A 55,761-nucleotide genomic window follows, 5' to 3' on the forward strand; every position below is an offset into this window, starting at 1 on the left:
GGCCTCGTCAGTCGCTCAGGCGACTAGTTGGTGCGGGTGTACTTGTTGTCGTCACCGTACTGGTAGATACCGATGGTCGCCTCGGTCGGGTCACCGTTCTCGTCGAAGGTGATCGGACCGGAGTTTCCGTCGTAGTCGATCTTCTTGCCTTCAGCGATGGCCTTCGCACCCTCTTCGAAGGTGGACACCTTCTCGCCGTCGTCCTTACCACCGGACACGGACTGGAGCTCGCCGGCCATGTCGGCACCCTCGGTCGAGCCCGCCTGCAGCGCCGCGAGGGCGAGCAGGATGACCGCGTCGTAGGATTCGGCCGCGTAGCTGTAGTCCTTCAGCGGCTCGCCACCCTCGTCCTTCACGAACGCCTGGAGGCGGTCGGTGAAGTCACCGAGCTTGGCGGTGTCGAGACCGGGCAGCGTTCCCTTGGCGCCCGTGAGGGTGCCGGGAGCGAAGTCCGCGCTGTAGTCGGCGAGGTTGCCGTCGACGAAGTAGAGCTTGTCCGACGGGAACCCGGCGAGACCTGGGACGATCGTCTTGGTCTCCTCGAACGCGATGATCGCGATCGCGTCGGGGTTCTCCGCCTTGACCGCGCTGATCTGCGCGTCGAAGGAGGTGTCGCCCGTGTTGTACGACTGCTCGGCGACCACTTCACCGCCGGCGCTCTCGAACGCCTCCTTGGTGAACTTCGCCAGGCCGGTGCCGTACGAGTCGTTCAGGTAGATGATGCCGAGGGTGGCGTTGCCGTCCTCCGCGATCAGGTTCCCGAGGACCTCGCCCTGCAGCACGTCGGACGGCGCCGTCCGCCAGTAGAGACCGTTGTCGTCCCACGTCGTGAAGTCGGCGGAGGTGTTCGCCGGGGAGAACTGGATGACGCCTGCGCCGGTGACTTCGTCGATGAAGAGCTTCGACACACCCGACGACGCCGCACCGATGATGGCGGTGACGCCCTCGGAGAGCAGACGGGGGACCTCGGTCGCGTACGCCTTGTTGTCGGAGTCACCCGAGTCGCCGAGCGTCAGGTCGATCTTGATGCCCAGGTTGGCGTCGTTGACCTCCTTGACCGCGAGACCGACACCGGCTTCCTCGGGCGGGCCGAGGAACGCCAGGTTGCCCGTCTGGGGCAACGCGGTGCCGAGCTTCAGGGTGAGGTCGCCAGCAGGCTTGCTGCTGCCGCTGCCACTGTCGTCACTGCCACCTGAGGCGCATCCGCTCAGGACCAGCGCGCTGGCTCCGATCAGTGCGATGCCACCGAGAACGATGGCACGAGGGCGGGAGCGAGCGGCCGTGGCCTTCGAAAAGACGCTCATGGTACTCCTTGCTTGTCAGAAGAGTGGCAGCTCCAGGGGCTGCCGTTGTGTCAAGTTATCCGCTGAGAGTGCGCTGGACAATGTCGTTGACGTTACAAGCGTGTAACACGACCAAATCGTTACCTCAGAGGTACCGGTTTCGCGTCTTTCCTGCAGTGGTCGCGCGATCAGCGCCGGAATCCGCTGTTCAGACCCTCGCGGCGCGGCGTCGATCGGCGGCCGCGGATCGTCGGCTGCGCGCGGACGCCACGAGCATGTCGACCGTGAGGATGGCGAGTGCCAACCAGACGAGTCCGAAGCCCAGCCACCGCTCCGGCGGCATCGCCTCGTGGAGGACCGCCACGCCGACGACGAACTGGATGATCGGCGCGAAGTACTGGATGAACCCCATCCAGGTGAGCGGCAACCGCCGAGCCGCCGCGGCGAACAGCAGGAGCGGGACGGCGGTGATGACACCGGCACCGACCAGCAGGAGCGTGTGCCCCACTCCGGCGGTGCCGATCGTGAGCCCGCCGGAGACACCGACGGCGATGAGCTGCGCGATCGCGACAGGCGTCAGCCAAGCCGTCTCGAGCGTCAGACCCGACACCGCGTCGACCACACCACCGACCTGCTTCTTGATGTAGCCGTACAGGCCGAAGGAGAAGGCGAGGATGAGGGCGATCCACGGGACGCTGCCGTGCCCGATCGCGAGGACGAGCACCGCGATCACGCTGACGACCACTGCGGCCCACTGCGCGGGACGAAGCCGCTCGCGGAGGAAGAAGACGCCGAGGAAGACGGTGACGATCGGGTTGATGAAGTACCCGAGCGAGGCCTCGACCACCTGCCCGTTGAGGGCTCCGTAGACGTAGGTCTGCCAGTTGACGTAGATGAGCGCGCCGGCCAACCCCATCGTGAGCACGATGCGCCGCTGCCGCAGGATCCCGAGCAGGCGACGCCAGGAGCGCGTCACGAGGATGAGCACGGCGCAGAACACGAGGGAGAACACGATCCGCCAGGCGACCACCTCGAAGGCTCCGGCCGGCGCGAGCGCGATGAAGTAGAGCGGCAGTGCTCCCCAGAGGCAGTACGCGGCGACGGCCGAGATCAGGCCCGACCGGCTCCCCTGCTGTGGGACCTCGACCCCTGAACGCCCGCGCGCCGCTCCGGCGGCGAGCTCGACATCGACTTCGACTTCCGCTGGATCGCTCGGGTTCTGCACTGGTCCAGGCTAGACCCGCGGCGGGCTGGCCGACCTCGTGAAACGGACACAGCCCGAACGGCTGATGCCATTCGGGCTGTGGAGCGGCCTGAGCCGCTCGGTTCGTTCGTCGGTGTCTAGCGGACGACGACGGCGAGGACGTCGCGCGCGGACAGGACCAGGTAGTCCTCACCGGCGTACTTGACCTCGGTGCCGCCGTACTTGGAGTAGATCACCTTGTCGCCGACGGCGACGTCGAGGGGGACGCGGTTGCCGTTGTCGTCGATGCGACCGGGTCCGACCGCCACGACCTCGCCCTCCTGGGGCTTCTCCTTGGCGGTGTCGGGGATGACCAGACCGGAAGCGGTGGTCTGCTCTGCCTCGACCTGCTTGATGACGATGCGATCCTCGAGCGGCTTGATGGAGACCGACACGGTTGACCTCTTTCTTGAAACGAAGACGTTGTTAGCACTCACACTGCGAGAGTGCTGATTCCAGTCTAGGCATCTTCTGGCACTCACGCAATGCGAGTGCCAATCACCGGCTGCTAGCGTTGCCGGATGCACCCAGCTCCGCGAGAAGTCCGCTGACCATGGAACGATCGGAACTCGTGGAGCTCCTGACGGCCGAGGGGCTCAGACTCCTCGACTCGCTCCCGCCCTACCCGTCCAAGGACGAGGCCGTCCGACTCGTCGGTCGGCTCCGGAACGAGGGTCACTCCCCCGCGCTCGTCGCGGCCGTGCTCACGCAGTCGCGCCTCCGGCAGAAGGCGGTCGGCAAGTTCGGCCCCTTCGCCGACCGCATGCTGTTCACGGAGGCAGGCCTCGAACAGGCCACCCGCCTGCCCGTCGCCGCTCTGCACGCCGGGCGCTTCGCCCGGGCCGGCCTGACGCGCATCGCCGATCTCGGGAGCGGCATCGGCGCCGATTCGATGGCGATGGCCTCCCTCGACCTGGAGGTGACGGCGGTCGACATCGACGAGGTCACCGCCGCCATCGCGAGCTACAACCTGGCACCGTTCCCCTCGGCGACCGTCCGGAACGAAGCGGCCGAGGACGTCGCCCTCGAGGGGTTCGACGCCGTCTGGTTCGACCCGGCCCGGCGGACGGCAGGACACGCCGACACGGCGAGGCTCGCCAGCGCCGCCGACTACACCCCCTCCCTCGACACCGTCTTCGCCACGGCGGGCAGCCTCCCGGTCGGCGTCAAACTCGGGCCCGGCTTCGACCGCTCCCTCATCCCGGACGAAGCCGAGGCGCAGTGGGTCTCGGTCGACGGCCAACTCGTCGAGATGACCCTCTGGTTCGGCCCGCTCGCCCGACCGGGTGTCCGGCGTGCCGCGCTCCTGCTCGCTGACGGCGTCCACCACGAGCTCACGGCGGACGGCGACGCGGACGACGCCCCGGTCCGCGACCTCGGTGAGTACGTGCACGAACCCGACGGCTCCGTCATCCGCGCCCGTCTCATCGGCGACCTCGCCGTCCGCTTGGAGGCGGGCATGCTCGGTCAGGGCATCGCGTACCTCACCTCCGACAGCGCGACGACCTCGCCGTTCGCGTCGACGTTCCGTGTGCTCGAACGGCTCCCCATGGATGAGAAGACCCTCAAGCGGACGATGCGCGAGCGCGGGATCGGCGTCCTCGAGATCAAGAAGCGCGGCGTGGACATCGACCCGGCGACGTTCCGCAAACGGCTCGCGTTGCGCGGCGACCACTCGGCCACGATCATCCTCACGAGGATCGCGGGGAAGCACAGCGCCCTGCTGGTGGAGCGCGTCGCTCACTGACGTGCCGCCCCGTGCCTCGTGGGAGCGCTCGGTCACCGAGGCGACGCGCGTCCGCCGCGCCGACTAGGTCGAGACGTATCCGATGATGACGACGACGCTGTAGGCCAGCCAGCCGATCGAACAGGCGAGGCCGACGAAGCCGGTCACGAGCCCGGTCAGCGCGCGACCGCGAGCCCCCGGTTCGCGGCGGCGTGCTCCGAACCCGAGGACGATCGCGACGATCGACAGCGGGAAGCCCCAACCGACGAAGACCGACACGACGAGCCCGACGATCCCGCTGATGAGCGACCAGGTGCTGCGGGTCGTGGACGTGGTGGCGTCCGATGCGCCCGCCGATGCGGGCGGCTGCTGGTACGCGGCATATCCACCCTGGCTCGGAGCCTGGTACACGGCCGTCGGCACGGTCTGGAGGTACGTCGACTGCTCGCCCTGCCAAGCGGACGGAGCCGACTGCTGAGCCGGTCGGCCCGATGGAGCGGCGGGTGCGCCGGCGCGCCAGTCGGTGGCCGGCGGCGCGCCGTACCCCTGCTGGTCGGTCTGAGGCCACTGCTGCTGCGGTGAGGCCTGGTGGTAGGGCGGCTGCGGCTGCGAGGGCTGTTGTGCGGGCTGCTGGTAGGGCTGCTGCTGCTGAGCCGGCGGGTACTGATACCCCTGCGCCGGCTGACCGCCGTGCTCCGGCAGACCGGACTGCTGCTGCGGCTGCTGCGGTCCCGGCCCGCCGTCCTGGTGCGCGGGCCGTCCCTCGGGGTGCTGTTGCTCGTCCATCGCCGCTCCTTCGCTCCGTGACCGGGTACCGGCCCCATCCTATGCGTCGCGAGGTGGACGGGCTCGTCGAGGACGGCCGCGGCGACAGGGCCCCGCTCGAGCCTCGAGGACGTCTATTGGACCTGGATCTCCGTGACCGGCAGGGTCGAGTCGGCGCCGAAGTCGAGCGAGGAGGGCTCGCGTCCGGCGGAGATGAGCTGCGACGCGAGCGCCGCGATCATCGCCCCGTTGTCGGTGCACAACTGGAGCGGCGGGATGCGGAGTTCGATGCCCGCTGCCGCCGTGCGTTCGGCGGCGACCTCGCGGAGGCGGGCGTTCGCGATCACGCCACCGCCGAGCAGGAGGCGTGGCACACCGAGCTCGGTGCACGCCTTGACCGCCTTCGAGACGAGCACGTCGACGACGGCCTCGCGGAAGCTCGCCGCGACGTCGGCGACCGGCACCGGCTCTCCGGCGTCCTGCTTGGCCTCGACCCATCTGGCGACCGCGGTCTTCAGCCCGGAGAAGGAGAAGTCGTAGCGGTGACGCTCCATGTCCTTCGGCAGGCTGAGCCCTCGGGGGAAGCGGATCGCCTTCGGGTCGCCGCCGACCGCCGCCCGGTCGATCTGGGGGCCGCCCGGGTAGGGCAGACCGAGGATGCGCGCGACCTTGTCGAACGCTTCGCCCGCCGCGTCGTCGATGGTCTCGCCGAGGAGTTCGACGTCCGAGACGAGGTCCCGGACGAGGAGGAGCGAGGTGTGTCCACCCGACACGAGCAGCGCGATGGTCGGGTATTCGATCAGGCCGTCCTCGGAATCGAGCACGTCGGCGCCGACATGTCCGACGAGATGGTTGACCGCATACAGCGGCTTGCCGAGGGAGACGGCGAGCGCCTTCGCCGCTCCGACACCGACCATCAGTGCGCCGGACAGCCCCGGACCGCTCGTCACGGCGACGGCGTCGAGATCCGCCAGCGTGACGCCGGCTTCGGCGAGCGCCGTCATGAGGGTGGGCTGGAGCGCCTCGAGGTGTGCTCGCGCAGCCACCTCGGGGACGACTCCGCCGTATCTGGCGTGCTCGTCCATGCTGGAGGCGATGGTGTTGGCGAGGAGGCGGTGTCCGCGGACGATACCGATACCGGTCTCGTCGCAACTCGTCTCGATGCCGAGGACGAGCGGTTCGTCGCGGTTCATGCGATGCTCCCGGGGTGGTGGTCGGCCTGCTCGAGCGGAGGCTGCCCGTGCGTGGGCATCGGTGGCCGCGCCTGGACGGTGAGGCGCATGACGATGGCGTCGACGTCGTCCGGTTGGTAGTAGCCGGGTCGCACCCCGAGCTCCTCGAAGCCGAGGCTCCGGTACAGCGCGATCGCGACGGGGTTGTCGGCCCTGACCTCCAGGAACACCTGCGACACGTCCTGCTGTCTCGCCTGCTCGATGAGCGCCTGCATGAGCAGACGCCCGAGCCCACCGCCTCTGGCGTGGCCGGCGACGGCGATGGTCTGGATGTCGGCGTCGTCGGAGCGCGAGGGTGCGAAGAGCCCGGCGTAGCCGGCCAGTGGGGCGTCCTCGGCGTCGACCTCGGTCGCGACGAGGTAGTGGCCGTGCGGCGAGGCGAGTTCGGCGCGCATCATCTCCGTCGACCACGCGTCGTTGAGGAACACGGTGCTCTCGAGCTCCATGATCGCGTCGAGGTCCGCGACGCCGGCCCGGCGCAGGAACCAGGTCATGCCGTCACCCGCTTGGCACCGGTGGACATCGTGACGTCGGGCGAGCGCAGGTAGAGGGGCTCCTCCCCCGCGAACGCTCCGTCGGAGGCGAGGAGCAGTGCCGCGATCCGGCCCAGGGCACCGGCAGGGACGACGACCGCGTCGAAACGGACGGCCTCCGTGCTCGGCAGATCCTCCGGTTTCGCGAGGGCGGGACCCTGGGCTCGGACGGGGAGACCGTTCGCGTCGAGCCCCGCGTAGGCCGTCCAGTAGCGCTCGCGCCGCCGGGCGTCGGTGACGACCAGGAGCCCGGCGTCCGGCGCGGCCCGGCCGGTGCCGTACGCGTCGAGCGCGATGCCGTCGTGGCTCACGACGGGGTGGACCGGGAGGCCGGCACCGACACCGAAGCTGCGTGCGGCCGCGATCCCGATCCGGAGTCCGGTGAAGGGCCCGGGGCCCATGCCGGCGACGACCCCGGTGAGGTCGGCGACGGCGACCCCCGCCTCGTCGAGCGAGCCGGCGATGAGCGTGCCGATCACCTCGGCGTGGCGCATCGGGTCGTCGGACGACCGTTCGGCGAGGATCACGCCGTCCAGGGAGACGACGGCGACGCTCGAGCCCGCGGATGTATCGATCGCCAACAGCACGTCGTCCAGCCTACCCGGGGTCGGTGGCGGGGTGCCGCGAGAGGGTGAGCGTCCGCCGCTCGATCGGTTCCTCACCGGCGTCGCTCGTGGTCGGCGCATCGCCGGCACCCGTCGGCCGCTCGATCACGAGCTCGAACCATTCGGGCACGACGCCGTCGAGGAGTCCGGCGCCCCACTCGACCACGACGACGGATCGGGCGAAGTCGATGTCGAGGTCGTCGAGCTCGAGCGCCGAGCCGAGCCGGTACGCGTCCACGTGCACGAGGGGCGGACCGCCGATGAGACTCGGGTGGGTGCGCGCCAGGACGAAGGTCGGGCTGGTGACCGGACCACGCACCCCGAGCCCCTCCCCGATCCCGCGTGTGAGGGTCGTCTTGCCAGCCCCGAGCGGCCCCGTCAGCACGAGCAGCTGGCCGGCGCGCAGTCCGGCGCCGAGCCGGACGCCGTACGCGTGCATCTCCTCCGGCGTCGCCACGTCGACCGTGCCCGGGGTGAGGACCTGATCCGTCATGACCGCTCCCTCGGCGTCCGCACCACTCGTGGCCCGATCCGGGTGACGAGTTCGTAGTTGATCGTCCCGGCGGCCTCAGCCCACTCCTCGACGCGGGGCGCGCCGGTGGCCGGGTCGCCGAAGAGGACGGCGTCGTCACCCACCGCGACCGGATCGTCTCCCACGTCGACGACGAACTGGTCCATGGCGATCCGGCCGGAGACCCGGTAGCGGCGGCCGTTGATCACGACGGGGCCGGCGTTCGAAGCGCTGCGGGGCACCCCGTCGGCGTAGCCCAGCGGGACGAGGGCGAGCGTCGTCGAGGAGTCCGCCCGGTAGCTGTAGTCGTAGGACACGCCGGTACCCGGCTCGACCCGGCGCACGGCGGCGACGGACGCCCGGAGCGTCATGACGGGGCGGAGACCGAAGGCGCCCGCCGAGCGCGCGGTGTCCTCGGTGGGTTCGAAGGGCGACAGCCCGTAGGCGGCGATCCCGAGACGCACGGCGTCGTACCGGAGCGACGGTTCGCCGAGGGCGGCCGCGGAGGCGGCCAGATGGAGACTCCGTGGCGTGAGCCCTGCGGCGGTGGCGAGGGCGACACCGCGCTCGAACCGCACGGCGGCGGCGGCGTCGTCCGCACTCGAGGTGTTCGACACATGCGAGAACAGACCGTCGATCCGGACGACACCGGAGCGCTCGGCTGCCGCGGCGGCCTGGAACAGCTCCGGCCAGTCGGCCTCGGCCGCCCCGTTCCGGCTGAGGCCGGTCTCGAGCTTGAACTGGACGACGGGCACCCCGGATCCGTGTTCCTTGGCCGCGTCGATCACGCGGTCGAGCTGCGCCACCGACGACAGACCGAGCTCGATCCCGGCGTCGAGCGCTGCACCGAAATCGGCGTCCGGTCCGTGCAACCAGGCCAGGACGGGTGCGGTGACCCCTGCCGCGCGGAGCGCGACCCCCTCGCGGATGTCGGCGACGCCGAGCCGGTCGGCACCGGCCTCGACGGCCGCCCGGGCGATCGCCGCGGCTCCGTGCCCGTAGGCGTCCGCCTTGACGACGACGATGAGTTCGGAGACGCCGGTGATCTCGCGCAGACGACGGACGTTGTGCTGGAGCGCCTCGAGGTCGATGATCGCCTCGCGCGTCGGACGCGTGTCGGAACCGCTCGGCATCAGCCCTCCCGCTCGGCGACGACGAAGGCGACGGCCACCCCGGCGTCGTGGGTCATGCTGAGGTGCAGGTTGGTGATGCCGCGCTCGGCGACGACCCCTGCCGTGACCCCGGACAGCTCGAAGTCGGGCTTCCCCTCCGGACCGTTCACGATCGCCATCTCCTGCCAACGGATCCCGTCGGAGGAGCCCAGCGCCTTGATGAGCGCCTCCTTCGCGGCGAAGCGGCCCGCGAGCGATCGCAACGGCAACTCCCGCTCGGCGGGCACGAAGAGTCGGGCGAGGAGGTTCGGGGTCCGGGTCACGGCCCGCTCGAACCTCGCGAGGTCCACGAGGTCCACCCCGATACCGATGATCATCCTTCTACTCTACGGCTGACGCATCATGCGGAGCGGACCGGCCGACGGGCCACCTCGGACCCCGCGGACCGACGTCTACTCGACGGTGACGGACTTCGCCAGGTTGCGGGGCTGGTCGACGTCCAGACCCTTCGCCGTCGCGAGCTCCATCGCGAAGATGTGGAGCGGGATGACCGCGAGGAGCGGCTCGAAGAGCGGACCGGCGAGCGGGATCGGGATGACCTCGTCCGCCGAGGGCAGGACCGCTGCGTCACCCTGTTCGGCGATCGCGATCACTCGGGCACCGCGCGCGCGGATCTCCTCGATGGTCGAGACGACCTTCGGGTGCAGGATCGCGGAACCCCGCGGGCTCGGCACGACCACGAAGACGGGCTGGCCCGGCTCGATGAGGGCGATCGGTCCGTGCTTGAGCTCGCCACCGGCGAACCCTTCGGCATGGATGTAGGCGAGTTCCTTGAGCTTCAACGCACCCTCGAGGGCGATCGGGTATCCGACGTGCCGGCCGAGGAAGAGCACCGCTCGGGAATCGGCCATCCAGTGCGCGAGCTGAGCGATCTTCTCGGATGCGCCGAGGATGCTGGCGATCTTGTCCGGGACGGCCTGCAGCTCCTCGACCTGCGCCGCCAGGAACTCCGGCGTCTGCGTGCCGCGGACGCGGGACAGGTGCAGGCCGAACAGGTAGAGCGCCGTGATCTGCGCGGTGAACGCCTTCGTCGACGCGACCGCGACCTCCGGCCCGGCGTGCGTGTACACGACGGCGTCGGACTCGCGGGCGATCGTCGCGCCCTGGGTGTTGCAGATCGACAGGGTCTTCGCGCCGGACTCGCTCGCGAAACGGACCGCCATGAGCGTGTCCATCGTCTCGCCCGACTGGCTCACCGAGATGACGAGGGTGCGGGCGTCGATCACCGGGTCGCGGTAGCGGAACTCGTGGCTGAGCTCCACCGTGACCGGGATGCCCGCCCACCGCTCGATCGCGTAGCTGCCGACGGTTCCGGCGTACGCGGCCGTGCCACAGGCGATGATCACGATGCGGTTGATGTCGAGGAAGAGCTCGTCGAGGCCGGCGAGTTCCGGGATGACGACCTGTCCGCCCTCGACCCGTCCGCGGATCGTGTTGGCGACGGCGTCGGGCTCCTCGCTGATCTCCTTCGCCATGAAGCTCGACCAGCCCCCCTTGTCGGCCGCGGACGCGTCCCACTGGATCTCGAACGGCTCGGTCACGACGTGGTTGCCGGAGAAGTCGGTGACCGTGACGTCGTCCGGGGTGATGACGACCATCTGGTCCTGGCCGATCGCGACCGCGCGCTGCGTGTACTGCACGAAGGCGGCCACGTCGGATCCGAGGAAGTTCTCGCCGTCGCCGAGGCCGATGACGAGCGGCGAGTTCCGGCGCGCTCCGATCACGACGCCGGGCAGCTCCTGGTGCATCGCGAGCAGGGTGAAGGCCCCGTCGAGCCGGGCGACGACGCGGCGGAAGGCCTCGGTGAGGTCGCCCGTCGACCGGTACTCACGGCCGATGAGGACCGCGGCGATCTCCGTGTCGGTGTCGCTCTCGAAGGTGAACCCGTCGGCGAGGAGTTCGGCACGCAACTCGGCGAAGTTCTCGATGATGCCGTTGTGGATGAGCGCGAGGCGCCCCTCGTCGCCGAGGTGCGGGTGCGCGTTGCGGTCGGTCGGTCCGCCGTGCGTGGCCCAGCGGGTGTGGCCGATGCCGGTCGTCCCGGGGGCGATCGGGTTCGCGGCGAGGTCCTCGGTGAGGACGGCGAGCTTCCCGGCACGCTTGCGCGTGTTCATCGAACCCGTCGCGTCGAGGACGGCGATCCCGGCGGAGTCGTACCCCCGGTACTCGAGCCGCTTCAATCCGCCCATCAGGACGTCGACCGTCTTGTCGTTCCCGACGTACCCCACGATTCCACACATGTAGAGCAGCATAATCGCGCGATTTTGCGAGGATGCTGCACCAACTCGCGCAGCTCGACGGTCAGGTGCCGGACGGGGCGCTCAGAGCTTGCGGAGCAGCACCGAGGACACGGTGTGGTCCGAGTCCTTCCGCAGGACGAGCTTCGCCCGGGAGCGGGTCGGGCGGATGTTGTCGACGAGGTTCGGCTCGTTGATCGACCGCCAGAATCCGCGCGCCTGATCGGCGGCCTCCTCATCGGAGAGCTCGGCGAAGACGTTGAAGAAGGAGTTCGGGTTGGAGAACGCGCCGCGCTTCAACGCCATGAACCGGTCGACGTACCAGGACTCGATGTCGCGCGTCCTGGCGTCGACGTAGATGCTGAAGTCGAAGAGGTCGCTGATCGCGAGGCCACTCGCGGTCGCGGCCGGTTGCAGGACGTTCAGCCCCTCGACGATCAGGACGTCGGGACGCCGCACGACCACCTGCGCCGTGGGGATGATGTCGTAACGGAGATGCGAGTAGAACGGCGCGCGCACCTCGGCGGCCCCACTCTTCACGGCCGTGATGAACCGCAGGAGGGCCCGGCGGTCGTAGGACTCCGGGAAGCCCTTGCGATCCATGATGCCGCGTCGCTGCAGCTCCTCGTTCGGGTACAGGAACCCGTCGGTCGTCACGAGTTCGACGTGCGGGGTGTCCGGCCAGCGCGAGAGCAGCTCCCGCAGCAGTCGGGCGATCGTCGACTTGCCGACGGCCACCGAGCCCGCGACCCCGATCACGAAGGGGGTGCGGAGCGCCTGATCACCGAGGAACCGACTCGTCGCCCGACCGAGGTCCTGCGTCCCCTTCGCGTACAGGCTGAGCAGCCGGCTGAGCGGTACGTAGACCTCCTCGACCTCCCGCATGTCGAGGCGGTCGCCGAGGCCGCGGATCTGCACGACCTCGGTCTCGCTGAGCGGTGTGGACGTCTCCGGAGCGAGTCGCGCCCACTCGGCGCGGTCGATCTCCACGTAGGGCGTCGGCTGCCCGGAGCCCCCACTCGTCGTCGAAGTCATGCGATCACTCTTCCACAGCTGGACCCACCGGCCCGCCGCCGGACGACTCAGATGGCGAGTCGTTCGCGGACGACGTCGGCGAGACGATGGGCCAGACGGTCCGCCGTCGGCTGGTCGGCCGCCTCGACCATGACCCGGACGAGCGGTTCCGTGCCCGACGGACGCAGGAGCACCCGGCCCTCGTCGCCGAGCTCGGCCTCCGCGTCGCGCACCGCCGCATCGACGACCTCGTCTCCGACGAGTCGGTTGCGGTCGACGCCCGTGACGTTGACGAGGATCTGCGGGTACACCTGCATGACCTCGGCGAGTTGGGCGAGCGTCTTGCCGGTGCGAGCCATCTCGGCCACGATGTGCAGGCCCGTGAGGATGCCGTCGCCGGTCGTCGCGTAGTCGGCCATGATGACGTGGCCCGACTGCTCACCGCCCAGCGAGTAGGCGTGCTCGTTCATCGCCTCGAGGACGTAGCGGTCGCCGACACCGGTCTGCACGACCGTGATGCCGTGCTCCCGCATGGCCACGTGCAATCCGAGGTTGCTCATGACGGTCGCGACGAGCGTGTCGTCCTTGAGCTTGCCCCGCTCCTGCATGGAGACCGCGAGGATCGCCATGATCTGGTCGCCGTCGACGATCTTGCCGTCGGCGTCGACCGCCAGGCACCGGTCCGCGTCGCCGTCGTGCGCGATCCCCAGATCGGCGCCGTGCTCGAGGACCGCCTGCGACAGGAGGTCGAGGTGCGTCGAGCCGACCCCGTCGTTGATGTTCATGCCGTCAGGGTCGTTGCCGATGATCGTGACCCGCGCGCCGGCGTCACGGAAGGTCTCCGGTGACACGCCGGCGGCAGCGCCGTGCGCGCAGTCCAGGACGACGTGGATGCCGTCCAGGCGGTTGGGGAGGCTGCCGAGCAAATGGACGACGTAGCGGTCCTCGGCGTCGGCGAACCGGACGATGCGACCGACGTCGGCACCGGTCGGGCTGAGCTTGGGGCGGTCGAGGTACTCCTCGATCCGGCGCTCCACCGCGTCGGGGAGCTTGGTGCCACCACGGGCGAAGATCTTGATGCCGTTGTCGGGCGCGGGGTTGTGCGAGGCGGAGATCATCACGCCGAAGTCGGCGTCGATGTCGGCGATGAGGAACGCCGTCGCGGGCGTGGGCAGGACGCCTGCCTCGAGCACGTCGACGCCCGAGGACGCCAGGCCCGCCGCGACCGCGGCGGACAGGAACTCGCCGGAGATGCGGGGGTCGCGTGCGAGCACGGCGACCGGGCGCTTCCCGGCGGCACGGCGGGCCTCAGCACTACGGCCTTGCCCAAGCACCACTGCGGTGGCTTGGGCAAGGCCGAGAGCGAGGTCTGCCGTCAGGTCGGCGTTCGCGAGACCGCGAACACCGTCGGTACCAAACAGCTGAGGCATTGAGCTTCGCTTGTCCTGAGCGCGATTAGCGCTTCGAGAACTGCGGAGCCTTACGGGCCTTCTTGAGTCCGGCCTTCTTGCGCTCCTTGACGCGAGCGTCGCGGGAGAGGAAGCCGGCCTTCTTCAGCGTGGCGCGGTTGTTCTCCTCGTCGATCTGGTTGAGCGAGCGCGCGATGCCGAGACGCAGCGCACCGGCCTGGCCCGAGGGGCCACCACCGGAGATGCGTGCGATGACGTCGTAGCCGCCGACCAGGTCGAGGACGGTGAACGGGTCGTTGATGAGCTGCTGGTGCAGCTTGTTCGGGAAGTAGTCCTCGAGCGTGCGGCCGTTGACCGTGATGGTGCCGCTGCCGGGGACGAGGCGCACGCGGGCGATGGCCTGCTTGCGGCGACCGACGGCTGCGCCGGGGACGCTCAGCACGGCGCGAGGCGCGGTGACAGCTGCTTCAGGAGCCGACTCGGTGGAGTAGCTCTGCGGGGTCTCTTCGATGGAATCTGCGATGTTCGCCACTGTAAAATCCTTTTTTCTTGTCCGGTGCTTACTGGGCGACCTGGTCGAGCGTGAACGGCTTGGGCTGCTGAGCGGCGTGAGGGTGCTCGCTGCCGGTGTAGACCTTGAGCTTCTTCAGCTGGTCGCGGCCGAGGGAGTTCTTCGGCAGCATGCCGCGGATCGCCTTCTCGACGGCGCGGATCGGGTTCTTCTCGAGGAGCTCGGCGTAGGTGACGGCCGAGAGCCCGCCCGGGTAACCGGAGTGGCGGTAGGCCTTCTTCTGCAGGAGCTTGGCGCCGGTGAGGGCGACCTTGTCTGCGTTGACGATGATGACGAAGTCGCCACCGTCCATGTGCGGGGAGAAGGTCGCCTTGTGCTTGCCGCGCAGGAGCGCTGCGGCGTGGCTGGCCAGGCGGCCGAGGACCACGTCGGTGGCGTCGATGACGACCCAGTCGTGCGTGATCTCACTGGCCTTCGGGGAATACGTGCGCGTCACAATAGTGCTGCTTTCTGGTCGGAGTTGGTCGTTCGTGAATCCCGCTCCTGTTGGGAGTTCCGATCGGAACGCCCGAGGTGGAGGGCTCAACTTCGGGTACCGCACCGCAGAAGGCGCAGGCACCAACGGGAGAGTCTACGTGATCACCCCTCGTCGGTCAATTCACACCCGCGATCAGTCGGCGCCCGCCGCGACGTGTTCGTGGCTCCGCCGCTGCCGGGTCGTCGCCGCGCGGGACTGCAAGAGACCGGGCTCCGGATACCCGACCTCGACGAGGGTGAGTCCCCGCGCCGGCATGACCCGGAAGTCGATCTCCCGGTGCCCGCCGTCCCGGAGCCGGACGACCTCCTCGAGCGACAGACGCCCCTCCCCCACGGCGACGCAGGCACCGACGAGCGAACGGACCATGCTGTGGCAGAACGCGTCGGCGGTGAGTCGGGCGACGAGCACTCCCGTGTCGTCGCGTTCCCAGCTGAAGGCCTGCAGGGTCCGGATCGTCGTGGCCCGAGGTCGCGGTTTGCAGTACGCCTGGAAGTCGTGGAGTCCGACGAGGGACGCCGCCGCCCGCTGGAGCAGCTCGAGGTCGAGTGAGGAGGTCGTCCAGCTCGTGGTGCGGCGGACGATCGGATCCTTGCGCACGCCGGCGTCGGCGAGCCGGTACCGGTAATGACGCCAGACGGCGGAGAACCGCGCGTCGAAGCCCTCCGGAGCCGGCTCGGCCGCGTGGATGACCACGTCGCGATCCATCCCGAGGACGCCGTTCAGTCGCCGGGCCAGCAGGGTGCTCGCGCTCTCGAAACGCGGAGAGCCGTCGGGGAACTCCGCGTGGCGGCCCTGCAGGCGGGTGATTTTCGCCAACTGGGGCTCGGTCAGGTCGAGGTGCGCCACCTGGCCCGACGCGTGGACACCGGCGTCGGTGCGGCCGGCGACCACGAACCGCGGCACTGGTGGAACGGTCTTCCCGAGCACCCGGTAGAGGGCCTCCTCGAGGACTCCTTCGACCGTCCGGAGGCCGGGTTGCTTCGCCCACCCGGCGAAGTCCGTCCCGTCGTAGGCGATCGCGAGTTTGAACCGCTGCGCCGGAAGGACACCCTCCGCCTCGGACGCGTCACCGCTCACGGACGTACGCCAGATCACGCGTCGTCGCGACGAACCCCTGCCGTTCGTAGAGCCCGAGCGCTCCCGTCGGGCTGGCCGTGTCGACCTCGAGCGTCGCCCGCTCCAGACCGGCGGCCTGGATCCGTCGGAGTGCCGCGGCGAGGAGGGCCGGAGCCAGGCGCCGCCCGCGCCAGTCGCGGACGGTACCCACCAGGGCGATGTAGGCGCTCGTGAAGCCCTGAGCAGACCAGCTGTCCTCGTCGACCTCCGCCAGGGTGAACCCGACGACCCGTCCGTCGTCGGCGACCGCCACCACCGAGAGGTCGTCTCGGAAGTGTGCGCCGCCCACGAACTGCGCCCACATCGCCGGAACCGTCTCGAGGCTCCCCCAGTGGTCGCGGAAGGAGTCGTTCCGTGCGTCGCGCGTTCGATCGGCGAACTCGGGCCGGTACTCCTCGAGCGTGACGCCGGCGGGGACGTCGATCTCCTCGACCGGCCGGGAGAGGTCGCGCTCCATGATGGTGAAGTAGCGTGCCACGCCGAACCCGAACCGCTCCAACAACCGCGCCGCCGCGGTGTTGCGTTCGTCGACGTAGGCCCGCGAGGAGGCCGGAGCCCCCGTCTCCACCGAGGCCAGCTGCTGCTCGGACCGCTCGAGGGACCAGGCGAGCAGGACACGACCGATCCCGCGCTCGCGCCACGCCGGGTGCACGCCGCCGAACACGTAGGAGTACACGGAGACGTCCCTCGACGGCGACAGGATCACCATCGCGTAGGCGACGAGCGTCCCGTCCTCGGCGAACGCGAGCAGACTGTCGGTCGCCATGTCGATCCACTCGTGATCGAACTCGTCGGCGATCTCGTCACGGCTCGTCACCCGGTGGGGGTTGTCGAAGGGGTCCATGGCGCGGCACAGCGCGACGATGTCGTCGATGTCCGCGCGCTCCGCCGGACGCCACTGCGTGATCTCGGGGTGCTGCGGCCGTGCCGGGCGGCCGTCCGGAACGGCAGGAGTGGTACTCATGCCTCCAGCCTAGGACACCGTCGAAACGTGCCCGGGAACGACGGAACCCCGCCCTCCGTGCGGAGAGCGGGGTTCCGTTCGTGTGGTGCCGAACCTACTTGGCGTCCTTCGCGGGAGCCTCGTCGGTGGTCTCGCCGGCGTCGACCGACTCGCCGTCGGTCTCCGTGGCCTCGACTGCCTCAGCAGCCTCGACCTCGGCCTCGGCGGCAGCGGGCGTCTCCTCGGCAGGAGCCTCGTCGACCGGCGCTGCGGCGTGCTTCGCCGACTGCTTGGCCGGCTTCGCCTTCGGCGTGACGGGCTCGAGGACGAGCTCGATCACGGCCATCGGAGCGTTGTCGCCCTTGCGGTAGCCGGTCTTGATGATGCGCGTGTAGCCGCCCTGACGGTCGGCGACGAGCGGAGCGATCTCCGTGAAGAGCTCGTGGACGACGCTCTTGTCGGTGATGGTCGCGAGCACCCGACGGCGGGCGTGCAGGTCGCCACGCTTCGCGAAGGTGATCAGGCGCTCAGCGAGGGGACGAAGACGCTTCGCCTTGGTCTCGGTGGTCTGGATGCGCTTGTGGGTGAACAGCGCAGCAGCGAGGTTGGCGAGCAGCAGACGCTCGTGAGCGGGGCCGCCTCCGAGGCGGGGTCCCTTGGTGGGAGTAGGCATTCTTGTCTCTCTTCAGGTTGGAAAGTCGTCAGGTGGATCGCGAGCTAGGAGACGGTCTCGTCGTCGTAGCCGCTGTAGAAGTGGGCGCCGTCGAACCCGGGGACCGAGTCCTTCAGCGAGAGGCCCATTTCGGTGAGCTTGTCGCGAACCTCATCCACCGACTTCTGACCGAAGTTGCGGATGTTCATGAGCTGCGTCTCCGACAGCGCGACGAGCTCGCTGACGTTGTTGATGCCCTCACGCTTGAGGCAGTTGTACGAGCGCACGGAGAGGTCGAGGTCCTCGATCGGGATCGAGAGCTCGCCGGGCAGCACGGCGTCGACCGGCGCGGGGCCGATCTCGATGCCTTCTGCGGCGGTGTTGAGCTCGCGGGCCAGACCGAACAGCTCGGTCAGCGTGCGACCGGCCGACGCGATGGCGTCGCGCGGCGTGATCGCCGGCTTTGACTCGACGTCGACGACCAGGCGGTCGAAGTCGGTGCGCTCACCGGCACGAGTCGCCTCGACGCGGTAGGTCACCTTGAGGACGGGCGAGTAGATCGAGTCGACGGGGATCTGACCGGCTTCGCTGAACTCGTTGCGGTTCTGCGTCGCCGAGACGTAGCCACGGCCACGCTCGATCGTGAGCTCGAGCTCGAACTTCGCCTTGTCGTTGAGCGTCGCGATGACCAGGTCCGGGTTGTGGACCTCGACACCGGCCGGAGCCGAGATGTCGGCCGCGGTGACCTGGCCTGCGCCGGTCTTGCGGAGGTACGCCGTGATCGGCTCGTCGTGCTCGCTGGAGACGACGAGACCCTTGATGTTCAGGATGATCTCGGTGACGTCTTCCTTGACACCGGGGATGGTGCTGAACTCGTGCAGCACACCGTCGATGCGGATGCTCGTGACTGCGGCGCCCGGGATGGACGACAGCAGGGTGCGACGGAGCGAGTTCCCGAGGGTGTACCCGAAGCCTGGCTCGAGCGGCTCGATGATGAACCGGCTGCGGAACTCCGAGATGGATTCTTCGGTGAGCGTAGGGCGCTGTGCGATGAGCACTATGGATTCCTTTCGGCTAAGTGTCCGCTATATGACACTTGCGTTGGCGAGGTATTGAATTGTGTTCGCTGGCCCTGGTCACCAGGACCATGCCGCGATCCGTCCGCGGCGATCAGATGATCGCCACGGACGGATCACGGCCGGTGAACCGAAGGAATTAGACGCGGCGACGCTTCGGGGGGCGGCAACCGTTGTGTGCCTGAGGCGTGACGTCGTTGATCGAACCGACCTCGAGGCCTGCGGCCTGGAGCGAACGGATCGCGGTCTCGCGGCCGGAGCCCGGTCCCTTGACGAAGACGTCGACCTTCTTCATGCCGTGCTCCTGCGCCTGACGCGCAGCCGACTCGGCGGCGAGCTGTGCGGCGAACGGGGTCGACTTGCGCGAACCCTTGAAGCCGACGCCACCGGACGAAGCCCAGCTGATGACCGCGCCCGAGGGGTCGGTGATCGAGACGATCGTGTTGTTGAACGTCGACTTGATGTGGGCCTGGCCCACGGCGATGTTCTTCTTTTCCTTCTTACGCGGCTTCCGAACGGCCGACTTTGGTGCTGCCATGAATATCTCCTGAGTCCTATGACGAGGCGACTAGGCGGGGCCTAGCGGGCCTTCTTCTTGCCGGCGACGGTGCGCTTCGGGCCCTTGCGGGTGCGCGCATTGGTCTTGGTGCGCTGGCCGTGGACCGGAAGGCCACGACGGTGACGGATGCCCTGGTAGGACCCGATCTCCACCTTGCGGCGGATGTCGGCGGCGACCTCACGGCGGAGGTCACCCTCGACCTTGAAGGTGCCCTCGATGTAATCGCGCAGGGCGATCAGCTGGTCATCGGTGAGATCCTTCACGCGGATGTCTCCGCTGATGCCGGTGTCGGCGAGGGTCTTGAGTGACCGCGTGCGGCCAACACCGTAGATGTACGTCAGTGCAACTTCCACGCGCTTGTCGCGTGGGATGTCTACGCCGGCGAGACGTGCCATGGTGGCTTCTCCTAGGAGTTGTGGAGGTGTGGAGCAGTTCCGGTGCTCGGGCCTCCGACCCGAGGTGTCCCCCGCCGCGCTTGCGCGTTGCAGGATGTGGAACTGCCGTTAGAGGGGTGCTGCTGTGGTGCTCAGGGCTGCGTGCTGCAGGTCCTCTGAGATCAACCCTGGCGCTGCTTGTGGCGCGGGTTCTCGCAGATGACCATGACGCGGCCGTTGCGACGGATGACCTTGCACTTGTCGCAGATCTTCTTGACGCTGGGCTTGACCTTCATAGTTCTCTCTTTTCGCTGTCGTCGTGCCGGGCCCGACACCGGTTGGTGGCGGCGCGTCCGGCCGTTACTTACAGCGCGACCTACTTGTAGCGGTAGACGATCCGACCACGGGTCAGGTCGTAGGGGGTCAGTTCCACGATCACGCGGTCCTCTGGGAGGATGCGGATGTAGTGCTGACGCATTTTGCCCGAAATGTGGGCAAGTACCTTGTGTCCGTTGGTCAGCTCAACGCGGAACATCGCGTTGGGCAGAGCCTCGACCACTTGGCCCTCGATCTCGATGACGCCGTCTTTTTTGGCCATAGCCTCACTGTCGCTCAGGTTGAGTCGCACTGGTCGTGCGGATGGATTGCGGTGCGGATGTCGGCTCGCCGAAGGCATGCAGAAAGCACCAAAGATCGATTCTATGCTATGTTTCGGCGTTTCACCAACTCAACGTCGAGAGGCGCCCGTCGTCACTCGGTCCGCGCGAGGAGGGCGGCGTTCAGCTCCGCCGTGAGTCCTCGGTCGATGCCGACCGGCCGGCCGTCGACGGCTGCGACGGGGGCGGCCAGCCGCACGCTCGACAGCAACCACACCGCATCGGCCTGCATCACATCGTCCGGGGTCAGCATGCGGTGTTCACACGGGTGTCCCTCGGCTTCGAGGTGCTCCCAGAGCGCCAGTTGCGTGGTGCCTGGAAGGATCCCGCTCGACGCGGGCGGCGTGACGAAGGTGCCCCCGATCCGGGCGACCACGGTCGAGGTCGGCCCCTCGAGCACGAACCCGTCGCTGCTCACGAAGAGCACGTCGTCCGCGCCACGACGGTGCGCCTCCCGGAGGGCGGCCATGTTGACCGCGTACGAGAGCGTCTTCGCGCCCGCGAGCAGCCAGGGCGACCGCTCCTGGACGTCACTCGACAGGCCACGATCCAGGAGCACGACCTCGATCCCGTCCGCTCGTTCCGGGAATCCGCTCGCCGGTGTCGCCGAGACCCAGGCCGTCGGACGCTCACCGCTCCCCCGGGTGAGGACGAGACGCACCGCGCTCTGCTCGGCGTCCGGGAGCGCTGCGACCGCGCGATCGACGGCCGTCCGCCACTGCGCGTGGTTCGGCGCAGGCAGGTCGAGGATGGCCGCCGATTCGGTCAGGCGGGCGAGGTGCGCGTCGACCGACTGCGCGTGGCGCCCGACCACACCGATCGTCTCGAAGATCCCGTCGCCGCGTGCCGGCCCCAGGTCGAAGACGCTCAGGACACCGGAGCCGTCACCGCCGGAGGTGATCGACGCTTCGAGCGTCGCCTCGTCGGCCATGGCGTCTGCTGGCAGGACGTCGAGCAGGAACACGATCGGAGCACTCATGACGAGCAACTCTACCGGTGGCGCAGCCGACGCCGGCAGCGCGGTGATCAGGCGGGGCGGACCGGTGTGACACCGAACGCGGCCAGGGCCGCAGCGCCGCCATCTGACGCCGTCAGCACCCAGATGCCGTCGCGGTGCACGGCCACGCTGTGCTCCCAGTGCGCTGCAGCCGCACCGTCGAGCGTGGCGACCGTCCATTCGTCGTCGCGGACGAAGGTGTCGGGGCTCCCCGCCACCACCATCGGCTCGATGGCCACCACGAGCCCGGGCTTCACCTCGGGGCCGCGCTGGCGGACGCGGTAGTTGAAGACCGGCGGCGCCTCGTGCATCGTGCGACCGATGCCGTGACCGACGTAGTCGGTGAGGATGCCGTACGGACGGCCCTCAGGGGAATGGTCCTCGACGTACTCCTCGATCGCCGCACCGACCTGATTGAGGTGACGCGCCGTCGCGAGTTCGGCGATGCCGGCCCACAGCGACCCTTCGGTCACGGCCGACAACCGCTCGCGCTCGGCGACGAGTTCCGGACGGCTCGGGTCCGGCAGGACGATGGTCATCGCCGAATCGCCGTTCCAGCCGTCGATCTCCGCCCCGCTGTCGACCGAGACGATGTCACCGGGAGCGAGGACCCGGCCGCCGGGGATCCCGTGCACGACGTCATCGTTCACCGAGGTGCAGACCGTGTGCCGATATCCCGGGACGAGCTTGAAGTTGGAGTGGCCACCGGCAGCGATGATCGCCGCCTCCGCCACCGCGTCGAGCTGCAGGGTCGTGACTCCGGGAGCGATCCGTTCGCGGACGGCGTCGAGCGACGCCGCCGTGGCGAGCCCGGGCGCGATCATCGCGCGCATCTGCTCGGGGGTCTTGTAGATCGACTTCCGGAACACCGTACTGGAGGCGTTCTGCGTCAGACGGCGGGCACGATGATGCCGCGAGCTGCCAACGCGGCATCGATGCGGGCGGTCACCTCGGACACCTCACCGAGTCCGTCCACGGCGACGACGAGTCCGCGCGCGGTGAAGACCTCGATCAGCGGAGCGGTCTCCTTCGAGTACAGCTCGAGCCGGTGACGGATGACCTCTTCGGTGTCGTCGGGGCGACCTTCCGCTTCAGCACGCTTCAGCAACCGGACGACGACCTCCTCCGTCTCGGCCTGCAACTGCACGACCGCGTCGAGACTCGTGCCGTTCTCCGCGAGGAGCGCGTCGAGCGCGACGACCTGGTCGGTCGTGCGCGGGTACCCGTCGAGCAGGAACCCGTCGAGGGCGTCCGGCTGGTGCAGGCGGTCGCGCACGATCTCGTTGGTCAACGAGTCCGGGACGTAGCCGCCCCCGCGGACGAGCTCCTGGACCTGCTTGCCGAGCGGCGTGCCGCCCTTGATGTTCGCGCGGAAGATGTCTCCGGTCGAGATCGCCGGGATGCCGAAGCGCTCCGACAGGAAGGCTGCCTGCGTGCCCTTGCCGGACCCGGGAGGACCGACGATGAGCAGACGGGGCTTTCCGGACGCGCTCAACGCAGGAGTCCTTCGTAGTGGCGCTGCTGGAGCTGCGAGTCGATCTGCTTCACCGTCTCGAGGCCGACGCCGACGATGATGAGGATCGATGCGCCGCCGAAGGGGAAGTTCGCATTCGCGCCGACGAGCGCCAGAGCGATGAGTGGCAGGAGCGCGATCAACCCCAGATAAATCGAGCCGGGGAGCGTGACCCGTGTCAGCACGTAGTCGAGGTACTCGGCCGTCGGGCGACCCGCGCGGATGCCGGGGATGAAGCCGCCGTACTTCTTCATGTTGTCGGCGACCTCTTCTGGGTTGAAGGTGATCGCGACGTAGAAGTAGGTGAACCCGACGATGAGCAGGAAGTACATGAGCATGTACAGCGGGTGGTCGCCCTTGGTGAGGTACTGCTGGATCCAGAGGACCCACGGCGCCGGCGTACCGGTCGTCGGCTGGTTGAACTGCGCGATGAGGGCCGGCAGGTACAGGATCGACGACGCGAAGATGACGGGCACCACACCGGCCATGTTGACCTTGATGGGGATGTAGGTGTTGTTGCCGCCGTAGGTGCGGCGTCCGACCATGCGCTTGGCGTACTGCACGGGGATGCGGCGCTGCGACTGTTCGACGAACACGACGAGCCCGACGATGACCAGCCCGACGGCGAGGACGAGGAGGAAGACCTCCGGTCCCTTCGCAGTCCAGATGGCGGCGAGCGAACCGGGGAAGGTCGCGGCGATCGAGGTGAAGATGAGGAGGGACATGCCGTTGCCGACACCACGCTCGGTGACGAGCTCGGCCATCCACATGACGAGGCCGGTGCCGGCCGTCATGGTGACGACCATGAGGAGCATGCCGTACCAGGTGCCGCCCTGGGCGGTGATGAGGTCGGCGCAGACGCCGCCCTGGTTCCCGAAGAGCGCACCGCTCTTCGCGACCGTGATCAGCGTCGTCGACTGGAGGATGCCGAGGAAGATCGTCAGGTAGCGGGTGTACTGCGTCAGCTTGCCCTGGCCGGACTGGCCTTCCTTGTGCAGCGTCTCGAAGTGCGGGATGACCACGCGGAGCAGCTGGACGATGATCGACGCGGTGATGTAGGGCATGATGCCCAGCGCGAAGATGGAGAGTTGGAGGAGAGCGCCACCGCTGAAGAGGTTGACGAGCTCGTAGAGGCCCGAAGCTCCGGCTGCCTGCTGGTTCGCGAGGCACTGCTGCACGTTCGGGAAGTTCACGAACGGAGCTGGGATGAAGGACCCGAGCCGGTAGATGGCGATGATTCCGAGTGTGAACCCGATCTTCCGACGAAGATCCGGGGTCCGGAAGATCCGGCCGATGGCGGTGAACAAAAGGGGCCTCCTGTGGGATGGTGCGGGGTCGGCCCGGGTGACCGGCATGATGCCGGCCACCCGAGTGAGCTCCTGTGCGGAGCCGGCCGAGGGCTACTTGACGCTGCCCCCGGCTGCCACGATCTTCTGCTCAGCTGAGCCGGAGACCTTGTCGACCGCGACATTCAGCTTAACCGAGATGTCACCGTTTCCGAGAACCTTGACCTTCTCGTTCTTCCGGACGGCACCCTTGGCGACGAGGTCGACCGTGGTGACGTCGCCACCCTTGGGGTACAGCTCGGCGAGCTTCTCCAGGTTCACGACCTGGTACTCGACGCGGAAGGGGTTCTTGAAGCCACGGAGCTTCGGGGTGCGCATGTGCAGCGGCATCTGCCCACCCTCGAAGCCGACCTTGACGTTGTAGCGGGCCTTCGTACCCTTGGTACCGCGACCAGCGGTCTTACCCTTGGACGCCTCACCGCGACCGACGCGCATCCGGGCCTTCTTGGCACCGGCGGCGGGACGGAGGTGGTGGACCTTCAGGACCTGCTCGCGCTTCTCGGCGGGCTCGTCCGTCGCGGGCTTCTTGGCAGCAGCAGCCTTGGGGGCCGCCTTCGCCTTCGGCTCGGACTTCGCAGCGGCCGTCTTCGGAGCTGCCTTCGCAGCGGCCTTGGGGGCCTTCTCCTCAGTGGTTTCGTTCTTCTCAGCCATTAGTCGATCTCCTCAACCTGTACGAGGTGAGCAACAGTGTTCACGTAGCCGCGGTTCTGTGCGTTGTCCGGACGGACGACGACAGCACCGATGCGACGGAGACCCAGGCTGCGAAGCGTGTCGCGCTGGTTCTGCTTCTCACTAATTCTGCCCTTGATCTGGGTGATCCTCAGCTGGGCCATCAGGCACCTACCTTCGCAGCAGCGGCCGCCTGAACGGCCTCTGCCTCTGCACGGAGCAGACGGGCCGGAGCGACCTGGTCGAACTCGAGACCACGACGGGCTGCAACGGCACGAGGTTCCTCGAGCTGCTTCAGCGCCGTGACGGTCGCGTGAACGATGTTGATCGTGTTGGACGAGCCGAGCGACTTGCTCAGGACGTCGTGGATACCGGCGCACTCGAGGACGGCGCGGACCGGACCACCGGCGATGACACCGGTACCGGCGGCGGCCGGGCGCAGGAGCACCACACCGGCTGCCGCCTCACCCTGGGTGGGGTGCGGGATGGTCGAACCGACGCGCGGGACGCGGAAGAAGTTCTTCTTCGCCTCCTCGACACCCTTCGCGATCGCGAGGGGCACTTCGCGGGCCTTGCCGTAGCCGACGCCGACCATGCCGTTGCCGTCACCGACGACCACGAGGGCGGTGAAGCTGAAGCGACGACCACCCTTCACGACCTTCGAGACACGGTTGATGGTCACGACGCGCTCCAGGAACTGGCTCTTGTCGCTGTCGCGGCTTCCGCGGTCGCGGTTCGGGTTGCGCTCACGGCCTCCGCGACGCGCCTCGCGCGGCTCGCGGTCACCGGTCGGTGCCGTCGACGCCGCGGTCTCGACCGGGGCCTCGGCCACGGTTGCGACAGGCTCTTGCAGCTGCTTGTTGTCTTCGCTCACAGGTTCAATCCGCCCTCTCGAGCACCATCGGCAATTGCTGCCACGCGACCTGCGTAGCGGTTGCCTCCACGGTCAAATACGACATCTTCGATGCCGGCTGCCTTCGCACGCTCGGCGATGAGTTCGCCGACCTTGCGCGACTTGGCGGTCTTGTCGCCGTCGAACGTCCGGAGGGTGTCCTCCATGGTCGAGGCGGAGACGAGGGTGTGACCCTTCGTGTCATCGACAACCTGCACGAACACGTGACGGGCTGAACGGTTGACGACGAGGCGCGGACGGACCGCGGTGCCCTCGACCTTCTTGCGCAGACGCGCGTGGCGACGGCCACGTGCGGCAGTCTTCGTTGGACGAGCCATGGTTACTTACCAGCCTTTCCGGCCTTGCGACGCACGATCTCGCCGGCGTAGCGCACGCCCTTGCCCTTGTACGGCTCGGGCTTGCGGATCTTACGGATGTTGGCGGCGACCTCGCCGACGGCCTGCTTGTCGATACCGGCGACCGTGAGCTTGTTGTTGCCCTCGACGGTCAGCGTGATGCCGACCGGCGGCTCGACGGTGACGGGGTGCGAGAAGCCGAGCGCGAACTCGACGGCGCTGCCCTTCTGTGCGACGCGGTAACCGGTACCGACGACCTCGAGGCCCTTGGAGTAGCCCTGGGTGACGCCGATGATCTGGTTCGCGATGAGCGTGCGGGTCAGGCCGTGGAGCGAACGCGAGTTGCGCTCGTCGTCGGGACGCGTGACCAGCAGCTGTGCGTCTTCGAGCTTGACCTCGATGGGGCTGGCGACGACGAGCGAGAGCTCACCCTTCGGGCCCTTGACGGTGACGTTCTGGCCGGCGACGTCGATGGTGACGCCTGCCGGGATGTCGATGGGGAGTCTTCCAATACGAGACATGACTGGCTACCACACGTAGGCGAGGATTTCCCCACCCACGCCCTTCTTCTCGGCCTGGCGGTCCGTGAGGAGTCCGCTGGAGGTGGACAGGATGACGACGCCGAGGCCGCCGAGGACCTTGGGGATCTCGTTCGACTTCGCGTAGACGCGGAGGCCGGGCTTCGAGACGCGCTTGATGCCGGCGATGGAGCGCTCGCGGTTCGGGCCGAACTTGAGGCTCAGCGAGAGCGTCTGTCCGACGGCCGCGTCAGCGACCTCCCAGCCGGAGATGTAGCCCTCGGACTTGAGGATCTCGGCGATGTTCACCTTGAGCTTGGAGTGCGGCATCGACACGGTGTCGTGGTGCGCCGAGTTCGCATTGCGCAGTCTGGTCAGCATGTCTGCGACCGGATCTGTCATGGTCATATCGAGTGTTTCCTTTGTTCACCAGGTTTCGACATCCTGTGCAAGGGTGCCGACCTGTGGTGGTTGAACCGTTCTGGGCAGGAGTGCCCCGAACGGGCGGAAGCCCGGTCCTCGACATACACCGAGGACCGGGCAGAAGCTCAGCCTACTTGGACTCAGCTGCCTTGAACGGGAAGCCGAGCGCCTTGAGCAGCGCGCGACCCTCGTCGTCGTTCTTGGCCGTGGTCACGACGGTGATGTCGAAGCCGCGGACGCGATCGATCTTGTCCTGGTCGATCTCGTGGAACATGGACTGCTCCTGGAGACCGAAGGTGTAGTTGCCGTTGCCGTCGAACTGCTTGTCCGAGAGGCCGCGGAAGTCGCGGATACGCGGAAGAGCGAGGCTCAGCAGGCGGTCCAGGAACTCCCAGGCGCGGTCGCCACGAAGCGTGACGTGAGCGCCGATGGGCTGACCCTCGCGCAGCTTGAACTGCGCGATGGACTTGCGAGCCTTGGTGACCTGCGGCTTCTGGCCGGTGATCTTGGTGAGGTCCGAAACAGCGCCGTCGATGACCTTGCTGTCGCGGGCTGCCTCGCCCACACCGGTGTTGACAACGACCTTCACGAGACCGGGCACCTGGTGCACGTTCGTGAAGCCGAAGTCCTTCTGCAGCTGCGGAAGGATCTCAGCGCGGTACTTCTGCTTGAGACGGGGCTGGATTTTGCCAGTCGCCACTTCTGTGTCGGTCATTAGAGGTCCTTACCTGACTTCTTGGCGTAACGAACGCGGACCGTCTTGGTGACGCCGTCCTTCGTGACTTCCTCGTTGCGGTGGCCGACCTTGGTCGGGCCCTTGGTCTCCGGGTCGACGAGCGCGACGTTGGAGATGTGGATCGAAGCCTCGACGGTCTCGATGCCGCCGGTCTTCGTCCCACGCTGGGTCTGGCCGACACGGGAGTGCTTCGTGACGTAGTTGACGCCCTCCACGATCACCCGGTTCTTGTCCGCCAGGACCTCGATGACGCGACCCTGCTTGCCGCGGTAACCACCGCGGTCCTGCTTCGGGCCGGAGACGACCTGAACCAGGTCGCCCTTCTTGATCTTTGCCATGACTTAGATAACCTCCGGCGCCAACGAGACGATCTTCATGAACTTCTTGTCACGAAGCTCGCGACCGACCGGTCCGAAGATGCGGGTACCACGGGGGTCCCCGTCAGCCTTCAGGATGACAGCGGCGTTCTCGTCGAACTTGATGTAGGAACCGTCGGGACGACGGGTCTGCTTGCGGGTGCGGACGATGACCGCCTTGACGACGTCGCCCTTCTTGACGTTGCCACCGGGGATCGCGTCCTTGACGGTCGCGACGATGGTGTCACCGAGACCCGCGTAGCGGCGGCCGGAGCCACCGAGCACACGAATGGTCAGGAGCTCCTTGGCACCGGTGTTGTCGGCGACCTTGACTCGTGATTCTTGCTGAAGCATTGTTCGCTTTCCTCTCAGTAAGCCGCGAGGCCTACTTGGCCTTCTCGAGAATCTCGACCAGGCGCCAGCGCTTGGTGGCGCTGGTCGGGCGGGTCTCGCTGATCAGGACGAGGTCGCCGATGCCGGCGGAGTTCGCCTCGTCGTGAGCCTTGACCTTGGAGGTGCGGCGGATGACCTTGCCGTAGAGCGGGTGCTTCACGCGGTCCTCGACCTCGACGACGATGGTCTTCTCCATCTTGTCGCTGGTCACCAGACCACGACGGGTCTTGCGGTAGCCACGAGCAGCGGCGTCCTTGACGTCGTGCTCGGCCGACTCGTGACCCTCGGGGGCCTTGTCAGTAGCGGTAGCCATGTCTAGGCCTCCTTCGTGGTCTCGGCGTCGGCTGCAGCGGTGTCCTCGGACTTCGGTGCGGCCTTGGCCTTCTTGGTCTTCTTCTCGGCCTTGGCCTCGACGACCTCGACGGTCGGCGTGGCCCGGATGCCGAGCTCGCGCTCACGGATGACCGTGTAGATGCGAGCGATGTCGCGCTTCACGGCGCGCAGGCGGCCGTGGTTCTCGAGCTGCCCCGTGGCCGACTGGAAGCGCAGGTTGAACAGCTCTTCCTTGGCCTTGCGGAGCTCCTCGACGAGGCGCTGGTCTTCAAAGGTGTCGAGCTCGACGGGGGTGAGCTCCTTGGATCCGATCGCCATTATGCGTCGCCCTCCTCGCGCTTGATGATGCGTGCCTTGAGGGGCAGCTTGTGGATTGCACGGGTGAGCGCCTCGCGGGCCAGGGTCTCATCGACTCCGGCGACCTCGAACAGCACACGACCCGGCTTGACGTTCGCGACCCACCACTCGGGCGAACCCTTACCGGAACCCATGCGGGTTTCGGCGGGCTTCTTGGTCAGCGGACGGTCGGGGTAGATGTTGATCCACACCTTGCCGCCGCGCTTGATGTGACGCGTCATGGCGATACGAGCGGACTCGATCTGACGGTTGGTCACGTAAGCGGGCGTCAGGGCCTGGATGCCGTACTCACCGAACGACACCTTGGTGCCACCGGTTGCCTGGCCGGAACGGCCGGGGTGGTGCTGCTTCCGGTGCTTGACTTTGCGTGGGATCAACATGGTTATGCCTCAACTCCTGCGGCGGCGGGCGCCTCGACAGCTGCCTTGGGGGCGCTGCTCGGACCGGCGTTGCGACGGGGGCGGTCGCCACCGTCACGGCGCTCGGGACGCGTCGACTTCTGGTTGGCCTGCTCGCGAGCAAGCTCCTTGTTGGTGATGTCGCCCTTGTAGATCCAGACCTTCACGCCGATGCGGCCGAACGTGGTCTTCGCCTCGTAGAAGCCGTAGTCGATGTTCGCGCGGAGCGTGTGCAGCGGCACACGGCCTTCGCGGTAGAACTCGGAACGGCTCATCTCAGCGCCGCCGAGACGGCCGGACACCTGGATACGGACACCCTTGACGGTGGACGTGCGCTGGGCGCCCTGCAGGCCCTTACGCATCGCGCGGCGGAAGGCCACACGTGCGGAGAGCTGCTCGGCGATGCCCTGTGCGACGAGCTGAGCGTCGGCCTCGGGGTTCTTGACCTCGAGGATGTTCAGCTGGATCTGCTTCTTCGTGAGCTTCTCGAGGTCGGCACGGATGCGCTCGGCCTCGGCGCCACGACGACCGATCACGATGCCCGGACGGGCGGTGTGAATGTCGACGCGGACGCGGTCACGGGTTCGCTCGATCTCGATGCGGCTGACTCCAGCGCGGTCGAGCGAGGTCGCCAGCAGACGGCGGATCTTGACGTCTTCCGCGACGAAGTCGCTGTAACGCTGACCCTTCTTCGTGCTGTCGGAGAACCAACGCGACACGTGGTCGGTCGTGATTCCCAGACGGAAGCCGTATGGATTGACTTTCTGACCCATTACTTGCTCACCTTCTTGGCCTTGGCAGCGCCGGCAGTCTCATCAGGCGTCGAGAGCTCGACGGTGATGTGGCTGGTGCGCTTGAGGATGCGGAACGCGCGGCCCTGTGCGCGGGGACGGAAACGCTTGAGGGTTGCACCCTCATCGACGTACGCCTTCGCGATGTACAGGTCCTGCTCGTCCAGGAACACGTTGTCCTTGTCGGCCGTGACGCGAGCGTTCGCGATGGCCGAGGCAACGAGCTTGTAGATGGGCTCGCTGGCACTCTGCGGTGCGAACTTCAGGATGGCCAAGGCCTCCTGAGCCTGCTTGCCACGGATGAGCGCGACGACACGACGGGCCTTCTGGGGGGTGACGCGGATGTGTCGCACGCGGGCGATCGACTCCACCATTTCTCTTCCTCCTTCACGTCACCGCGTTAGCGGCGACGGCCCTTCTTGTCGTCCTTCACGTGTCCACGGAAGGTGCGGGTGGGCGCGAACTCGCCGAGCTTGTGCCCGACCATCGTCTCGGTGACGAACACCGGGATGTGCTTGCGACCGTCGTGGACGGCGATGGTGTGACCCAGCATGGCCGGGATGATCATCGATCGACGCGACCAGGTCTTGATCACGTTCTTGTTGCTGGCCTCGTTCGCCGTGACGACCTTGCGGAGCAGGTGGTCGTCGACGAAGGGGCCCTTCTTGAGACTGCGTGGCATCTTCTCTTACTCCTACTTACGCTTCTTGCCGGCGGTACGACGACGAACGATGAGCTTGTCGCTTTCCTTGTTGGGGTGGCGCGTGCGGCCTTCTTTCTGGCCCCACGGGCTGACCGGGTGACGTCCACCGGAGGTCTTGCCCTCACCACCACCGTGCGGGTGGTCGATCGGGTTCATCGCGACACCACGGACGGTCGGGCGGACGCCCAGCCAGCGCTTACGGCCGGCCTTACCCCAGTTGATGTTCGACTGCTCGGCGTTGCCGACCTCACCGATGGTGGCGCGGCAGCGCAGGTCGACGTTGCGGATCTCGCCGGACGGCAGACGGAGCTGCGCGTACGGGCCGTCCTTCGCGACGAGACGCACCGATGCACCCGCGGAGCGGGCCATCTTCGCGCCGCCACCGGGACGGAGCTCGATCGCGTGGATGACGGTACCGGTCGGGATGTTCTTCAAGGGCAGGTTGTTACCCGGCTTGATGTCCGCGCCGGCGCCCGACTCGACGATGTCGCCCTGGCTCAGCTTGTTCGGAGCGAGGATGTAGCGCTTGGTGCCGTCCACGAAGTGGAGCAGCGCGATACGAGCCGTGCGGTTGGGGTCGTACTCGATGTGAGCGACCTTGGCGTTGACGCCGTCCTTGTCGTTGCGACGGAAGTCGATCAGACGGTACTGGCGCTTGTGGCCACCACCGATGTGACGCGTCGTGATGCGGCCCTGGTTGTTGCGACCACCGGTCTTCGACAACGGACGAAGCAGCGACTTCTCCGGCGTCGTACGGGTGATCTCCGCGAAGTCCGCGACAGACGAACCGCGACGACCAGGAGTCGTGGGCTTGTACTTACGAATAGCCATTTCTTATTCCTCTTCGTTCCCGGCCGTCTTAGCCAACAGCCGTGAAGATGTCGATGGAACCCGACTTGAGCGACACGATGGCGCGCTTGGTGTCCTTGCGCTTTCCGGTGCCGAACTTGGTGCGACGGGTCTTGCCCTGACGGGTGAGGGTGTTGATCGAAGCGACCTCGACACCGAAGATCTTCTCGATGGCGAGCTTGATCTCGGTCTTGTTCGAGCGCGGGTCGACGAGGAAGGTGTACTTGCCCTCGTCGATCAGGCTGTAGCTCTTCTCGGAGACGACCGGCGCGAAGATGACGTCGCGGGGGTCCTTGTTGATCGCGGTCATGCCGAGACCTCCTCGGTTGCGGCCTTGGCGCCGGTCTTGCTGGCGACGAATGCCTCGAAGGCGGCCTTGGTGAAGACGATGTCGTCGGAGACGAGCACGTCGTATGCGTTCAGCTGGTCGTACGACAGCACGTGCACGTTCTGCAGGTTGCGGACGCTGCGGTGGCTGAGCTCGTCGTCGCGCTGGAGGACGATCAGGACGTGCTTCGAGGAAGCGACGTTCGTCAGGTACTCGGAGACGACCTTCGTCGACGGCTTCTCGCCGAACGAGAGGGAGTCGACGACGTGGAGGCGGCTGCCACGAGCGCGGTCGGAGATGGCACCGAGCAGAGCTGCGGCGATCATCTTCTTGGGGGTGCGCTGCGAGTAGCTGCGGGGCACTGGACCGTGGACGATGCCACCGCCGGTCATCTGAGGTGCGCGGATGGAGCCCTGACGAGCGTTACCCGTGCCCTTCTGCTTGAACGGCTTGCGGCCTGCACCGGACACTTCGCCGCGGCGCTTGGTCTTGTGCGTGCCCTGGCGTGCGGCAGCGAGCTGCGCGACGACCACCTGGTGGATGAGCGGGATGTTGGTCTGAACGTCGAACACCTCGGCAGGAAGGTCGACGGTGCCGGCCTTCTTGAGCTTGGTGTCGAGCACGTCGAGAGTAGCGATAGCCATGGAACTACGCTCCCTTCACTGCGGTGCGGACGAATACGATGCGGCCACGAGCGCCGGGAACGGCACCCTTGACGAGCAGCAGGCCCTTCTCGGCGTCGATCGCGTGAACCCGGAGGTTCAGCACGGTGACGCGCTCGCCACCCATACGACCGGCCATGCGCATGCCCTTGAAGACACGGCTGGGGGTCGAGGAGGCGCCGATGGAACCCGGCTTGCGGTGGTTGCGGTGAGCACCGTGAGATGCGCCCGTTCCCTTGAAGTTGTGACGCTTCATGACACCGGCGAAACCCTTACCCTTCGAAGTGCCGACGACGTCGACCTTCTGGCCGGCCTCGAAGACACCGTCGACGGTGAGCTCCTGGCCGAGCGAGTACTCGGATGCGTCAGCGGTGCGGACCTCGGTGAGGTGACGACGCGGCGTCACGCCGGCCTTGTCGAAGTGACCCGCGTCAGGCTTGCTGACCTTGCGGGGATCGATCTGGCCGTACGCGATCTGCACGGCGTCGTAGCCGTCGACCTCGGGGGTGCGGACCTGGGTGACCACGTTGGGCGTGATCTCGATGACGGTGACGGGAACGAGCTTGTTGTTCTCGTCCCATACCTGGGTCATGCCGAGCTTGGTGCCGAGCAGACCCTTGCTGGTCTTGGTGTTAGACATGTCTTCCTTCCGTCTCTACCGAGCTCAGAGCTTGATCTCGATGTTGACGTCCGCCGGCAGGTCGAGACGCATGAGCGAGTCGACGGCCTTCGGGGTCGGGTCGATGATGTCGATCAGACGCTTGTGGGTGCGCATTTCGAAGTGCTCCCGGCTGTCCTTGTACTTGTGCGGCGAACGGATCACGCAGACCACGTTCTTCTCCGTCGGAAGCGGCACGGGGCCGACGACGGTTGCGCCTGCACGGGTGACCGTGTCGACGATCTTGCGCGCCGAAGTATCGATGACCTCATGGTCATACGACTTCAGTCGGATGCGGATCTTCTGTCCCGCCATGTGTGACTCACTCTCTGTCTCGCGTCGTGCGGATCTCTCCGTATTGGACGCATATCGTGCGCTTTGCAACGTTCGGTTGCTCCACGCCATTGGCACTACTGGTGTCGCACCACTGTTCTGCTGTCAACGACCACTCGCGTCTTGCGACCCTCGTGGTCATCCACCGGCTTCCACTCCGACTCGTGGTCGGGGCTGGGCGCAGCGCTGCTACGACCTGGATTGCGATGAAGTGATTGGTGTCCTGCTACCCGCGGCCTAGGCTCGATCCCTGTCGCGTTGCCGCGTCTGGGAGCTCCTATGCACTACCTGGCAGTGATCCGCCGGAGCGCACACAGGCACGCTCGTCCGAAATACTGAACTGGACTAGTTTGCCACGGATCCACCATGCGTGCAACCCGGGCGTGTCGCGATCTCAGGATGGTCAGGATCCGCCCAGTCTCGGGAGTTCGAGCAGTCTCCGGGCCGCTCCTCAGCAGGGGTCCACGGCCTTCTCGACCTCGACCGGATGCACCCCCGGGGTGCCGTCGAAGACCACCTCGTCCACGACTGAACCCTCGATCGACGCCTCCACCTCGACCGTGACCGTCGCGCCGGGCGGGATGCTCACGATCGCGTACGCGACCGGCCGTCCGTCGTCGCTCCCCGACACGTACGGGACGTCCACACCACCGACTCGGACCGCGCGGATCGCGGAGTCGTCGGGGGCGTAGGCCATGATGCGGAGGCGGATCGTGCCTCGCTCGAGCCCCTCCCGTTCGTAGAAGCCCGCGATGTAGTCGAACTCCTCCGACCCGAGTGACGCCTCGGTGTCGATCGTGTTGGTGAACGCGGACGAGACCGTCACCGGACGCGTGCCATCGGCAGCACAGGAGCCTGCAGCGACCCGCACCCGCTGCTGCAGGTAGTACTCGAGCTTGGAACCGACGGCGTCGGCGAGGTAGAGACCGAAGGAGGCAGCTCGATCCGAGCGCTCCGGGCCCGCTCCCCCGACCCCCGCGAGCACCAGCGCCCGCTCCTCGACCCGGTCAGGGCTCCAAGCGAGCAGACGATGTTCGTCCACCGCCTGCGCCCAGGCCTCGACCGCCTGCGGGACGTCGACCGCACCACCCTGCAGCTGGGCGACGAGCGCCTGCACGATGGAGGTGAAGGTCGCGTCCTGGGCGCGGTTCGCCTCGTCCGTCAGGCCGGGGTGCTCCCGGTAGACGCCGTTCAGGAGCCGCGCGACCAGGGTGTCGCTCGTGATCGCCGAGCCGTCGTCGAGGGCGACCGGGCCGGTCGCCCTGAGGAGGTAGGAGAGGGCAGCGGGGTCGACCGCGAGGATGAGGTCGGGTTCGACCCCCTGGCTCTCCTGCCACAGCTGGGACGCGACCTGCGCGCCATAGGGGAAGTCCGGGCGAGCGGTCACCTCGTGGATGGAGGTGCCGGCGAGCGCATAGCCGTCGCTTCGGTAGAGCTCGTCGGTGTCTGCCGGGAGCGGCAGGACCGGATCGGCATGGGCCACGAAGTCCGCGGCCGAGAGCGTCCGGGTCACGTCGAGCACCCCGTCCTCGATGTGGACGAGGACCGAAGCGCCGGCGATCCCGCCGAGTGCACGGCTCTCCGCCGAGTTCTGGAAGAGCACCGCCACATCACGCGGACCGTCCTCCCCTAGCAGCCCGGGCAGCGCGCGGAGCACCGGCGCCAGGCTGGCGCTGAGCGACGAGGCATCCTGCAGTGGTCCGTCGACGCCGTCGAGCGCCGCGGACACCTGTGGGAGCAGCGCCGAGCGGTCGAGGCGGTCGAGCCGTGCGACCTGCTCCTCCAGTCGCTCGAGCGCCCGGGCGGAGGTCCGGGCGATCTCACCCAGCCGCACGGTGTCGAGCCGACCGTCGACCGCGAGGCCGTCGAGCGGCAGGGCGAGGACCGGTTCCAGCACGTCGTCGACGACCACGTGCGCCGCCTCGACGGCTGTTCGGACGGCTTCGAAGTTGGCCCCGGCGACGGGGACCCGCTCGGCGATCCACCAGTCGACGCCCCGGGTGACTTCGAGGGCACGTTCCACCGCGCGCCCCGCGCGATCCAAGGCCTCAGTGTCGACACCTTCCGCACCGCCTCCGCCGACGCCGACCCGCACCGCTTCGAGTTCCGGCAGCGCGGCGACGAGTTCGTCACGGACGCCCAGGGCGTGCGTCGCTGCGGAGACCGTCGCGACTCCAGCGCCCAGGAGGACCGACACCCCGAGCAGACAGGGGATCAGCACGCGGGGTCGGAAGCGGCGGCGTGGAGCGGAGGACGAGCGGGACACGTGGACCTCGGGTGGGTGATGCCTGCCCGGGTTGGCAGACGTCTCATATATTACACGCCACCGCTGAACATGTGCTGCGAGCATCGGGGAACGACGAAGGGCCCGGAGCATACGCTCCGGGCCCTTCGTGGAACCGACTCGACCGCGGACGGCCGATCAGGTACTTGCGTCAGCTGATGCTTACGCGAGGACCTTCGTGACGGTGCCGGCACCGACCGTGCGGCCACCCTCGCGGATGGCGTAGCCGAGGCCGACCTCCATGGCGATGGGCTGGATCAGCTCAACGGTCATGTCGGTGGTGTCGCCAGGCATGACCATCTCGGTGCCCTCGGGCAGCGTGATGACGCCGGTGACGTCGGTGGTGCGGAAGTAGAACTGCGGACGGTAGTTCGCGTAGAACGGGTTGTGACGCCCACCCTCATCCTTGGACAGGATGTACGCGGTGCCCTCGAAGTTCGTGTGCGGCGTGACCGAACCCGGCTTGACGACGACCTGGCCGCGCTCGACGTCTTCACGCTTCGTGCCACGGAGCAGGAGACCACAGTTCTCGCCGGCCCATGCCTCGTCGAGCTGCTTGTGGAACATCTCGATACCCGTGACGATCGTCTTCTGCGTCGGGCGGATGCCGACGATCTCGACCTCGGAGTTGATCGCGAGCGTGCCACGCTCGGCGCGGCCCGTGACGACGGTTCCACGACCGGTGATCGTGAAGACGTCCTCGATCGGCATGAGGAAGGGCTTGTCCTTGTCGCGCACGGGGTCCGGGACGTTCTCGTCCACGGCGTCCATGAGGTCGAGGATGCTCTGGACCCACTTCTCGTCGCCCTCGAGCGCCTTGAGGCCCGAAACGCGGACGACCGGAGCGTCCTCAGCGAAGCCCTGCGAGGCGAGGAGCTCGGAGACCTCGAGCTCGACGAGCTCCAGGATCTCCTCGTCGTCGACCATGTCGGACTTGTTCAGCGCGACGAGCAGGTAGGGGACGCCGACCTGCTTGGCGAGCAGCACGTGCTCACGCGTCTGTGCCATCGGGCCGTCAGTGGCGGCGACGACCAGGATCGCGCCGTCCATCTGCGCAGCACCGGTGATCATGTTCTTGATGTAGTCGGCGTGACCCGGGGCGTCGACGTGCGCGTAGTGGCGCTTCGGCGTCTCGTACTCGACGTGCGAGATGTTGATCGTGATACCACGCTGACGCTCTTCCGGCGCGGAGTCGATCGACGCGAAGTCGCGCTGCACGTTGGTCGCGGACGGGAACTTGTCCGCCAGGACCTTCGAGATCGCCGCGGTGAGCGTGGTCTTGCCGTGGTCGACGTGACCGATCGTTCCGATGTTGACGTGCGGCTTGGTCCGCTCGAACTTGGCCTTTGCCACTGTGAGTCCTCCTCAGGACGTTGTGCGGGGCGGCGGGCACCATTCGATGCCCGACGCACTGCAGGGATGTGTATTCATGTTACGCGATCCGGCTGGGTGTTCGCACACCCGGCCGGACCGCGGTGAAGAGAGAGTGAGTGACTACTCGCCCTTGTTCTTCTGGATGATCTCGTCGGCGACAGCCTTCGGGACCTCCGCGTAGCTCTCGAAGGTCATCGAGTACACGGCACGACCAGAGGTCTTCGACCGGAGGTCGCCGATGTAGCCGAACATCTCGGAGAGCGGGACGTTGGCACGGATCACCTTGACGCCGGTGGCGTCGTCCATGGACTGGATCTGTCCACGACGGGAGTTCAGGTCACCGATGACGTCGCCCATGTACTCCTCAGGAGTACGGACCTCGACCGCCATGAGCGGTTCGAGGAGGACGGGGTTGGCACGCGAGTAGGCCTCCTTGAGACCCATCGAGCCGGCGATCTTGAACGCCATCTCCGAGGAGTCGACGTCGTGCGCCGCACCATCGGTGACGATCGCCTTGACACCCACGACCGGGTAGCCGGCGAGGCCACCGACCTGCAGGGCGTCCTGGAAGCCGGCGTCGATCGACGGGATGTACTCGCGCGGGATGCGACCACCGGTCACGGCGTTCACGAACTCGTAGGTCGTCTCCGGAGTGACGTCCATCGGCTCCAGATCGAACTGGATCTTCGCGAACTGACCCGAACCACCGGTCTGCTTCTTGTGCGTGTAGCCGTACTTCTCGACCTTGCGCTTGATGGTCTCGCGGTACGCGACCTGGGGCTTGCCCACGTTGGCCTCGACGTTGAACTCGCGCTTCATGCGGTCGACCAGGATGTCGAGGTGGAGCTCGCCCATGCCCTTGATGACGGTCTGGCCGGTCTCGGTGTTCTGCTCGGTGCGGAACGTCGGGTCCTCTTCGGCCAGCTTCTGGATCGCGGTGCCCAGCTTCTCCTGGTCGGCCTTGGTCTTCGGCTCGATCGCGACCTCGATGACGGGCTCCGGGAAGCTCATCGACTCGAGGACGACCTGGTTCTGCGGGTCGGACAGGGTGTCACCGGTGGTGGTGTCCTTCAGGCCGATGACCGCGTAGATGTGACCGGCGGTGACGAAGTCGACCGGGTTCTCCTTGTTGGCGTGCATCTGGAAGATCTTCCCGATGCGCTCCTTCTTGCCCTTGGTGGAGTTGATGATCTGCGCACCCGAGTCGAGACGACCCGAGTAGACGCGGACGTACGTGAGGCGACCGAAGAACGGGTGCACGGCGACCTTGAACGCGAGCGCGGTGAAGGGCTCGGTCGAGTCGGGGTGACGCTCCACGACCTTCTCCTCGTCGCGAGCGTCGTGCGCCTCGATGGCGGGGACGTCGAGCGGGGAGGGCAGGTAGTCGATGACCGCGTCGAGCATCGGCTGGACGCCGCGGTTCTTGAACGCCGAGCCACAGAGGACCGGGTACATGGTGCTGGTGATGGTGAGGTGACGGATCGCGGCCTTGATCTCCGCGACGGTCAGCTCTTCGCCACCGAAGTACTTCTCCATGAGTGCGTCGTCGGTCTCGGCGACGGCCTCGAGGAGCGCGGTGCGGTACTCGGCCGCCTTCTCCTTGAGGTCTTCCGGGATCTCCTCGATGGCGTACTTGGCGCCCATCTCGACGTCACCCTTGGCGTCTCCACGCCAGGTGAGTGCGCGCATCTCGACCAGGTCGACGACGCCCTCGAAGTTGGACTCCGCACCGATCGGCAGCTGGATGACCAGCGGCTTGGCGCCGAGGCGGCTGATGATGGTGTCGACCGTGAAGTAGAAGTCGGCGCCCAGCTTGTCCATCTTGTTGACGAAGCAGATGCGCGGGACGTCGTACTTGTCGGCCTGACGCCAGACGGTCTCGGACTGGGGCTCGACGCCCTCCTTGCCGTCGAACACGGCGACGGCGCCGTCGAGGACGCGGAGCGAACGCTCGACCTCGACCGTGAAGTCGACGTGGCCGGGGGTGTCGATGATGTTGATCTGGTTCTTGTTCCAGAAGCACGTCGTCGCGGCGGACGTGATCGTGATGCCGCGCTCCTGCTCCTGCGCCATCCAGTCCATCGTCGACGCACCGTCGTGGGTCTCGCCGATCTTGTGGTTGACGCCCGTGTAGAACAGGATGCGCTCGGTGGTGGTGGTCTTGCCGGCATCGATGTGGGCCATGATGCCGATGTTGCGGACCTTGTTCAGGTCGGTGAGCACGTCTTGTGCCACGGGGTCCTCCGGGGATAGGTAGGGGTGAGCTGATTCACTCGGTGATGCGAGGGCGGACGGATCGTCCGCCCCCGCATCGGGCGGCGACTACCAGCGGTAGTGCGCGAACGCCTTGTTCGACTCGGCCATCTTGTGCGTGTCTTCGCGACGCTTGACGGCTGCACCGAGACCGTTCGATGCGTCGAGGATCTCGTTCTGGAGACGCTCGGTCATCGTCTTCTCGCGGCGGCCCTTCGCGTAGCTCACGAGCCAGCGGAGAGCGAGGGTGTTGGCGCGGTGAGGCTTGACCTCGACCGGCACCTGGTAGGTGGAACCACCGACGCGGCGCGAACGCACCTCGAGGGTCGGACGGACGTTGTCGAGCGCCTTCTTGAGCGTGACGACGGCATCCTGCTGGTTCTTGGCGGTGACGCCTTCGAGTGCGTCGTAGACGATGCGCTCAGCGAGGCCCTTCTTGCCGTCCAGCAGGATCTTGTTGACGAGCTGGCTGACGATGGGGGCGCCGTAAACGGGATCGGCGACGACGGGGCGCTTCGGAGCTGGACCCTTGCGAGGCATTACTTCTTCTCCATCTTCGCGCCGTAGCGGCTGCGAGCCTGCTTGCGGTTCTTGACGGCCTGCGTGTCCAGGGCGCCACGGACGATCTTGTAACGGACACCCGGGAGGTCCTTCACACGACCGCCACGGACCAGGACCAGCGAGTGCTCCTGGAGGTTGTGGCCCTCACCGGGGATGTACGCGGTGACCTCGGTACCGTTGCGCAGCTTCACGCGGGCGACCTTGCGCATCGCCGAGTTCGGCTTCTTCGGGGTGGTGGTGTACACGCGGGTGCACACACCCGCCTGCTGCGGGTTGCTCTTCAGGGCGGGCGCCTTGGTCTTGACGACCTTGGGGCTGCGGCCCTTCCGAACCAACTGCTGAATGGTTGGCACTACTAGCTCCTTGATGATGACTGCACGGTGACAGTGGTACTGCAGCATTCGTGGGCCGGTCTCCCGGATCACGAGGTCGTATGGACCCACCGGCGCCGCGCGAATGCGCGTCGCTTGGATGGTGGGTATGCCGTGGGGGCGATCGACTGCCGGGACCAGCCCGGCCGGGATCCACCCGATGGTGCGAGACGGGCGTCCGCTCCGCGCGCCACCCTCCGAGGAAGGCGGACAGCACGAGAGCGCACGACAGTGCGCACACCCAACCAAGAGTAGCCCGAGCCGGAGCTGCGGTCAAACGACGACGACCCCTGGAAGCCGTGCTCCCAGGGGTCGTCCAGCTGTCGGTCTACGGCAGGGGGACGAACGTCGCGCCCTCGTCCGTGAACCCCTCGACCGTGCCGCCGACGTTGAAGTCGACGGGGCCGCCGCCGCCGGGGCCGGTCTGGCCGGTGGCCGGGTCGGTGAGGGTGCACGTCATCGACATGCGCCCGACGGTCTCCGATTCGACGCTCCACCCGGTGCCGTTGAACTCGCCGACCGTGAAGGTCGGGCGGGTGTCGAACGTCCAGGTCACGCCGGAGGGGGTGTAGCCGGTGGCGTTGCGGATCTCGTAGGGGCAACCGGTCGGCGCGATCTCGGTCGACGCCCCGCAGCCGTCGATGTAGGTGTTGACGGCTTCCTCGATCGCCGTCGTCCCGGCGTCGGTGAGCGCGACCGAGAGGGTGGCCGGCTCCGCCGTCTGCCCGTAGCCGAGCGCCGTCGCGGTCGTGGCCTCAGCCGAGTACCAGTCGCTCTCGCTGAGGGCGACGTCGTAGGTGCCCGGGAGCGCCCGCAGCTGGTAGGAGCCTTCGGCGATCGGCTCGACATCCGTCAGGTCCACCCCGCCGACGGTCGCGACGGCGTCATCCGGTGCGACCACGTCGACCTGGACGGTACTGAGCTCAGGCGCCTCGAGCTTCCACTTGTCGAAGAGCACGGCGTCCTTCCCGACCTTCGTGAGCGTGAACTCCTGGTCGACGCTCTCGCCGCCCTGGGTGAGTCGTGCCTGCACCGTCGCGGTGTCGCCGCTCGTGGTCGTCTTGCCGATCGTGTACCCGGAGACCTTCCCCGAGGCCTCCTTGTAAGCCTCGTCGGTCAGGAGCACGTCGGCCGCGGTCACCTCGGTGCCGGAGAGCTTCAGCGCTTCCTCGGCGTCGCCCGCCTTCAGGGCGTCGAGGTAACCCTTGACCGTGACCTCGGGCGCGTGGAGCGAGTTGCCGATGCTCACGCCGACGATGCCGCCGACGATGATGAGTAGGAGCGCGCTGCCACCGGCGATGATGCCGGTCAGGCCCTTCTTCGACAGCTTCTTCTTGGGCGGCTGACCGGCACCGCCGTCGTACGAACCGCCGCCCTGGCCGTACGGTGCCTGACCGTACCCGCCCGGTGCCTGTGCGTACTGTTCGGTGGGCTGCTGGCCGTACTGGCCCGTGTCCTGCTGGCCGTACTGACCCGTCTGCCCGGTCTGGCCGTACTGACCCGTCTGGCCGTACTGGCCGGACTGCTGGCTGTACTGACCCGACTGCTGTCCGTACTGACCGGTCTGCTGGCCGTACTGGCCCTGCTGCTGCCCGTACTGGCCGGACTGCTGGTCGCCGGACCCCGACGACTGCGTCGGCGACTGCCCGTAGGGCGACTGCTGGCCGGACTGCCCCGTCGGGTGCTGGCCCGAGGCGGAGGACTGCGGGCCGTTGCCCTGCCAGCCCTGCTGCGGGTCGGGCTGAGCGGGCGGCTGCTGCCACTGGGGCTGCTGCGGGTTCTGATCTCCTGGACCGGTCATGGTGTTGCGCCCCCAATGAGCATGGATCGTGCTGCTGACAAGTGCTCGAAAGTATAGTGACGCCTGTTGGACAGCACGATGGGGAGATCTCCCCTCCTGGGTCCGGGAAGACCCCGACGCCTCCCAGGGGGAGGCGACTACCAGGGGGACGTCGGCGAATCGAGTTCGAGCGCGAGATCGTCGAGGAGCGCCGCCACCTGCGGTTCCACGTACCGCTCGATCGCGTCGTGGATGGCCCGGCGGTGTCCGATGAGGAGTTCGCACACCCGGCGACCGGTCTCGTTCGCGCACTGGTCGGCCAGGGCGATCTCGGTGCGCAACGCCTCCTTCGCGTCGTCCGACAGCGGCGGCGGGGGCGGCACGGCTCGCGCCTGGGACGCACCGAGCTCGGTCAGGGTGAAGAGGTACGGCTGGCCGGGATCCGGATCGGGGTCGAGCTGGAGTCCGTCGAACTCGGGGTCGAGCCCCTCCCCCGGCCGGTAGGCCCGCTGCGCCTCACGGAGGTCGGCCGCCCGCAGTTCAGCGCGCAGGATCGGCAGGTTCCGGTCCGTGTACTCCGCGACCGCGTGGTCGACGATCGTCTTCATGCGGGTCGCCAGGCCGTGTTGCACCTGATGCGGGACGTCGTCCACGAGGCCCGCGGCGCGGAGCACCGGTGAACCGATGCACCGTCGGCAGATCCTGGTGCGCCCGCGGTGCGCGGCGGGATGCCAGCGCGGCAACCACCGCAGCCAGGCGTCGACGGCCTGGCTCACCGTGGTCTCGAGCGAGCGCTCCATACTCACCGAGGGTAGCGCCTCGACGGCGGATCGGACCTCAGCGACGACCGTCGGCGCGCTGCCCGCCCGCGGACCGTCCCCGGAGGGACGACGGCGGCTGCAGACGACTCACGATGCTGCGCTTCGCGCGGTACCGGAACCGACTCCGCTGGCGGGCGAACCAGCCGAGCGCACCCTGGGCACGCGACGACTCCGCCTCGGACCGACGCCACAGCTCCTCGGCGGTCGCGTCGTCGACGTCCCGGCCGGAGAACACCGCGTCGTCGGTCGTCCCAGCGAGGGACGTCAGCGTCGTGGCTCCGTCCGGTTCCTGCGTGCCGAGGGCGGTCGCCGTGCTCGACCGGGTGGCCGCCGCCGGCACGCTGTACCCGAGTTCGGCGTAGCGGTCGACGAGTTCGTCCCAGGCGCCGGCGGCACGGCGGTCGCCGCTCCCGGATCGCCGTCGCTTCGTGCGGCGACGCTTCGCGCCGGCGATGGCCAGGAGCGGGATGACGTACAGCGACACCGGCACACCCACGACGAGGGCGACCCACCACACCCATTCCGGAATGACGAATCCGTCGTCCTTGTCGTCGTCGTCGCCGTCGTCGATCGACGCCTCGGTCAGGAGGCTGTCGTCGAGGTTGTCGCTGCGCGGCGGCTGGCGCACCTGCGGCTGCGGCTCGGTCTTGGGCTTCGGGTCCTGGTCCTGCGGGATCTCCGTCTCGTCCGGCGTCGGCGAGAAGGCGACCCAGCCGTAACCCTCGAACGGCACCTCGACCCACGCGGTGACGTCGTCACCCACGACCTGCACCGAACCCTGACCCTCGGTCACCTCGGGCGCGAAGCCCATGACGACCCGTGCGGGGTACCCGAGCGAGCGGGCCATGAGCGCGAACGCCGAGGCGTACTGCTCCTCGTCGCCCACCATCGGCGTGCGGGTGAAGAGCTCGGACATGCGGTCGGCGCCGTGGCCGGCCCGCGACGGCGAGCTGTCGGAGGCGAGGCCATGGCTGAGGAACCCCGTGGTGCGGAGCGTCTGCTCGATCCTCCGCAACTGTCCCATGGGCGTCGTCTCGGTCCCGACGAACTCGGAGGCCTTCGCGACGACGATGTCGGGGATGTTGGTGACCGGGGGCAGGTCCACCGGGGCGGTCGGCGTCGTCGCGAGGAACGTGTCGCTCGGCACCGCCTGCGTCGTGGTCCGCTCCTCGTAGTCGTCGCCCTCCCCGAGGCCCGAGGTGATGACGGCGGCCCCGCTTTCGGCGTTGTAGCGGACGTCCTCGGATCGCTCCGACGCTTTGCCGTCGAGGGTGAACGCACTGGGGTAGCCGACGCTCGGCACCCAGATGTCGTCGTACCCGGTGACGTCGATGGACACGCGTCGGTCGCCGCCCTTCGTGATGAGCTGCGGCCCGGGGAGCTGATCACCGACGAGCTCGAAGGCACCGGACCCGTCGGTGGCCGTCGAGGGCCCGGACACGGTCCAGAGGCGCCCGTCATAGCTGTCCATTGCCGCGAGCCGGATGCGGTCCCCCGGCTCGAGCCCGGTGGCTGTGAACAACTTCGTCTCGGCGAGGTCCTTCGTGTATTCGCGGAAGCCGGCGAGCGGACTCGGGTACTCCAGGGGGTCGAACGGCGGCGTGACGACCTCGCGCAGGACGAAGCGTGAGTCCGCGGGCGGCGAGGCCACGACGGCAGCACCCCCGCCGACGACCACGGCGACGGCCGCGAGGACCACGGTGCCGACGATCTTCTTGCGACGGAGGACCGCGGTGGTCGACGCGGCGGCGTTCTCCCCACGTCCGGCTCCCGGTCGCCAGCCCAGCCAGAGGAGGGCGATCAGCGCGAAGGCGATCCCCCGGACGGCGGCGAGGAACGGCGTCTGGGTGCCGAGGAGCACGCCGACCGCGTACAGGACGGTCGGGCCGACCAGGACGACGGCGCAGCGGACCGCGATCTGCGGACGACGCGGCAGCCAGCGCACGGCGAGCACGGCGGACACGACGCCGACGAGGAGCCCCGCCACGTACGGCAGGGTCATGATGTAGGCGGGCGCGCTCAGTGGTGTCTGGAGGGTGACGAAGTCCTTCCACCCGAAGACCGCACCGATGCTGATCCCACCGAGCGTCCGCAGGTTCGGCAGGACCGCGAACGTCGCCGCCGACGGCATCGCGAGGGCGCTGCCGAAGAGGGTGAAGACGAGGACGGTCGAGAGCCCCGTCAGGATGGCGTTCAACCGCAGCGCGTGTGACGCGACCCCCACCGCGAGTCCGAGCACCAGCCCGCCGAGGCCGGCGAGGAGGAACCCGGTGCCGCTGAGTGCGGCACCGAAGCCGAGCAGACCGATGGCCGCGAGGACGAACACCACCACGAGGTCGATCCAGGATCGACCGGGCAGCGGCCAGGGCGCGACGAACGTCGGGACGATGCCCTGCACGTCGACGTCGGCGGCGGCTGACGGCGGACGCACGGTCGTGCGCTCGTCGACGCCGCTCACAGGGCCCTCGACATGACCTTGGCGAGATCGCCGAGGGCGCCCACCGTCATCACGTTCATGCCGGCCACGTCCTTGATGCTCGCTCGCGCGCCGCGTTCGACGCGGATGCCGAAGACGTTGACGTCGGGGCCGAACAGTCGCTGGATACCCCGGTACTCCTGGGCCTCGAGCCGCGAACCGGCCACGATGATGACGACGCTCGGAGCCGGCAGCCGTTTCGTGGTCTCGCGGGCGAAGGTCCGCGGCGTCTCGAATGTCCCCTCGGCCAACTGCAGGCGGCAGCTGTCGTCGAGGAAGGAGGTCACCGTGTGGGTCCGCAGGGCGAGCCGGTCGGTCACGACGCTGATCGGCACCTGGTCGAGGATCACCTGCGTCGCGATGGACGCGGTGAGGGACACCGCCAACTCGAACTCGTCCTCGTCGTCGGCGTAGTAGCGGGAGTCGGTCGTCATCACGATGGTGAGCTGCGACCGTCTCGTCTCCTCGAACTGCCGCACCATGAGCTGGCCCGTCTTCGCGGAGGACTTCCAGTGGATGTAGCGCCGGTCGTCGCCGGCGACGTAGCCGCGGAGCGCGTGGAAGGAGATGTCGTTGTTCGTGATCGTCTTCGTGACGAGACCCTCGAGGTCACGGATGAGGCCGGCAGCGGTCGGGTGCAGCCGCGTGGTCTCCGGGTGAACGAAGAGTTCGACGGGTTCCGTCCAGCGCACCTCTCGGCGGAGGAGCCCGAGTTGGTCGCCGCGGACCGAGACGGCGGGGCCGGCTGGGATCACGGCACGCCGGTTCGTGGGGACGGCGAAGAGCTCCTCGTGCTCGCCGTCCTTCGGGATCGCCGGGATCGCGAACTCGGCGAGCCCGTAGCCGACCGGGACCTCGAGGCGGGTCGGCGTGGTCGCACGGCCGCCGGGGTTGGCGATGAGGACCTGCCCGATGGCGCGTTCGCCGACGGTGACCCGGCTGGGGTTCAGGTGGATGGAGATGCGGAACGTCGACCGGCCGAACAGGTAGGCGACGGAGGCGAGGATCGCGGCGAGGGGCACGAACCCGAGGAACACGAGCTCCGCCCACCCGAGGATGAAGCCGGCGACGGTCGCGACGACCCCGATGCCGAGGACCACCCAGCCGAGACCGCTGACGACGTCGAGCACGGGTTTCGCGGCGTCCCAGGCGACCTTCGCCCACGGGCCGACGACGGCGCCCACCCCGTCGACGATGCGACGGATCGGGTTCGGCCCGGCCGCGGGCGCGGCGTCCCCCGACTGCCCGGCACCGTCCGGTGAGCCCTCGACCGGCGCGCCGACCGCCGCCGCCCGGACCGCGTCGGGTCCGTCCGGCGCGGGGGTGGCGCGCTGCTCGAGGGTCTCGCTCATGCTGCGCGGTAGGCCGGCGGAGCGATGCTGACGAGGACCCGGGAGACGATGTCCTGGGCCGTCACGCCGGCGAAGTCGGACTCGGGGTCGACGATGATGCGGTGTGCGAGGACGGCCTGGGCGAGGTCGTTGACGTCGTCCGGGGTCACGTAGGTGCGGCCCTGGGAGATCGCCCAGGTCTTCACCGCGCGCACGAGCGCCAACGCGCCGCGCATGCTGACGCCGAGCGCGACGTCCTGGTCGTCGCGCGTGGCGGCGACGACGTCGGCGACGTACTCGAGGATGCTGCCGTCGACGTGCACCTCCGTCGCGAGCTGCGCCATGGTGATGACCGCGCTGGAGGCGATGATCGGCTGGACCTTCGTCGCCCGGGCCCGGTTGGACGCGTCGAGGAGGAGGTTCACCGAGGTCTGGCGGTCGGGGTAGCCGAGCGTCGTCTTGATGAGGAAGCGGTCGAGCTGCGCCTCGGGGAGCTTGTAGGTACCGGCCTGCTCGATCGGGTTCTGCGTCGCGATCACCATGAAGGGCTTGCCGGCGTCATAGCTCGTCCCGTCGATCGTGACGATGCCCTCCTCCATGACCTCGAGGAGCGCCGACTGCGTCTTCGGCGAGGCGCGGTTGATCTCGTCGGCGAGCACGATCGAGGCGAAGATCGGTCCCTTGTGGAACTCGAAGATCCCCTTGCCCTGGTCGTAGATCGTCACCCCGGTGACGTCGGAGGGCAGGAGGTCCGGCGTGAACTGGATGCGGGAGCTCGTGCCGTCGAGGGTGTTCGCGAGCGCCTTCGCGAGCACCGTCTTGCCCGTGCCCGGGTAGTCCTCGAGGAGCACGTGGCCCTCGGAGAGCATCGCCGTGACGACCAGCTTGATGACGTGCTCCTTGCCGAGGATGGCCTGCTCGACGTTGCCGACGAGCTTGCCGAACGCGTCGGCGAACCAGGTGGCTTGTTCCTGCGTGACAGTCATAGGGGTGGGCTGCTTTCGGGTGTCAGGGGTGGTGGCGACGAGTCGGTCACCAGTCGGTGCCGTTGGTCTTTGCCAGGTCGTAGTACTTGCCGTCCGAGAGGCGGGTGAACCGGACGAACAGCGAGAAGTCCGTCTTGCCGTAGTGACGGGTGAACTGGGCGCTCCCGCTTGCTCCGGCGTCGACACTGGCGAGGGTGCTCACCACAGAGCCGTTCTCGTAGAGATCGAGTCGATAGGAGCCCGCCGGGAGGTCACTCCAATTGATGACCACGGGGTAACAGCCCACGCGTCCGTCGCTGACGCAGCGGATGGGACCTGGACCCTTGCTGATGTTGCCCTGAGGGTCTGGCGGTGGCGGGTCCTTGACCGTGACCTCAGCCGGGCCGCCCTCGGGTCCGGTCCCGCCAGGACCGGTCGCGGAGACGTAGAGCTGGTACGTGCCGGCGGCGACGCCTTCCTGCGATGCACTCGTGCCCCCCGTCGACCCTTGGTACACGACGCTGGACCCCTTGACGAGACGCCAGGCATAGGAGTCGATCTTGCCACCGGTGTCGGCCGGTGCGGACCAGCGCATGGACAGCTTGGCGGGAGCGTCGCCGGACGAGCTGAGCGACACGTTCTGCGGCGCGCTCGGGACGCCGTAGGCGGTTGCGGTCACCGTCTCCGAACTCGCACTCGGACCGACGGCGTTCGTGGCGTAAGCGCTGAAGGAGTAGCTCTGTCCGTTCGTCACATCGAAGGAGCAGTCGTTCCCGGGCACACACTGACGGTCCTGGCCGCCGGTCCACTTGACGGAATGCGATTCGATGGGCGCGCCGTTGCTCGCGGGCGAACCGCCGACCACGACGACGATCTTTCCGCTCTTCGCGCTCTTCACGGCGATGGTCGGCGGATCGGGCACGTCCTTCACGACCACGGTGATGCGTCCCTGGACCCGTCGGTTCGGGTCGTTCGTCGCATCCTGGATCGTGTAGATCACGCTCACCGTGCCGCTCTTGGACGAACCGGGGGTGACCGTCACCGTTCCGCCGGAGATGGTGGCCGTCGCCCCGCCGGCCGGAGCGCTCTCCACGGTGGCGTCGAGCACCTTGAGCGGGGTGTCGGGGAACGGGTTGTAGTCGTTCGCGATCACGTTGACCGGCTCGGCCTTGTTCTTGCGGCCCTCCTCGACGCGGTCGTCGATGGCCCGCGGCAGCGGTCGCGTCGACGACACGACCTGCACCTGCACCGAACCGGGGATCGAGTACTCCTTGTACGTCACCGTGAAGTTCAGCGTCGCGGAGGTCCCCGGTTGCGTGCCCTGCGGCGCCGAGACGGACAGTTGCGAGCCGGACAGGGTGGCCTGGATACCGGCAGACGTCCCGGTGAGGCCCTGGTAGGACAGCGCAGCGAGGATCTTGGGGTTGGGGTGGTCGCTCGAGGCGCGCAGGTCGACGACGATGGCCGGCTCGCCGGCCTCGACGGGGATCGTCACCGGGGTGAACGTCGGCGGCACGTCCTCGAGATCAGGATCGCCGACGGTGATCGGCAGGGTGAGCAGCTTGCTCTCGCGGCCGTCGGTCGCCTCGAAACTCACCGACGCCGGACCGCGGTAGTCCTTGGCCGGGGTGAACGTGATCGTCGCGTCGTCGACGTAGCTGGAGGTGCCGTTGCCGCGGAAGTTCACGACGCTGCCCTCGGAGGCGATCGTCACCGGCTTGCCGGACGGCGCCTCGGCGATGTCCGACAGCTTCCAGGTGCGCGTCTCGTTGACCTTCACGATCTGCTCCGGCAGCGGGCTCTTCATCCGCGGTGGCTCGCCGTCGGTGGCCGCCGGCACGATGATGAACGCGGCACCGCTCAGCTGCGTCACCGGATCCGTCAGCCGGTAGGCGATCGCCTGCCGACGGTCGGTGAGCGTGACGCGGATCGTGTCGCCGTCGCGGACCTCGCCAGAGGCGGCGTTCGCGCCCTCGAGGCTCGGCTGCAGGTCGCCGACGACACCACCGGGGTTCTGCGCGCCGTCCAGCACATCGACGTCGATCGTCGACTTGCCCACGATGTCGGCGTCTTCGAGCACGTGGTCGTCGGCCTCGGGGTATTGCGGCTTCGCGTCCTTCGTCACCTTGACCTGGATGTAGGCGCTGTCGATCCCGCCCTTGCCGTTGGTGATCTGGTAGCGGACGGTGAAGAACGCCTCCTCCTCCGGCACCTCGATGACGACACGGCTCTTGCTGACCTCGGCGGTCAGGCCGTCGTCGACCGACAGCAGCTTCGGCGCGAGCTTCAGGGTGTAGCCGTTCGGGTCCGAGTCGTTCCCGAGCACCGGGACGGAAGCGACCTTGCCCGGCAACACCTCGACGTAGTCGTCGACGGCGTTCGGCTGCCCGTCGACCTCCGGCCGGCCGATGACGCCGATCTTGATCGTGCCGACGGCGACCGCGCCGTAGGTGTCCTTCACGCGGTACTGGAAGGTGTCCGTGCCAGAGGAGTCGGGTGCGGCCTCGTAGACGAACCAGGTGCTCCCCTGTTCGATGACCCGACCGAGGAGCGGCGCGGACGCGATGTCGTCGACGACGACGGAGTCGCCGTTCGGGTCGAGGCCGTCGAGCGGGACGTCCACACGGACCGTCGCGCCGGCGAACACGCGCGAGGTGAGCAGCTGCGGGACGGGCGGCTGGTTGTTCTTCTTGTCCTCGCCGACCACGTTGAACGTGACCGTCGCGGTGTCGGCCTCACCGAAGGTGTCGTAGACGCGGTAGGTGGTCGTGTAGGTGCCAGGCTCGCTCGGGGCCTGGAACCGGACCTCGTCGTCGTCGACGAACGCGAGTCCTGCGGTCGGCGGGTCGACGAGGGCGCGGTCGACGAGCATGACGGCGGCGTCCGGGTGGTAGTCGTTCTCGAGCACCGCGACGTTCGCGATGTCTCCGGCTCGGACGACGATCGCGTCGTCGGTGGCGACCGGCGCCTGGTGTTTCGGCAACGGTGGCACGGGCACGACGGTCACAGCCGCCGTCGCCGTCGAGGTGCCATCCGAGACCACGTAGGTGAACTGGAGCTGCCGCTCGATCGGCGCCGAGGACGAGACCCGGATGACCGCGCTGTCGAGGACCTCGACGGACAGCGACGCCGACTCGTCGGGGACGGAGACGGACTGCACAGCGAGCACTTGCCCGCCAGGCGACTCGTCGTTGGCGAGGACCGGGATCGTGATCGTCTCGTTCGGGCGGAGGTAGCCCTCGTCCTTCACCGCGACGGGTGGCCGCACATCGGTCGGCTTCTCGAGGACGTCCACGCGGATGAGCCCGATGCTCGACGCGATACCGGCCCCGAGCGTGTACTTGAGGTAGTAGGTGCCCGGCTCGTTGGAGGAGACGGTGACCGACTGCTTCTCGAGGCTCGGCGACGACACGAGCCCACCCTGCAGGGCGTCGACGCCGATGAGGCCGAGCGGCGCACCGCTCGGGGACTGGTCGTTCGCGAGCGGGAGGACCTGGGCGGACTCTCCGACGAACGTCGACACGAAGTCCGGGGTACCGATCGGGCTCAAGGCACCGGCCGGCTGCACGTCGACCTTGAGCGTGCCCTCCGCCGAGGTCACGCCGTCGGACACCACGAACTTGACGTCGCGCGGGCCCATCTCGGGCGAGGCATGGGTGAACGTGACGAAGCCGTCCGGTGTGAACCGCACGAGGTCGCTGGATGCGGGCGACGCCGACTGGAGGAAGATGTCGTCGCCGTCGGGGTCGCGCCAGTCGGCGAGCACGTTGTAGGTGACCGTCTGCCCGGCCTCGACCGAGACCGCCGCCTCCCGATGGGACGTCGGCGGCTCGTTGACCTCCGGCGGCTTGATGGCGAGGCTCACGACGGCATCCGCCACACCACCAGGACGGCCGTCGTTCACGGAGTAGCGGAACGACGTCGTTCCGGCCACGAAGCCCTCAGCCGGGGTGAACTGGAGCGCCCGGCCGCCGTCGATGGATTCGAGCTTGCCCGTCTCCGCGGAGACGTCGCTCGTGTTCTGGATCGTGAGGACGTCGCCGTCCGCGTCGGAATCGTTGTCGAGGAGCGGCAGGACCGTCGCGCGGCCCGGACGGACCCCGAAGGCGTCGTCGCGGGCGATGGGCGGACGGTTCTCCTCGGTGCGCTCGGCGAGGGTGTCCTCGAAGGACTGCTCGGAGGCCTTCTCGTCGCCGTCCTCGCCGTCCTCCTCCTGCGGAGGCGTCACCTCGTCCCAGTTGTCGACGAGCCGCATGTTCGCCTGCACGAGCCAGGAGTTGCCGGTCTGGACGTTGTTGAGCGCGATCACCGAGCGGTTGACGCGGAAGACGAGCTGCTGCCCGATGGTCTCCGGGTTGATGTCCTCGATGACCGGCTTCTTGTCGGCGCACTCGGCGGCGTACCGGCTGGACGATGCCCAGGCGCCGTGCATGCAGCCGTCGAGGTTGACGGGTGCGGTGACCTCGTCCGCGCTCGTCGCTGCGGTGAGGACGTCCGCGTCGAGCACCTCCGGGTCGCCGCCACCGAGCGGGATGCGGACCAGGGAGTCACCGGTCGCGACGACCGCGCTGTCGTCCGTCGCCGAGGGTTCCTGGATCTTGAGCGGATCACCCGGAAGCTCGACGACGGAACCGTCCTGCTTGATGAGGTCGCCGGACTTGAGATCGAGGATGACCGCCTGCTCACCTGCGGCGCTCAGCTGGTAGTCCTTGAGCTTCGGGAGCTTCGACTCGGTCTTCGTGCCGTCGGGCAGGATCCGGTAGAGGCGTCCCTTGGTGGGCGCCACCGCGAGGATGGTGCCCGTCGAGGTGACGACCGCCTGTCCCGCCTTGCCGATGGAGACGATCGGCTTCGTCTCGGTGGGGTCGAAGCGGAGCTCGCCGGCGGCGTCGACCGACCAGAGCTTGCCCGTCTCCCCCGCGACGACCGACAGACGGTCACCGCCGTAGTGCACCGTCGCACCGGTGGGCAGCGAGACCCGCTGGATGAGGCTCGTGAACGCCGGATCGATGCGCTCGAGCGAGGAGAGCGCCTTGTCCTGGAGGAAGACGTCGTCGCCGTTCTGCAGGATGTCGGCGTTGTTCGACGCCGTCGAGACCGCGCCGTCGAGTTCGGAGATCTGGTCGTTGAGACGGCCGGCCAGGAGCGATTCGCCGTTCGTGACCCAGACGTCGCGGGACTCGAGGTCCACCTCCGTCACCGGGAAGCCCTGGTGGATGAGGGCCGCGGTCACGGGGACGGCGACGAGGACCGACAGGGCCGTGATCGAGGCCGCGGTCTTGCGCTTGCGCAGCCAGCCGCTCCAGTTGCTCACGATCCCCCAGATGTGTTCGGTCAACGCGCGGTCGAGCGACCGCACTGCAAACGCGGAGTCACTCTAACAAACAAGTGAGGCGTGGAAAACGGTTGCGAGGGTCAACCCCGGGCCGGTTGTCCCTCGTCGACCGCCGCCTGCTCGGCGTGGTCGAGGAGCGGCAGATCACTGGCGTCCACGAGGCGGGTCGACACCGCGTACTCGACGAGCCGAGCGCGGCGTCCGGTCGCGAGTTTACCGGGCCCGCCGCGCAGCCCCTGGACGCCGAACTTGTCCAGTTTGTCGCAGACGTTGTCGAGCTTGCGGTTGAACGTCGTCTGGCTCCAGCCGAGCCGGGCCGCCGCCGCCGCCGAAGCCGGGATCTCGCCACGCCCGGGCGACGCCTGCCGGAGGACGTCCTCGGCAAGCGCCACGATCAGCAGGCGCTGGCTGCTCGTGAGATGGATCGGTCCGACCGTCGTGGTGCCCGCCGTGGTCGTCGAGAGCTGCGACGGGCTGAAGTACTCGAGGTCCGAGGTGATCGTGAAGTCGTAGGTCGTCGTCCCGGCACTGAACAGCACCTGGAGTTCGGGGAAGACGATCGGCAGACGCGCTCCGGGGGCGAGCCAGGCCTGCACGTTCCCGGTGGTGTCGGTCACCGTCGCGGAGAGGGTGTTGCCGATGTTCGTGAGCCACCAGAGCCCGGCGTCGAAGGTGATGCTGAGGAAGGTGCGGTGCAGGAACGGGTTCTCGTCGACGACGAGGTCGCCCTCCCGTCCGATGAGGAACGGCTGCCGTGCATCGACGGCGTACTGCTCGCCGCAGAACTCGACGCGTACCGCGGTCTTCCTCGTCGCCTCGTCCGTGGTCATCGTCTGCTCCCCTTGCTGTCCATGGTCGTCGTGTCCGTTCCCGCCGCGCCCGTCGGGCAGCCCGTCGAGGTCACTGCTGTGAGCACATCTCGAGTGGGTCCGGCGAGGTGACGCCCGCGCGGACGATCACCACCTCGATGCAGAGCTGCGCGCCAGGGGCGCTCGGCTTCAGGTCGACCGCGTACGTCGAGGTCGGGACCTTCGGCGAGTCCTTGCCGCCGCTCGTCACCTGGTAGATGTACGTGTCGCCGTCCTTCGGGTCCGGGTTGTCCCAGATGAACGTGACGACGCTGCCGTCCTCGCTGATGTTCACCCCGAACGCCTTCGGCGAGGGGACGTCGCTCAGCTGGATCGGCGCGCCGGTCGCCGCCGCCGTCGGTTTCGGGTCGGTGACGGCGCCCTGCCAGACGATGCCGGCGGCGATTCCACCGACGGCGAGCACCGCGACGCCACCGACCACGAGCCACCGCGTCAGGCGGCGGCGCTTGGCGAGCCGTACGGCGTCGTCCGTCGGGTCCGTCGTCGGTTCGGTCGTGGCCGGCTCGAGGCGGTCGCGACGGATCGTCTCGGAGGGTGCCGAGGCGGATGCGCCGATGACGATGGGTGCCGAGGGCTGGATCGGTTGGACGAGCGGGCCGGCCGACCGCACCACCGTCTCGTCGCCGAGCGCGGGCTGGATACCCGGCCGGGGCTGAGCCTCCACCGACGGCACCTGTCGGACCCGGGTCTCGTCGGAGGCGCTGCCGCTCGTGTCCTGCCGCGGGGCCTGCGACGGCGGTTGCACGAGGTTCGGGATGTCGATGGGCGTCGGCGCGTAGGCGAGTTCCATCTCGACCCGCTGCAACGCGCGGGCGAAGTCGACGGCGCTGTCGAAGCGGTTGGCGCGGTCCTTCGCGAGGCCCTTCTGCAGCGTCGCGACGAGTGAGGCGGGTGCGTCGTCACGCCCGAGCGGGGTGACGGTCCCTCGCTCGATGCGGCTGATGAGGTCGGCCGCGCCGTTCGACTGGCCCGGGATCTCGAAGGGCGTCCGTCCGGCGAGCAGCGTGTAGACGGTGGCGGCCAGGGAGAAGACGTCCGACCGGACGTCGGGTCGTGGCTCGTCCTCGAACATCTCGGGTGGCGACCACGGGATCGACAGACCGACCGTCTGCGTTCCGGAGGCCCCCGTCGAACCCACGTCCCCCGGGCGGCCCTCCACGGCGGACGGCACTTCGAGCTCGACGGCCTGGGAGATGCCGAAGTCGGTGAGTGCCGGCCAGCCGTAGGCGTTCGTGAGCACGTTGGCCGGCTTGATGTCGCGGTGCAGGATGCCGGCCGCGTGCGCGGTGGCGACCGCACTGGCGAGGCGGACACCCGTGCGCAGCGCGTCGGCGACGGGGAACCGGCGCAGCTTCGCCTGTTCGGCGAGGCTCGGCCCGGCGCAGTACTCCATGGCGAGGTACGGCCGACCGTCGGGTGCGACGTCCGCCGTGTAGATCGTGACGATGTACGGATGCGCCGACAGCTGCGCCATGAGGTTCGCCTCGGCGACGAACGCCTCACGCGTCTGCTCACTGAGGTGCTCGGCGAGGAGGACCTTGACGGCCACTTGACGCCTCGGCAGCTGCTGCTCGT

The 55,761-nt window shown here is 68.1% G+C and carries 61 protein-coding genes (1 of these 61 cut by a window edge); 1 reads left to right on the plus strand and 60 read right to left on the minus strand.

Annotated features, from left to right (window positions below; all coding sequences use genetic code 11):
• Window positions 1-23 precede the first annotated feature (23 nt).
• The 3 genes from ASE44_RS07840 to groES all read right to left on the minus strand — a co-directional run bounded on the left by ASE44_RS07840 (window position 24) and on the right by groES (window position 2,921).
• Window positions 24-1,304: an ABC transporter substrate-binding protein gene (locus tag ASE44_RS07840; RefSeq protein WP_056778717.1), complete on the minus strand. Its 1,281-nt coding sequence runs from the start codon at window positions 1,302-1,304 to the stop codon at window positions 24-26.
• Between the two features lie 187 nt (window positions 1,305-1,491).
• Entirely contained in the window at window positions 1,492-2,397 is a 906-nt protein-coding gene (rarD, locus tag ASE44_RS07845; RefSeq protein WP_056011455.1) for an EamA family transporter RarD, read from the minus strand.
• 227 nt (window positions 2,398-2,624) lie between these two features.
• Entirely contained in the window at window positions 2,625-2,921 is a 297-nt protein-coding gene (gene groES / locus ASE44_RS07850) for a co-chaperone GroES (RefSeq protein ID WP_056008047.1), read from the minus strand.
• A 158-nt stretch (window positions 2,922-3,079) separates the two neighbouring features.
• Between groES and ASE44_RS07855 the strand changes: the two genes are divergently transcribed.
• Window positions 3,080-4,273, plus strand: a complete 1,194-nt coding sequence (locus tag ASE44_RS07855; RefSeq protein ID WP_056008049.1) for a class I SAM-dependent methyltransferase — start codon at window positions 3,080-3,082, stop codon at window positions 4,271-4,273.
• Between the two features lie 63 nt (window positions 4,274-4,336).
• Here the strand turns inward: ASE44_RS07855 and ASE44_RS07860 are convergent, their stop codons facing one another.
• From ASE44_RS07860 to ASE44_RS08140, 57 genes are all read right to left on the minus strand, one after another.
• Entirely contained in the window at window positions 4,337-5,038 is a 702-nt protein-coding gene (locus ASE44_RS07860; RefSeq protein WP_056008052.1) for a DUF4190 domain-containing protein, read from the minus strand.
• A 113-nt stretch (window positions 5,039-5,151) separates the two neighbouring features.
• Complete coding sequence (tsaD, locus tag ASE44_RS07865; RefSeq protein ID WP_056778721.1) at window positions 5,152-6,210, minus strand: tRNA (adenosine(37)-N6)-threonylcarbamoyltransferase complex transferase subunit TsaD; 1,059 nt, start codon at window positions 6,208-6,210, stop codon at window positions 5,152-5,154.
• Window positions 6,207-6,743: a ribosomal protein S18-alanine N-acetyltransferase gene (rimI, locus tag ASE44_RS07870; RefSeq protein WP_082455895.1), complete on the minus strand. Its 537-nt coding sequence runs from the start codon at window positions 6,741-6,743 to the stop codon at window positions 6,207-6,209. Before rimI ends, tsaD begins: the two co-directional genes overlap by 4 nt.
• Window positions 6,740-7,369 (minus strand): tRNA (adenosine(37)-N6)-threonylcarbamoyltransferase complex dimerization subunit type 1 TsaB, encoded by a 630-nt coding sequence (tsaB, locus tag ASE44_RS07875; protein WP_056778724.1) that lies wholly within the window; start codon window positions 7,367-7,369, stop codon window positions 6,740-6,742. The genes rimI and tsaB overlap by 4 nt, the downstream gene beginning before the upstream one ends.
• A gap of 10 nt (window positions 7,370-7,379) precedes the next feature.
• Entirely contained in the window at window positions 7,380-7,880 is a 501-nt protein-coding gene (tsaE, locus tag ASE44_RS07880) for a tRNA (adenosine(37)-N6)-threonylcarbamoyltransferase complex ATPase subunit type 1 TsaE (protein WP_056008061.1), read from the minus strand.
• Window positions 7,877-9,031, minus strand: coding sequence for an alanine racemase (gene alr / locus ASE44_RS07885; protein ID WP_056778726.1), 1,155 nt, complete (start codon window positions 9,029-9,031; stop codon window positions 7,877-7,879). The genes tsaE and alr overlap by 4 nt, the downstream gene beginning before the upstream one ends.
• Window positions 9,031-9,387 carry a holo-ACP synthase gene (locus ASE44_RS07890; RefSeq protein WP_056008067.1) on the minus strand — a complete coding sequence of 119 codons (357 nt, stop codon included), beginning with the start codon at window positions 9,385-9,387 and terminating at the stop codon, window positions 9,031-9,033. The genes alr and ASE44_RS07890 overlap by 1 nt, the downstream gene beginning before the upstream one ends.
• Window positions 9,388-9,462: 75 nt before the next feature.
• Complete coding sequence (gene glmS, locus ASE44_RS07895) at window positions 9,463-11,310, minus strand: glutamine--fructose-6-phosphate transaminase (isomerizing) (protein WP_056011458.1); 1,848 nt, start codon at window positions 11,308-11,310, stop codon at window positions 9,463-9,465.
• 81 nt (window positions 11,311-11,391) lie between these two features.
• A complete protein-coding gene (gene coaA / locus ASE44_RS07900) occupies window positions 11,392-12,342 on the minus strand; it encodes a type I pantothenate kinase (protein ID WP_056778729.1) in 951 nt (316 codons plus the stop codon).
• A 47-nt stretch (window positions 12,343-12,389) separates the two neighbouring features.
• On the minus strand, window positions 12,390-13,751 hold the full coding sequence (gene glmM / locus ASE44_RS07905; RefSeq protein WP_056778734.1) for a phosphoglucosamine mutase: 1,362 nt from the start codon (window positions 13,749-13,751) through the stop codon (window positions 12,390-12,392).
• A gap of 25 nt (window positions 13,752-13,776) precedes the next feature.
• Window positions 13,777-14,262, minus strand: a complete 486-nt coding sequence (rpsI, locus tag ASE44_RS07910; RefSeq protein ID WP_056008076.1) for a 30S ribosomal protein S9 — start codon at window positions 14,260-14,262, stop codon at window positions 13,777-13,779.
• A gap of 28 nt (window positions 14,263-14,290) precedes the next feature.
• Window positions 14,291-14,737: a 50S ribosomal protein L13 gene (rplM, locus tag ASE44_RS07915; protein ID WP_056008079.1), complete on the minus strand. Its 447-nt coding sequence runs from the start codon at window positions 14,735-14,737 to the stop codon at window positions 14,291-14,293.
• 174 nt (window positions 14,738-14,911) lie between these two features.
• Window positions 14,912-15,856, minus strand: coding sequence for a tRNA pseudouridine(38-40) synthase TruA (truA, locus tag ASE44_RS07920; protein WP_056778738.1), 945 nt, complete (start codon window positions 15,854-15,856; stop codon window positions 14,912-14,914).
• Window positions 15,846-16,859 carry a GNAT family N-acetyltransferase gene (locus ASE44_RS07925; protein ID WP_056778740.1) on the minus strand — a complete coding sequence of 338 codons (1,014 nt, stop codon included), beginning with the start codon at window positions 16,857-16,859 and terminating at the stop codon, window positions 15,846-15,848. Before ASE44_RS07925 ends, truA begins: the two co-directional genes overlap by 11 nt.
• Before the next feature lie 94 nt (window positions 16,860-16,953).
• Window positions 16,954-17,511, minus strand: coding sequence for a 50S ribosomal protein L17 (gene rplQ / locus ASE44_RS07930; RefSeq protein ID WP_056778745.1), 558 nt, complete (start codon window positions 17,509-17,511; stop codon window positions 16,954-16,956).
• 44 nt (window positions 17,512-17,555) lie between these two features.
• Window positions 17,556-18,548, minus strand: a complete 993-nt coding sequence (locus tag ASE44_RS07935) for a DNA-directed RNA polymerase subunit alpha (RefSeq protein ID WP_056008091.1) — start codon at window positions 18,546-18,548, stop codon at window positions 17,556-17,558.
• Between the two features lie 157 nt (window positions 18,549-18,705).
• Entirely contained in the window at window positions 18,706-19,104 is a 399-nt protein-coding gene (rpsK, locus tag ASE44_RS07940) for a 30S ribosomal protein S11 (RefSeq protein WP_056008094.1), read from the minus strand.
• A 41-nt stretch (window positions 19,105-19,145) separates the two neighbouring features.
• A complete protein-coding gene (gene rpsM, locus ASE44_RS07945) occupies window positions 19,146-19,520 on the minus strand; it encodes a 30S ribosomal protein S13 (RefSeq protein WP_056008097.1) in 375 nt (124 codons plus the stop codon).
• Between the two features lie 161 nt (window positions 19,521-19,681).
• Window positions 19,682-19,795 carry a 50S ribosomal protein L36 gene (gene rpmJ, locus ASE44_RS07950; RefSeq protein WP_021759549.1) on the minus strand — a complete coding sequence of 38 codons (114 nt, stop codon included), beginning with the start codon at window positions 19,793-19,795 and terminating at the stop codon, window positions 19,682-19,684.
• Window positions 19,796-19,875: 80 nt separating this feature from the next.
• Window positions 19,876-20,097: a translation initiation factor IF-1 gene (gene infA, locus ASE44_RS07955; protein ID WP_017885304.1), complete on the minus strand. Its 222-nt coding sequence runs from the start codon at window positions 20,095-20,097 to the stop codon at window positions 19,876-19,878.
• 152 nt (window positions 20,098-20,249) lie between these two features.
• Complete coding sequence (locus tag ASE44_RS07960) at window positions 20,250-21,134, minus strand: aminodeoxychorismate lyase (protein WP_056008099.1); 885 nt, start codon at window positions 21,132-21,134, stop codon at window positions 20,250-20,252.
• 47 nt (window positions 21,135-21,181) lie between these two features.
• The gene (map, locus tag ASE44_RS07965) at window positions 21,182-22,021 is read right to left on the minus strand and encodes a type I methionyl aminopeptidase (protein WP_255353621.1); all 840 of its coding nucleotides are present in this window, start codon (window positions 22,019-22,021) and stop codon (window positions 21,182-21,184) included.
• Window positions 22,022-22,041: 20 nt separating this feature from the next.
• Entirely contained in the window at window positions 22,042-22,647 is a 606-nt protein-coding gene (locus ASE44_RS07970; protein ID WP_056778752.1) for an adenylate kinase, read from the minus strand.
• Window positions 22,644-23,972, minus strand: a complete 1,329-nt coding sequence (secY, locus tag ASE44_RS07975; RefSeq protein ID WP_056008105.1) for a preprotein translocase subunit SecY — start codon at window positions 23,970-23,972, stop codon at window positions 22,644-22,646. Before secY ends, ASE44_RS07970 begins: the two co-directional genes overlap by 4 nt.
• A 93-nt stretch (window positions 23,973-24,065) precedes the next feature.
• Window positions 24,066-24,662: a 50S ribosomal protein L15 gene (rplO, locus tag ASE44_RS07980; RefSeq protein ID WP_082455896.1), complete on the minus strand. Its 597-nt coding sequence runs from the start codon at window positions 24,660-24,662 to the stop codon at window positions 24,066-24,068.
• Window positions 24,662-24,844: a 50S ribosomal protein L30 gene (gene rpmD, locus ASE44_RS07985; protein ID WP_079001710.1), complete on the minus strand. Its 183-nt coding sequence runs from the start codon at window positions 24,842-24,844 to the stop codon at window positions 24,662-24,664. Before rpmD ends, rplO begins: the two co-directional genes overlap by 1 nt.
• Window positions 24,844-25,554: a 30S ribosomal protein S5 gene (rpsE, locus tag ASE44_RS07990; protein ID WP_056008107.1), complete on the minus strand. Its 711-nt coding sequence runs from the start codon at window positions 25,552-25,554 to the stop codon at window positions 24,844-24,846. Before rpsE ends, rpmD begins: the two co-directional genes overlap by 1 nt.
• A complete protein-coding gene (gene rplR, locus ASE44_RS07995) occupies window positions 25,551-25,910 on the minus strand; it encodes a 50S ribosomal protein L18 (RefSeq protein ID WP_056008110.1) in 360 nt (119 codons plus the stop codon). Before rplR ends, rpsE begins: the two co-directional genes overlap by 4 nt.
• A 2-nt stretch (window positions 25,911-25,912) precedes the next feature.
• Complete coding sequence (rplF, locus tag ASE44_RS08000) at window positions 25,913-26,449, minus strand: 50S ribosomal protein L6 (RefSeq protein WP_056008113.1); 537 nt, start codon at window positions 26,447-26,449, stop codon at window positions 25,913-25,915.
• 6 nt (window positions 26,450-26,455) lie between these two features.
• Complete coding sequence (gene rpsH, locus ASE44_RS08005) at window positions 26,456-26,854, minus strand: 30S ribosomal protein S8 (RefSeq protein ID WP_056008118.1); 399 nt, start codon at window positions 26,852-26,854, stop codon at window positions 26,456-26,458.
• Between the two features lie 145 nt (window positions 26,855-26,999).
• On the minus strand, window positions 27,000-27,584 hold the full coding sequence (gene rplE / locus ASE44_RS08010; protein ID WP_056008119.1) for a 50S ribosomal protein L5: 585 nt from the start codon (window positions 27,582-27,584) through the stop codon (window positions 27,000-27,002).
• The gene (gene rplX / locus ASE44_RS08015) at window positions 27,584-27,943 is read right to left on the minus strand and encodes a 50S ribosomal protein L24 (protein ID WP_056008121.1); all 360 of its coding nucleotides are present in this window, start codon (window positions 27,941-27,943) and stop codon (window positions 27,584-27,586) included. Before rplX ends, rplE begins: the two co-directional genes overlap by 1 nt.
• A 3-nt stretch (window positions 27,944-27,946) precedes the next feature.
• A complete protein-coding gene (gene rplN, locus ASE44_RS08020) occupies window positions 27,947-28,315 on the minus strand; it encodes a 50S ribosomal protein L14 (RefSeq protein WP_056008123.1) in 369 nt (122 codons plus the stop codon).
• 31 nt (window positions 28,316-28,346) lie between these two features.
• Entirely contained in the window at window positions 28,347-28,667 is a 321-nt protein-coding gene (gene rpsQ, locus ASE44_RS08025; RefSeq protein ID WP_056008125.1) for a 30S ribosomal protein S17, read from the minus strand.
• A gap of 2 nt (window positions 28,668-28,669) precedes the next feature.
• Window positions 28,670-29,005 (minus strand): 50S ribosomal protein L29, encoded by a 336-nt coding sequence (rpmC, locus tag ASE44_RS08030; protein ID WP_056008128.1) that lies wholly within the window; start codon window positions 29,003-29,005, stop codon window positions 28,670-28,672.
• Window positions 29,005-29,424 carry a 50S ribosomal protein L16 gene (rplP, locus tag ASE44_RS08035; protein ID WP_056008131.1) on the minus strand — a complete coding sequence of 140 codons (420 nt, stop codon included), beginning with the start codon at window positions 29,422-29,424 and terminating at the stop codon, window positions 29,005-29,007. Before rplP ends, rpmC begins: the two co-directional genes overlap by 1 nt.
• A gap of 2 nt (window positions 29,425-29,426) precedes the next feature.
• Window positions 29,427-30,215 (minus strand): 30S ribosomal protein S3, encoded by a 789-nt coding sequence (gene rpsC, locus ASE44_RS08040; RefSeq protein WP_056008134.1) that lies wholly within the window; start codon window positions 30,213-30,215, stop codon window positions 29,427-29,429.
• Window positions 30,215-30,607, minus strand: coding sequence for a 50S ribosomal protein L22 (gene rplV / locus ASE44_RS08045; RefSeq protein ID WP_056008137.1), 393 nt, complete (start codon window positions 30,605-30,607; stop codon window positions 30,215-30,217). Before rplV ends, rpsC begins: the two co-directional genes overlap by 1 nt.
• A 26-nt stretch (window positions 30,608-30,633) precedes the next feature.
• A complete protein-coding gene (gene rpsS / locus ASE44_RS08050; protein ID WP_056008140.1) occupies window positions 30,634-30,915 on the minus strand; it encodes a 30S ribosomal protein S19 in 282 nt (93 codons plus the stop codon).
• A 12-nt stretch (window positions 30,916-30,927) separates the two neighbouring features.
• A complete protein-coding gene (rplB, locus tag ASE44_RS08055; RefSeq protein ID WP_056008143.1) occupies window positions 30,928-31,767 on the minus strand; it encodes a 50S ribosomal protein L2 in 840 nt (279 codons plus the stop codon).
• A gap of 28 nt (window positions 31,768-31,795) precedes the next feature.
• A complete protein-coding gene (gene rplW / locus ASE44_RS08060; RefSeq protein WP_056008147.1) occupies window positions 31,796-32,095 on the minus strand; it encodes a 50S ribosomal protein L23 in 300 nt (99 codons plus the stop codon).
• Entirely contained in the window at window positions 32,092-32,757 is a 666-nt protein-coding gene (rplD, locus tag ASE44_RS08065; RefSeq protein ID WP_056778755.1) for a 50S ribosomal protein L4, read from the minus strand. The genes rplW and rplD overlap by 4 nt, the downstream gene beginning before the upstream one ends.
• A 4-nt stretch (window positions 32,758-32,761) precedes the next feature.
• On the minus strand, window positions 32,762-33,415 hold the full coding sequence (gene rplC / locus ASE44_RS08070; protein ID WP_056008154.1) for a 50S ribosomal protein L3: 654 nt from the start codon (window positions 33,413-33,415) through the stop codon (window positions 32,762-32,764).
• A 24-nt stretch (window positions 33,416-33,439) separates the two neighbouring features.
• Window positions 33,440-33,748, minus strand: coding sequence for a 30S ribosomal protein S10 (gene rpsJ, locus ASE44_RS08075; RefSeq protein WP_005050520.1), 309 nt, complete (start codon window positions 33,746-33,748; stop codon window positions 33,440-33,442).
• Window positions 33,749-34,217: 469 nt separating this feature from the next.
• Window positions 34,218-35,987 (minus strand): DUF4012 domain-containing protein, encoded by a 1,770-nt coding sequence (locus ASE44_RS08080; protein ID WP_056778758.1) that lies wholly within the window; start codon window positions 35,985-35,987, stop codon window positions 34,218-34,220.
• Between the two features lie 225 nt (window positions 35,988-36,212).
• Entirely contained in the window at window positions 36,213-37,403 is a 1,191-nt protein-coding gene (gene tuf, locus ASE44_RS08085; RefSeq protein ID WP_056008160.1) for an elongation factor Tu, read from the minus strand.
• 141 nt (window positions 37,404-37,544) lie between these two features.
• Window positions 37,545-39,659: an elongation factor G gene (fusA, locus tag ASE44_RS08090; RefSeq protein ID WP_056008163.1), complete on the minus strand. Its 2,115-nt coding sequence runs from the start codon at window positions 39,657-39,659 to the stop codon at window positions 37,545-37,547.
• 87 nt (window positions 39,660-39,746) lie between these two features.
• Window positions 39,747-40,217 (minus strand): 30S ribosomal protein S7, encoded by a 471-nt coding sequence (gene rpsG / locus ASE44_RS08095; RefSeq protein WP_056008166.1) that lies wholly within the window; start codon window positions 40,215-40,217, stop codon window positions 39,747-39,749.
• Window positions 40,217-40,591, minus strand: a complete 375-nt coding sequence (rpsL, locus tag ASE44_RS08100) for a 30S ribosomal protein S12 (RefSeq protein WP_056008169.1) — start codon at window positions 40,589-40,591, stop codon at window positions 40,217-40,219. Before rpsL ends, rpsG begins: the two co-directional genes overlap by 1 nt.
• Window positions 40,592-40,937: 346 nt before the next feature.
• The gene (locus ASE44_RS08105) at window positions 40,938-42,410 is read right to left on the minus strand and encodes a DUF4878 domain-containing protein (RefSeq protein WP_056778760.1); all 1,473 of its coding nucleotides are present in this window, start codon (window positions 42,408-42,410) and stop codon (window positions 40,938-40,940) included.
• A 137-nt stretch (window positions 42,411-42,547) separates the two neighbouring features.
• Complete coding sequence (locus ASE44_RS08110) at window positions 42,548-43,189, minus strand: hypothetical protein (RefSeq protein ID WP_056008174.1); 642 nt, start codon at window positions 43,187-43,189, stop codon at window positions 42,548-42,550.
• A gap of 37 nt (window positions 43,190-43,226) precedes the next feature.
• Window positions 43,227-45,668: a transglutaminase-like domain-containing protein gene (locus ASE44_RS08115; RefSeq protein WP_056778763.1), complete on the minus strand. Its 2,442-nt coding sequence runs from the start codon at window positions 45,666-45,668 to the stop codon at window positions 43,227-43,229.
• The gene (locus ASE44_RS08120; RefSeq protein WP_056778766.1) at window positions 45,665-47,038 is read right to left on the minus strand and encodes a DUF58 domain-containing protein; all 1,374 of its coding nucleotides are present in this window, start codon (window positions 47,036-47,038) and stop codon (window positions 45,665-45,667) included. The genes ASE44_RS08115 and ASE44_RS08120 overlap by 4 nt, the downstream gene beginning before the upstream one ends.
• Window positions 47,035-48,003, minus strand: coding sequence for a MoxR family ATPase (locus ASE44_RS08125; protein ID WP_056008184.1), 969 nt, complete (start codon window positions 48,001-48,003; stop codon window positions 47,035-47,037). The genes ASE44_RS08120 and ASE44_RS08125 overlap by 4 nt, the downstream gene beginning before the upstream one ends.
• Before the next feature lie 46 nt (window positions 48,004-48,049).
• Window positions 48,050-53,320, minus strand: a complete 5,271-nt coding sequence (locus ASE44_RS08130) for an Ig-like domain-containing protein (protein WP_157579821.1) — start codon at window positions 53,318-53,320, stop codon at window positions 48,050-48,052.
• Window positions 53,321-53,397: 77 nt separating this feature from the next.
• Window positions 53,398-54,147, minus strand: a complete 750-nt coding sequence (locus ASE44_RS08135) for a hypothetical protein (protein WP_056778778.1) — start codon at window positions 54,145-54,147, stop codon at window positions 53,398-53,400.
• Between the two features lie 70 nt (window positions 54,148-54,217).
• Window positions 54,218-55,761 carry the 3' portion of a serine/threonine-protein kinase gene (locus tag ASE44_RS08140; protein ID WP_056778780.1) on the minus strand. Its footprint extends 91 nt past the window's final position, so only the last 1,544 of its 1,635 coding nucleotides appear in the window; the start codon falls outside the window, past its right edge; it ends in the stop codon at window positions 54,218-54,220.

Source organism: Plantibacter sp. Leaf1 (genome assembly GCF_001421315.1).
Classification (GTDB): domain Bacteria; phylum Actinomycetota; class Actinomycetes; order Actinomycetales; family Microbacteriaceae; genus Plantibacter.

What these genes read in the sequence shown, in the direction of transcription:
- glmS (WP_056011458.1), bottom strand. Translation starts at nt 11,310, where the DNA reads ATGTGTGGAATCGTGGGGTACGTCGGGAACGACAAGACGGTCGACGTC.
- rpsS (WP_056008140.1), bottom strand. Translation starts at nt 30,915, where the DNA reads ATGCCACGCAGTCTCAAGAAGGGCCCCTTCGTCGACGACCACCTGCTC.
- rpsK (WP_056008094.1), bottom strand. Translation starts at nt 19,104, where the DNA reads ATGGCAGCACCAAAGTCGGCCGTTCGGAAGCCGCGTAAGAAGGAAAAG.
- rpsQ (WP_056008125.1), bottom strand. Translation starts at nt 28,667, where the DNA reads ATGGCTACCGCTACTGACAAGGCCCCCGAGGGTCACGAGTCGGCCGAG.
- infA (WP_017885304.1), bottom strand. Translation starts at nt 20,097, where the DNA reads ATGGCCAAAAAAGACGGCGTCATCGAGATCGAGGGCCAAGTGGTCGAG.
- rpmJ (WP_021759549.1), bottom strand. Translation starts at nt 19,795, where the DNA reads ATGAAGGTCAAGCCCAGCGTCAAGAAGATCTGCGACAAGTGCAAGGTC.
- rplN (WP_056008123.1), bottom strand. Translation starts at nt 28,315, where the DNA reads ATGCTTCAGCAAGAATCACGAGTCAAGGTCGCCGACAACACCGGTGCC.
- rplD (WP_056778755.1), bottom strand. Translation starts at nt 32,757, where the DNA reads ATGGCTATCGCTACTCTCGACGTGCTCGACACCAAGCTCAAGAAGGCC.
- rplR (WP_056008110.1), bottom strand. Translation starts at nt 25,910, where the DNA reads ATGGCTCGTCCAACGAAGACTGCCGCACGTGGCCGTCGCCACGCGCGT.
- rplC (WP_056008154.1), bottom strand. Translation starts at nt 33,415, where the DNA reads ATGTCTAACACCAAGACCAGCAAGGGTCTGCTCGGCACCAAGCTCGGC.
- tsaE (WP_056008061.1), bottom strand. Translation starts at nt 7,880, where the DNA reads ATGACGGATCAGGTCCTCACCCCGGGCACGGTCGACGTGGCGACGCCG.
- ASE44_RS07855 (WP_056008049.1), top strand. Translation starts at nt 3,080, where the DNA reads ATGGAACGATCGGAACTCGTGGAGCTCCTGACGGCCGAGGGGCTCAGA.
- glmM (WP_056778734.1), bottom strand. Translation starts at nt 13,751, where the DNA reads ATGCCTCAGCTGTTTGGTACCGACGGTGTTCGCGGTCTCGCGAACGCC.
- rpmD (WP_079001710.1), bottom strand. Translation starts at nt 24,844, where the DNA reads ATGGCCCAGCTGAGGATCACCCAGATCAAGGGCAGAATTAGTGAGAAG.
- rpsG (WP_056008166.1), bottom strand. Translation starts at nt 40,217, where the DNA reads ATGCCTCGCAAGGGTCCAGCTCCGAAGCGCCCCGTCGTCGCCGATCCC.
- ASE44_RS08125 (WP_056008184.1), bottom strand. Translation starts at nt 48,003, where the DNA reads ATGACTGTCACGCAGGAACAAGCCACCTGGTTCGCCGACGCGTTCGGC.
- ASE44_RS08135 (WP_056778778.1), bottom strand. Translation starts at nt 54,147, where the DNA reads ATGACCACGGACGAGGCGACGAGGAAGACCGCGGTACGCGTCGAGTTC.
- rpsC (WP_056008134.1), bottom strand. Translation starts at nt 30,215, where the DNA reads ATGGGTCAGAAAGTCAATCCATACGGCTTCCGTCTGGGAATCACGACC.
- ASE44_RS07960 (WP_056008099.1), bottom strand. Translation starts at nt 21,134, where the DNA reads ATGAGTGCTCCGATCGTGTTCCTGCTCGACGTCCTGCCAGCAGACGCC.
- rplB (WP_056008143.1), bottom strand. Translation starts at nt 31,767, where the DNA reads ATGGCTATTCGTAAGTACAAGCCCACGACTCCTGGTCGTCGCGGTTCG.
- rplV (WP_056008137.1), bottom strand. Translation starts at nt 30,607, where the DNA reads ATGGTGGAGTCGATCGCCCGCGTGCGACACATCCGCGTCACCCCCCAG.
- rplF (WP_056008113.1), bottom strand. Translation starts at nt 26,449, where the DNA reads ATGTCTCGTATTGGAAGACTCCCCATCGACATCCCGGCAGGCGTCACC.
- rplX (WP_056008121.1), bottom strand. Translation starts at nt 27,943, where the DNA reads ATGGCAAAGATCAAGAAGGGCGACCTGGTTCAGGTCGTCTCCGGCCCG.
- ASE44_RS07840 (WP_056778717.1), bottom strand. Translation starts at nt 1,304, where the DNA reads ATGAGCGTCTTTTCGAAGGCCACGGCCGCTCGCTCCCGCCCTCGTGCC.
- ASE44_RS08110 (WP_056008174.1), bottom strand. Translation starts at nt 43,189, where the DNA reads ATGGAGCGCTCGCTCGAGACCACGGTGAGCCAGGCCGTCGACGCCTGG.
- ASE44_RS07890 (WP_056008067.1), bottom strand. Translation starts at nt 9,387, where the DNA reads ATGATCATCGGTATCGGGGTGGACCTCGTGGACCTCGCGAGGTTCGAG.
- rplP (WP_056008131.1), bottom strand. Translation starts at nt 29,424, where the DNA reads ATGTTGATCCCACGCAAAGTCAAGCACCGGAAGCAGCACCACCCCGGC.
- rimI (WP_082455895.1), bottom strand. Translation starts at nt 6,743, where the DNA reads ATGACCTGGTTCCTGCGCCGGGCCGGCGTCGCGGACCTCGACGCGATC.
- ASE44_RS07860 (WP_056008052.1), bottom strand. Translation starts at nt 5,038, where the DNA reads ATGGACGAGCAACAGCACCCCGAGGGACGGCCCGCGCACCAGGACGGC.
- rplQ (WP_056778745.1), bottom strand. Translation starts at nt 17,511, where the DNA reads ATGCCTACTCCCACCAAGGGACCCCGCCTCGGAGGCGGCCCCGCTCAC.
- ASE44_RS07925 (WP_056778740.1), bottom strand. Translation starts at nt 16,859, where the DNA reads ATGAGTACCACTCCTGCCGTTCCGGACGGCCGCCCGGCACGGCCGCAG.
- tsaD (WP_056778721.1), bottom strand. Translation starts at nt 6,210, where the DNA reads ATGAACCGCGACGAACCGCTCGTCCTCGGCATCGAGACGAGTTGCGAC.
- rpmC (WP_056008128.1), bottom strand. Translation starts at nt 29,005, where the DNA reads ATGGCGATCGGATCCAAGGAGCTCACCCCCGTCGAGCTCGACACCTTT.
- rpsJ (WP_005050520.1), bottom strand. Translation starts at nt 33,748, where the DNA reads ATGGCGGGACAGAAGATCCGCATCCGACTGAAGTCGTATGACCATGAG.
- ASE44_RS08120 (WP_056778766.1), bottom strand. Translation starts at nt 47,038, where the DNA reads ATGAGCGAGACCCTCGAGCAGCGCGCCACCCCCGCGCCGGACGGACCC.
- rpsH (WP_056008118.1), bottom strand. Translation starts at nt 26,854, where the DNA reads ATGACCATGACAGATCCGGTCGCAGACATGCTGACCAGACTGCGCAAT.
- alr (WP_056778726.1), bottom strand. Translation starts at nt 9,031, where the DNA reads ATGCCGAGCGGTTCCGACACGCGTCCGACGCGCGAGGCGATCATCGAC.
- rplW (WP_056008147.1), bottom strand. Translation starts at nt 32,095, where the DNA reads ATGACCGCGATCAACAAGGACCCCCGCGACGTCATCTTCGCGCCGGTC.
- ASE44_RS08105 (WP_056778760.1), bottom strand. Translation starts at nt 42,410, where the DNA reads ATGACCGGTCCAGGAGATCAGAACCCGCAGCAGCCCCAGTGGCAGCAG.
- rpsM (WP_056008097.1), bottom strand. Translation starts at nt 19,520, where the DNA reads ATGGCACGTCTCGCCGGCGTAGACATCCCACGCGACAAGCGCGTGGAA.
- rplE (WP_056008119.1), bottom strand. Translation starts at nt 27,584, where the DNA reads ATGACCGACACAGAAGTGGCGACTGGCAAAATCCAGCCCCGTCTCAAG.
- coaA (WP_056778729.1), bottom strand. Translation starts at nt 12,342, where the DNA reads ATGACTTCGACGACGAGTGGGGGCTCCGGGCAGCCGACGCCCTACGTG.
- rplO (WP_082455896.1), bottom strand. Translation starts at nt 24,662, where the DNA reads ATGGCTGAGAAGAACGAAACCACTGAGGAGAAGGCCCCCAAGGCCGCT.